The 56,495-nt window shown below is 62.9% G+C and carries 52 protein-coding genes and 1 pseudogene (2 of these 53 cut by a window edge); 18 read left to right on the top strand and 35 right to left on the bottom strand.

The genetic code is table 11. The features are described 5' to 3' along the window. Together ACQ4MS_RS12990 and ACQ4MS_RS12985 are read right to left on the bottom strand one after the other, a co-directional pair. Positions 1–383, bottom strand: the start of a protein-coding gene (locus ACQ4MS_RS12990; protein WP_431095024.1) for an ABC transporter substrate-binding protein. 1,243 nt of this gene lie to the left of the window's left edge; only the first 383 of its 1,626 coding nucleotides appear in the window; it begins with the start codon at positions 381–383; its stop codon lies off the left edge, out of view. A gap of 16 nt (positions 384–399) precedes the next feature. Continuing rightward, on the bottom strand, positions 400–714 hold the full coding sequence (locus tag ACQ4MS_RS12985) for a hypothetical protein (RefSeq protein WP_431095023.1): 315 nt from the start codon (positions 712–714) through the stop codon (positions 400–402). A gap of 319 nt (positions 715–1,033) precedes the next feature. Here ACQ4MS_RS12985 and ACQ4MS_RS12980 point away from each other — a divergent pair, with 319 nt between their 5' ends. The 7 genes from ACQ4MS_RS12980 (at position 1,034) to ACQ4MS_RS12950 (ending at position 8,238) form a co-directional block, all read left to right on the top strand. Beyond that, on the top strand, positions 1,034–2,506 hold the full coding sequence (locus ACQ4MS_RS12980; RefSeq protein ID WP_431095021.1) for an aldehyde dehydrogenase family protein: 1,473 nt from the start codon (positions 1,034–1,036) through the stop codon (positions 2,504–2,506). Between the two features lie 62 nt (positions 2,507–2,568). Beyond that, positions 2,569–3,894 (top strand): NAD(P)/FAD-dependent oxidoreductase, encoded by a 1,326-nt coding sequence (locus ACQ4MS_RS12975; RefSeq protein ID WP_431099587.1) that lies wholly within the window; start codon positions 2,569–2,571, stop codon positions 3,892–3,894. Positions 3,895–4,049: 155 nt separating this feature from the next. Continuing rightward, on the top strand, positions 4,050–4,469 hold the full coding sequence (locus ACQ4MS_RS12970; protein ID WP_431095020.1) for an ester cyclase: 420 nt from the start codon (positions 4,050–4,052) through the stop codon (positions 4,467–4,469). Positions 4,470–4,650: 181 nt separating this feature from the next. Further along, entirely contained in the window at positions 4,651–5,316 is a 666-nt protein-coding gene (locus tag ACQ4MS_RS12965) for a haloacid dehalogenase type II (protein ID WP_431095019.1), read from the top strand. Beyond that, positions 5,313–6,365: a phosphotransferase gene (locus ACQ4MS_RS12960; RefSeq protein ID WP_431095018.1), complete on the top strand. Its 1,053-nt coding sequence runs from the start codon at positions 5,313–5,315 to the stop codon at positions 6,363–6,365. Before ACQ4MS_RS12965 ends, ACQ4MS_RS12960 begins: the two co-directional genes overlap by 4 nt. Next, entirely contained in the window at positions 6,362–7,705 is a 1,344-nt protein-coding gene (locus tag ACQ4MS_RS12955; RefSeq protein WP_431095017.1) for an aspartate aminotransferase family protein, read from the top strand. The genes ACQ4MS_RS12960 and ACQ4MS_RS12955 overlap by 4 nt, the downstream gene beginning before the upstream one ends. Positions 7,706–7,737: 32 nt before the next feature. Further along, positions 7,738–8,238 carry an Lrp/AsnC family transcriptional regulator gene (locus tag ACQ4MS_RS12950; protein WP_431095016.1) on the top strand — a complete coding sequence of 167 codons (501 nt, stop codon included), beginning with the start codon at positions 7,738–7,740 and terminating at the stop codon, positions 8,236–8,238. A 107-nt stretch (positions 8,239–8,345) separates the two neighbouring features. Here ACQ4MS_RS12950 and ACQ4MS_RS12945 read toward each other — a convergent pair whose 3' ends face one another. Genes ACQ4MS_RS12945 through ACQ4MS_RS12925 form a run of 5 tightly spaced genes read right to left on the bottom strand, consistent with a single transcriptional unit; the run spans position 8,346 to position 12,024 of the window. After that, positions 8,346–9,623, bottom strand: coding sequence for an NAD(P)/FAD-dependent oxidoreductase (locus tag ACQ4MS_RS12945; protein ID WP_431095015.1), 1,278 nt, complete (start codon positions 9,621–9,623; stop codon positions 8,346–8,348). A gap of 28 nt (positions 9,624–9,651) precedes the next feature. Next, positions 9,652–10,545: a GNAT family N-acetyltransferase gene (locus tag ACQ4MS_RS12940; protein WP_431095014.1), complete on the bottom strand. Its 894-nt coding sequence runs from the start codon at positions 10,543–10,545 to the stop codon at positions 9,652–9,654. A 21-nt stretch (positions 10,546–10,566) separates the two neighbouring features. Further along, positions 10,567–10,923, bottom strand: a complete 357-nt coding sequence (locus ACQ4MS_RS12935) for a cupin domain-containing protein (RefSeq protein ID WP_431095013.1) — start codon at positions 10,921–10,923, stop codon at positions 10,567–10,569. A gap of 17 nt (positions 10,924–10,940) precedes the next feature. Then, complete coding sequence (locus tag ACQ4MS_RS12930) at positions 10,941–11,300, bottom strand: cupin domain-containing protein (protein ID WP_431095012.1); 360 nt, start codon at positions 11,298–11,300, stop codon at positions 10,941–10,943. Positions 11,301–11,355: 55 nt separating this feature from the next. Next, positions 11,356–12,024 carry a haloacid dehalogenase type II gene (locus ACQ4MS_RS12925; protein ID WP_431095011.1) on the bottom strand — a complete coding sequence of 223 codons (669 nt, stop codon included), beginning with the start codon at positions 12,022–12,024 and terminating at the stop codon, positions 11,356–11,358. Positions 12,025–12,379: 355 nt separating this feature from the next. Here ACQ4MS_RS12925 and ACQ4MS_RS12920 point away from each other — a divergent pair, with 355 nt between their 5' ends. From ACQ4MS_RS12920 to ACQ4MS_RS12895, 6 genes are all read left to right on the top strand, one after another. Next, positions 12,380–13,279 carry a GNAT family N-acetyltransferase gene (locus ACQ4MS_RS12920; RefSeq protein WP_431095010.1) on the top strand — a complete coding sequence of 300 codons (900 nt, stop codon included), beginning with the start codon at positions 12,380–12,382 and terminating at the stop codon, positions 13,277–13,279. A gap of 143 nt (positions 13,280–13,422) precedes the next feature. Next, positions 13,423–14,349, top strand: a complete 927-nt coding sequence (locus ACQ4MS_RS12915; protein WP_431095009.1) for a 2-hydroxyacid dehydrogenase — start codon at positions 13,423–13,425, stop codon at positions 14,347–14,349. 160 nt (positions 14,350–14,509) lie between these two features. Beyond that, positions 14,510–15,907 (top strand): aspartate aminotransferase family protein, encoded by a 1,398-nt coding sequence (locus ACQ4MS_RS12910; protein WP_431095008.1) that lies wholly within the window; start codon positions 14,510–14,512, stop codon positions 15,905–15,907. Between the two features lie 43 nt (positions 15,908–15,950). After that, complete coding sequence (locus ACQ4MS_RS12905; RefSeq protein ID WP_431095007.1) at positions 15,951–16,454, top strand: Lrp/AsnC family transcriptional regulator; 504 nt, start codon at positions 15,951–15,953, stop codon at positions 16,452–16,454. Positions 16,455–16,566: 112 nt separating this feature from the next. Next, the gene (locus tag ACQ4MS_RS12900; protein WP_431095006.1) at positions 16,567–16,938 is read left to right on the top strand and encodes a helix-turn-helix domain-containing protein; all 372 of its coding nucleotides are present in this window, start codon (positions 16,567–16,569) and stop codon (positions 16,936–16,938) included. Next, on the top strand, positions 16,932–18,110 hold the full coding sequence (locus tag ACQ4MS_RS12895; protein ID WP_431095005.1) for a M20 aminoacylase family protein: 1,179 nt from the start codon (positions 16,932–16,934) through the stop codon (positions 18,108–18,110). Before ACQ4MS_RS12900 ends, ACQ4MS_RS12895 begins: the two co-directional genes overlap by 7 nt. Before the next feature lie 57 nt (positions 18,111–18,167). Here the strand turns inward: ACQ4MS_RS12895 and ACQ4MS_RS12890 are convergent. Beyond that, positions 18,168–18,935: pseudogene (locus ACQ4MS_RS12890) on the bottom strand (lyase family protein); the annotation flags it as partial. Positions 18,936–19,329: 394 nt separating this feature from the next. Between ACQ4MS_RS12890 and ACQ4MS_RS12885 the strand changes: the two are divergent. After that, positions 19,330–20,328, top strand: coding sequence for a sigma 54-interacting transcriptional regulator (locus tag ACQ4MS_RS12885; protein WP_431095004.1), 999 nt, complete (start codon positions 19,330–19,332; stop codon positions 20,326–20,328). A gap of 35 nt (positions 20,329–20,363) precedes the next feature. After that, the gene (locus ACQ4MS_RS12880; RefSeq protein WP_431095003.1) at positions 20,364–20,903 is read left to right on the top strand and encodes an SPOR domain-containing protein; all 540 of its coding nucleotides are present in this window, start codon (positions 20,364–20,366) and stop codon (positions 20,901–20,903) included. A 4-nt stretch (positions 20,904–20,907) separates the two neighbouring features. Here the strand turns inward: ACQ4MS_RS12880 and ACQ4MS_RS12875 are convergent, their stop codons facing one another. The 24 genes from ACQ4MS_RS12875 to tssC form a co-directional block, all read right to left on the bottom strand. Then, complete coding sequence (locus ACQ4MS_RS12875) at positions 20,908–21,192, bottom strand: DUF6150 family protein (protein ID WP_431095002.1); 285 nt, start codon at positions 21,190–21,192, stop codon at positions 20,908–20,910. Positions 21,193–21,245: 53 nt separating this feature from the next. Next, positions 21,246–21,884: a hypothetical protein gene (locus ACQ4MS_RS12870; protein ID WP_431095001.1), complete on the bottom strand. Its 639-nt coding sequence runs from the start codon at positions 21,882–21,884 to the stop codon at positions 21,246–21,248. A gap of 28 nt (positions 21,885–21,912) precedes the next feature. Continuing rightward, positions 21,913–22,746 carry a hypothetical protein gene (locus tag ACQ4MS_RS12865; RefSeq protein ID WP_431094999.1) on the bottom strand — a complete coding sequence of 278 codons (834 nt, stop codon included), beginning with the start codon at positions 22,744–22,746 and terminating at the stop codon, positions 21,913–21,915. Positions 22,747–22,942: 196 nt separating this feature from the next. After that, complete coding sequence (locus ACQ4MS_RS12860; RefSeq protein WP_431094998.1) at positions 22,943–23,680, bottom strand: hypothetical protein; 738 nt, start codon at positions 23,678–23,680, stop codon at positions 22,943–22,945. A 17-nt stretch (positions 23,681–23,697) separates the two neighbouring features. Further along, on the bottom strand, positions 23,698–23,946 hold the full coding sequence (locus ACQ4MS_RS12855) for a hypothetical protein (RefSeq protein WP_431094997.1): 249 nt from the start codon (positions 23,944–23,946) through the stop codon (positions 23,698–23,700). 44 nt (positions 23,947–23,990) lie between these two features. Further along, entirely contained in the window at positions 23,991–24,659 is a 669-nt protein-coding gene (locus tag ACQ4MS_RS12850; RefSeq protein ID WP_431094996.1) for a hypothetical protein, read from the bottom strand. Positions 24,660–24,711: 52 nt separating this feature from the next. Beyond that, on the bottom strand, positions 24,712–25,383 hold the full coding sequence (locus ACQ4MS_RS12845; protein WP_431094995.1) for a hypothetical protein: 672 nt from the start codon (positions 25,381–25,383) through the stop codon (positions 24,712–24,714). Positions 25,384–25,455: 72 nt separating this feature from the next. After that, a complete protein-coding gene (locus ACQ4MS_RS12840) occupies positions 25,456–25,620 on the bottom strand; it encodes a hypothetical protein (protein ID WP_431094994.1) in 165 nt (54 codons plus the stop codon). Between the two features lie 29 nt (positions 25,621–25,649). Beyond that, positions 25,650–27,563 (bottom strand): GNAT family N-acetyltransferase, encoded by a 1,914-nt coding sequence (locus ACQ4MS_RS12835; protein WP_431094993.1) that lies wholly within the window; start codon positions 27,561–27,563, stop codon positions 25,650–25,652. Positions 27,564–27,805: 242 nt separating this feature from the next. Then, complete coding sequence (gene tssA / locus ACQ4MS_RS12830) at positions 27,806–28,942, bottom strand: type VI secretion system protein TssA (RefSeq protein ID WP_431094992.1); 1,137 nt, start codon at positions 28,940–28,942, stop codon at positions 27,806–27,808. 7 nt (positions 28,943–28,949) lie between these two features. Beyond that, entirely contained in the window at positions 28,950–32,909 is a 3,960-nt protein-coding gene (locus tag ACQ4MS_RS12825; protein WP_431094991.1) for a type VI secretion system protein, read from the bottom strand. Position 32,910: 1 nt separating this feature from the next. Continuing rightward, positions 32,911–33,663: a DotU family type IV/VI secretion system protein gene (locus ACQ4MS_RS12820; protein ID WP_431094989.1), complete on the bottom strand. Its 753-nt coding sequence runs from the start codon at positions 33,661–33,663 to the stop codon at positions 32,911–32,913. Between the two features lie 11 nt (positions 33,664–33,674). Continuing rightward, entirely contained in the window at positions 33,675–35,147 is a 1,473-nt protein-coding gene (gene tssK / locus ACQ4MS_RS12815) for a type VI secretion system baseplate subunit TssK (protein ID WP_431094987.1), read from the bottom strand. Between the two features lie 11 nt (positions 35,148–35,158). Continuing rightward, entirely contained in the window at positions 35,159–35,635 is a 477-nt protein-coding gene (locus ACQ4MS_RS12810; RefSeq protein WP_431094986.1) for a hypothetical protein, read from the bottom strand. Next, on the bottom strand, positions 35,632–36,030 hold the full coding sequence (locus ACQ4MS_RS12805) for a DUF4150 domain-containing protein (RefSeq protein WP_348049148.1): 399 nt from the start codon (positions 36,028–36,030) through the stop codon (positions 35,632–35,634). Before ACQ4MS_RS12805 ends, ACQ4MS_RS12810 begins: the two co-directional genes overlap by 4 nt. Positions 36,031–36,033: 3 nt before the next feature. Beyond that, positions 36,034–36,612 carry a DUF3540 domain-containing protein gene (locus ACQ4MS_RS12800; RefSeq protein ID WP_431094984.1) on the bottom strand — a complete coding sequence of 193 codons (579 nt, stop codon included), beginning with the start codon at positions 36,610–36,612 and terminating at the stop codon, positions 36,034–36,036. Then, entirely contained in the window at positions 36,609–37,646 is a 1,038-nt protein-coding gene (locus tag ACQ4MS_RS12795; RefSeq protein ID WP_431099586.1) for a pentapeptide repeat-containing protein, read from the bottom strand. Before ACQ4MS_RS12795 ends, ACQ4MS_RS12800 begins: the two co-directional genes overlap by 4 nt. Before the next feature lie 53 nt (positions 37,647–37,699). Next, positions 37,700–40,330, bottom strand: coding sequence for a DUF2169 family type VI secretion system accessory protein (locus ACQ4MS_RS12790; RefSeq protein ID WP_431094983.1), 2,631 nt, complete (start codon positions 40,328–40,330; stop codon positions 37,700–37,702). 6 nt (positions 40,331–40,336) lie between these two features. Next, on the bottom strand, positions 40,337–42,979 hold the full coding sequence (locus ACQ4MS_RS12785) for a contractile injection system protein, VgrG/Pvc8 family (RefSeq protein ID WP_431094982.1): 2,643 nt from the start codon (positions 42,977–42,979) through the stop codon (positions 40,337–40,339). After that, the gene (gene tssG, locus ACQ4MS_RS12780) at positions 42,976–44,172 is read right to left on the bottom strand and encodes a type VI secretion system baseplate subunit TssG (protein ID WP_431094980.1); all 1,197 of its coding nucleotides are present in this window, start codon (positions 44,170–44,172) and stop codon (positions 42,976–42,978) included. The genes ACQ4MS_RS12785 and tssG overlap by 4 nt, the downstream gene beginning before the upstream one ends. Then, positions 44,136–45,947, bottom strand: a complete 1,812-nt coding sequence (gene tssF, locus ACQ4MS_RS12775) for a type VI secretion system baseplate subunit TssF (protein WP_431094979.1) — start codon at positions 45,945–45,947, stop codon at positions 44,136–44,138. The genes tssG and tssF overlap by 37 nt, the downstream gene beginning before the upstream one ends. A gap of 13 nt (positions 45,948–45,960) precedes the next feature. After that, complete coding sequence (locus ACQ4MS_RS12770; protein WP_431094978.1) at positions 45,961–46,344, bottom strand: GPW/gp25 family protein; 384 nt, start codon at positions 46,342–46,344, stop codon at positions 45,961–45,963. Positions 46,345–46,434: 90 nt separating this feature from the next. Then, positions 46,435–47,007 (bottom strand): Hcp family type VI secretion system effector, encoded by a 573-nt coding sequence (locus ACQ4MS_RS12765; RefSeq protein WP_348049164.1) that lies wholly within the window; start codon positions 47,005–47,007, stop codon positions 46,435–46,437. Positions 47,008–47,050: 43 nt separating this feature from the next. Further along, complete coding sequence (gene tssC / locus ACQ4MS_RS12760; protein WP_431094977.1) at positions 47,051–49,726, bottom strand: type VI secretion system contractile sheath large subunit; 2,676 nt, start codon at positions 49,724–49,726, stop codon at positions 47,051–47,053. A gap of 531 nt (positions 49,727–50,257) precedes the next feature. Between tssC and ACQ4MS_RS12755 the strand changes: the two genes are divergently transcribed. Both ACQ4MS_RS12755 and ACQ4MS_RS12750 read left to right on the top strand, forming a co-directional pair. Then, complete coding sequence (locus ACQ4MS_RS12755) at positions 50,258–50,503, top strand: hypothetical protein (RefSeq protein ID WP_431094976.1); 246 nt, start codon at positions 50,258–50,260, stop codon at positions 50,501–50,503. A 122-nt stretch (positions 50,504–50,625) separates the two neighbouring features. After that, on the top strand, positions 50,626–51,393 hold the full coding sequence (locus tag ACQ4MS_RS12750) for a substrate binding domain-containing protein (protein ID WP_431094975.1): 768 nt from the start codon (positions 50,626–50,628) through the stop codon (positions 51,391–51,393). A 132-nt stretch (positions 51,394–51,525) separates the two neighbouring features. Here ACQ4MS_RS12750 and glmS read toward each other — a convergent pair whose 3' ends face one another. Continuing rightward, on the bottom strand, positions 51,526–53,376 hold the full coding sequence (gene glmS / locus ACQ4MS_RS12745; protein WP_431094974.1) for a glutamine--fructose-6-phosphate transaminase (isomerizing): 1,851 nt from the start codon (positions 53,374–53,376) through the stop codon (positions 51,526–51,528). A 133-nt stretch (positions 53,377–53,509) separates the two neighbouring features. Here glmS and ACQ4MS_RS12740 point away from each other — a divergent pair, with 133 nt between their 5' ends. Further along, positions 53,510–53,995, top strand: coding sequence for an Lrp/AsnC family transcriptional regulator (locus tag ACQ4MS_RS12740; RefSeq protein ID WP_431094973.1), 486 nt, complete (start codon positions 53,510–53,512; stop codon positions 53,993–53,995). A gap of 63 nt (positions 53,996–54,058) precedes the next feature. On the opposite strand, the gene ACQ4MS_RS12735 is transcribed toward ACQ4MS_RS12740, so the two are convergent. Next, a complete protein-coding gene (locus ACQ4MS_RS12735; RefSeq protein ID WP_431094972.1) occupies positions 54,059–55,510 on the bottom strand; it encodes a DUF3999 domain-containing protein in 1,452 nt (483 codons plus the stop codon). Further along, positions 55,507–56,495, bottom strand: partial view of a DUF2339 domain-containing protein gene (locus ACQ4MS_RS12730; RefSeq protein WP_431094971.1) — the 3' portion only. The gene runs 2,005 nt beyond the window's last position; the window shows 989 of its 2,994 coding nt (coding positions 2,006–2,994); the start codon falls outside the window, past its right edge; the stop codon is at positions 55,507–55,509. Before ACQ4MS_RS12730 ends, ACQ4MS_RS12735 begins: the two co-directional genes overlap by 4 nt.

Genomic DNA, 56,495 nt, shown 5'->3' with positions numbered 1-56,495 from the left:
CAGGTCTTGGCATCCTTGGTGCTGAACTCCTCGGCCAGCTGGGGCTGCGGTGTCAGGCTGCCGTCCAGCCAGGTCAATCCGTTGTAGAACATGAAGCCGCGGGAATAGTCGGTGCCGTTGCCCTGCTTGGCCGGGTCCAGGGTGTCGCTCACCCCGGAAGTGGCTTCGGCGACCCTGATGCGCCCGCCCTTGCGCGGCGTTTGCGTCTGCGCCTGTGCACTCGTGGCAAGGCCGGCGATGCTGCCGGCCAGGGCCGCCTGCATGCCGCCGGCGGTCAACATGGCCAATACATCGCGCCGGCTCGCGCCGCGTTGCAACGCACCCAGGATGCGTGTGCTCTCTTCGGGGCCGATGAGGCCGTTCAGCTGCTTGTTATCTGCCATGGTGATCTCCTAGTTGTCACGTGGTGGGGGTAAAGGCATTGGAGCACCTGGAGACCGGGGATATACCTCGATCAAGCCGGGGCGCTTGGTTAAAACTGCGGTTTTGCGGATAGCCGGCGGCATGGTGTGCGGCGCGCTCTCGATGGCTTGCCGCCCGGCCCGGGCCACGTGTCACACCGCCGAAGCGCTCGCCGGCGAGGTGGCTGACGAACAGCCGCATGCGCTCACACGGCAACGGGACCATGTGGAGGTTGCGGGCCTTGCCGCGCGGAGAAAAGTAGGTCAGCGTGCCGCAGCGGTCGAAGCCGGTGGACTCGGGACGAAAGGTCATGAAAGCGTCCTCCAGTAAGGGTGGTCAAGGCTTGGGGCCGGTTCACCAGCGCCATGCAATGAATACTAGTGAAGCGCCACCGCAGATGCTGCGGTTGTGCGCCGCTTGCGCACCGTTCATGCCGAATGCCCGCGCCTAAACGGCAGATCAATTCCGGGGCATGGGCGTACCATGACTTCGATTCTTTTTGAGAGGCAAGCATGGGAAATGAGGAAAGAGTGCGCGGCCGGCCGCCGTACAAAGCAAGGGGTTTCCGCAAAGGCAATTTCACAACAGTGCCGCGCGGAACGCGCCGCACCACAACAAAGGACAAGCGCTCATGAACCTCTCCCTTGTTGAACAACTCAAAGCCACCGGCCGCCTGGATCGTCTTTTCATAGACGGCGAGTGGGTCCTGCCCGCAGGACAATCCCGAGCCAGCGTCATCAATCCGTCGACCGAAGAGCCCATCGCACAGATTGCGCTGGGAACTGCAGAAGACGTCGCGGCAGCTGTGGCCGCGGCCCGCTCCGCCTTCGTGAACTGGTCCACCAGCTCCGCCGAAAGCCGGGCCTTGCTGCTCGGCCGCATCCACGCCTTGATTCTCGAACGCGCAGAACTCTTCGCCCAGGCGATCTCTCTGGAGATGGGCGCCGCCATCGGCTTTGCACGCAGCACACAGGTGCCGGTCGCGGCCGAGCACATCCGCGTGGCCCGTGACAATCTGGCCAGCTTTCCCTTCCTCTCCCACCGGGGCGATGTGGCCATCCAGCGCGAAGCCATCGGCGTGTGCGGCCTGATCACCCCCTGGAACTGGCCGCTGTACCAGATCACCGCCAAGGTCGGCCCCGCCCTGGCGGCCGGGTGCACCGTCGTCCTCAAGCCCAGCGAGCTGTCGCCCCTGAGCGCATTGCTGTTTGCCGAGGTGGTGCAAGACGCTGGCATCCCGCCGGGCGTGTTCAACCTGGTCAGCGGCAATGGTCCGGAAGTCGGCGCCGCGCTGTCGGCGCATCCGGACGTGGACATGATCTCGATCACCGGCTCGACCCGGGCCGGCGTGCTGGTGGCCCAGGCGGCGGCTCCGACGGTCAAACGCGTGGCCCAGGAGCTCGGCGGCAAATCGCCCAACGTGATCCTGCCGGACGCGGACCTGGCGCGCGCCGTGCCGGCAGGTGTGGCGGCCGCCTTTCGCAATGTCGGCCAGTCTTGCAGCGCGCCGACCCGCATGATCGTGCTGCGCGATCGCCTGCAGGAGGTTGAACGCATCGCGCTGGAAGCGGCCTTGGGCTTTGTGGTGGGCGACCCGCGCTCGCCGCAGACCACCCACGGACCGGTGGCGAACCGCGCGCAGTTCAACCGGGTGCAGGAAATGATTGCCACCGGGATCGCCGAAGGTGCGCGCCTCATTTGCGGCGGCTCGGGCCGGCCTGAGGGGCTGGAGCGCGGCTTTTATTGCCGCCCGACCATCTTCTCCGGCGTGAACTCCCAAATGCAGATCGCACAGGAAGAAATCTTCGGACCGGTGCTGGTGATCATTGCCTACGACAGTGTGGATGAGGCGGTGGAGATCGCCAACGACACGGTCTACGGCCTGGGCGCGCACGTGCAGGGCCAGGACCTCGCTGCGGCGCGGGCGGTAGCGGCACGCATCCGATCCGGGCAGGTGCACATCAACTACCCGGCCTGGAGTCCCCATGCCCCCTTTGGCGGCTACAAGCGCTCGGGCAATGGGCGCGAATACGGCATCGAAGGCCTTGAGGAATACCTGGAGACCAAGGCGATCCTGGGCTTTGGGCAGGAGCAGCCGGCATGAACACGACCTTCGTACAAAGAACACAGACAGTACAGACACCCAACAACGACCAGAATCCCTCCATGTCCCAGCCCCTGCGCCTCCTCGAGACCTCCAGCACCCCGCCGGCCAGCGCCGACGTCGTCGTGATCGGTGGCGGCATCATCGGTGTTTTTACCGCTTACTACCTGGCAAAGCGCGGGCTTTCAGTTGCCGTGGTCGAAAAAGGCCATATCGGCGCCGAGCAATCGAGCCGCAACTGGGGCTGGTGCCGCCAGCAGAACCGCGACGCGCGCGAACTGCCCATGGCCACCCGTAGCCTCGAACTTTGGGACCAGTTTGCCGCCGACAGCGGCGAAGACACGGGCTTCACACGCTGCGGTTTGTTGTACCTCAGCGATGACGAAGCCCAGATTGCCGGCTGGGCCAAGTGGCGCGAATTCGCCACGACCGCCGGTGTCACCACGCACATGCTGAGCGGCCGCGAGGCCTCGGAGCGGGGCGTGGCGACCGGCCGCACCTGGAAGGGCGGCGTCTTCTCGCCCAGCGACGGCACGGCCGACCCGGCCAAGGCGGCGCCCGCGGTGGCGGCCGCGCTCATGAAACTTGGCGGCAGCGTCCACCAGAACTGCGCCGCGCGCGGCATCGAGATGGAGGGCGGCCGGCTCAGCGGCGTTGTGACCGAAGCGGGGACCATCAAGACCCGCACTGCGGTGCTCGCGGGCGGTGCGTGGGCATCCTCGTTCTGCAACCAGCTCGGCGTGCAATTTCCGCTCGCCACGATACGCCAGTCCATCGTGCGCCTGTCACCGGTGGCGCAGCAACTGCCGGCGGCGCTGACCAGCCCGCGCGTCGCCATCACCCGGCGCCCTGACGGCCATTACGTCCTGGCCATCAGCGGCCGTGGGCGCGCCGACCCCACGCCGCAGCTGCTGCGCTTCGCGCCGCAGTTCATCCCGATGTTCGCCAAGCGCTGGCGCAATGTGTTTCCCGGCGGCCTTGAAGGCATACGCTGGGGCCACGAAACCCGCGCCCGATGGAAGCTGGACGCCCCCACCCCCATGGAACGGGCGCGCATCCTCAACCCGACGCCCGACCCCGCCGGTGTCCGCGAAATCCACCGCCGTGCCGTCGACCTGTTGCCTGTGCTACGCGAAGCCCGCATCGCCAGCACCTGGGCGGGCTACATCGACAGCACACCAGACGGCGTGCCGGGTATCGGGGAACTGCCGCAGGTGCCCGGTCTCATCCTGGCCGCGGGTTTTTCGGGTCACGGTTTCGGCATCGGTCCCGGCGCGGGCCACCTGATCGCCGACATCGTGTCGGGGTCCCAACCGATCTTCGATCCGAAGCCTTTCGATCCTGCCCGTTTCAAGGAGTCGATGTGGGGCAAGGTGGCTGACTTTTAAGCTTGCCCGTCTTGCTTCAGGCCAGCCCGCCCCGGCACAGGTACTTGGTGTGCAAATACTCGTCGTAAGCCGCAGACCTTGCGGTATACAGTAGGTTGGCAGCACCAGCGCCTATGGCTTTGAACCACCCGTAACATCGATGAAGGAGCATTACCGTGACATCAGAAGCGAACAAACTCACCATGCAGCGGTTTGTTGAGTTCATCAACACCGCCAGCGAGACATTGGCTGAAGAACTCATCTCACCGAACGCGATCTTTCATGTGCCGGGAAATCCGGAGCCAATGCGAGGCCCGGCCGGTTATCTCGCAATCATTGGAATGATGCGTGGGGGGTTCCCCGACATCCAGTGGACCCTGGAAGAAATAGTGGCCGAGGGTGACAAAGTGGCCGCCCGGTTCATGATGCGCGGCACACATCAAGGAACGTTCTTCGGTGTTCCGCCTACAGGAAAGAAAATCGCGGTGCAGGCCATGAACATCTACCGTCTCTCCAACAACAAGTTCGTCGAAGAACGCGGCCAGCCCGATATGCTTGGCTTGCTACAGCAAATCGGAGCTGTGCCGTCGCACTGAGCGACCTCAAGTGCTGCCGGACCCGGGCCGACCCGGCACGGCGCCCGAAAGCCGGGGCCAAGCAAAGTTCTGGCAACCCCCCGGATTGAAACGGATTCCACTTGCACCGCAGGTGAATGCGGCATTTCCGAAAGGCGGGAATTCATAGACTTATATCCATCCCAACAGCGTGGATCTTTCTATGACATTCAAACCCAAATTCATCAGCTTCGACTGCTACGGCACGCTCATCAACTTCGAGATGGGCCCGACCGCCAAAAGCCTGTTCAAAGACCGCGTTCCGGCCGGCCGGATGCCGGCCTTCCTGGACAGCTTTCGGGCCTATCGCCTCGATGAGGTGCTGGGCGAGTGGAAGCCCTTCTTTGAGGTTGTGGAAAATTCGATCCGCCGTGCCTGCAAGGCGCACGGCATCCACTACCAGGCATCGGATGCCATCGCGCTGTACGACGCCATTCCCACCTGGCAACCGCACCCGAACGTCGTCGAGGTCCTGGAAGCGATCGCGCCGCACGTGCCCCTGGTGATCCTCTCGAACTCGATGATCGATTTGATCCCGGCCAGCGTCGCCCACCTGAAGGCGAAGTTCCACGCGGTCTACACCGCCGAGGAAGCGCGCGCGTACAAACCGCGCTTCCAGACCTTCGAGTACATGTTCGACCAGCTCGGATGCGCGCCGGACCAGATGATGCACGTCTCGTCGAGCTTCCGCTACGACCTGATGACGGCCTCCGACCTGGGCTTCATGGCCAAGGCCTTCATCGATCGCGGGCATGAGCCGACTTCGGACGCCTATGGAGTCAGCCGCTTGACCGACGTACGCCAGCTTCCCGGCCTGCTCGGCCTATGACCGAACTGAGCACCACCGTGCCGGCACTCGCGCCGGCGGCAGTGGAGGCCCTGGTTCGCCGCGTCTACGGCATCGAGGCTTCCACCCGGCCATTGGCGGGCGAGCGTGACCAGAACTGCCTGGTGGAAGCGGCCGACGGCTCTCGCTACGTCCTCAAGATCAGCAATCCGTCGGAGTCCCCCGCGGTCGTCGACTTCCAGATCGCGGCGCTCGACCACATTGCCCGCATGTCACCGGAGCAGCCGGTGCCGCGCGTCGTGCGGACACTGGCAGGACACACGCAGGACACGGTCGCGCTGACCGAGCGCGTCCGGACACGCGTGCGCATGCTGACTTACCTGGACGGCATCCAGATTCGCGAGACCGTGCGCACCGCCGCGCAGCGGCGCGCCATGGGCGCCGGGCTCGCCGGCCTGAACCGCGCGCTGCACGGCTTCGCGCATCCGGGTGCGGCGCATGACCTGCTGTGGAACGTCGCCACGGCGCATCGGCTCGGCGAACAGCTCGACAGCCTGGTAGACGGCAAGCAGCGCGCGCTGGCCCAGGCCTTTATGACGCGCTTCACCACGCACGTGCTGCCGCGCCTGGCATCGCTGCGGTCCCAGGTGATCCACAACGACTGCCACCTCTACAACGTGCTGGTAGCGCCCAACGACCAGGCGCGCATCGTGGGCATCATCGACTTCGGCGACATGGTGCACGCACCGCTGGTCGGAGAGGTGGCGACGGCCGCCGCCTTCCACATGGCCGGCAACGCCGATCCTTTCGAGGGACCGGCCCAGTTCGTGGCCGCCTATCACGCGGTGCTGCCGCTGACCGGCGCCGAACAGGAAGTCGTTGCCGATCTCCTGGCCACGCGCCACCTCATCACGGCGCTGATTTCGGAATGGCGCGCCGCGCGCTATCCCGAGAACCGCGCCTACATCATGCGGCACAACCCCGCTGCGTGGGAAGGCCTGGCCCAGATGGCCGATCTTTCCCGCGACACCGCACGCGACCGGCTGCTGGCCGGCGTAAACGTACACGTACCCACAGGAGCCACCCCATGAAAAGCACCACCGACCTCAACATGGTCAATGCCTATATCCCCGGCCGCGCCGACGTGGGTCCGGCCACCGCGCAAATGATCGCGCGCCGCGACGCCCTGCTCGGCCCGGCCTACCGCCTGATGTATGAACGGCCGCTGCACATCGTGCGCGGCGAAGGCGCCTGGCTGATCGATCCCGAGGGACGCCGCTACCTCGACGCCTACAACAACGTCACCTCGCTCGGGCACTGCCATCCGGCGGTGACCGAGGCGATCTGCAAGCAGGTGCAGACGCTGGCGACCAACACGCGCTATCTGCACGACACGATCCTCGAACTGGCCGAACGCCTGCTCGCAAGCGTGCCGGGGACCGACCTGGCCCACCTGATGCTGACCTGCACGGGCAGCGAGGCCAACGACCTCGCCTACCGCATCGCGAAGGTCCGCACCGGCGGCACCGGCATGATCGTGACCGACACCGCCTACCACGGCATCACCGATGCGGTGGCCAAGTTCTCGCCCTCGCTGGGCGTGAGCGTCGACCTCGGCGCCCACGTGCGTCTGGTGCCGGCTCCGCGCCAGTACCACGCCGGGGGCACCAACCTGTCCGAGCGTTTCACCCGCGACGTCGAGGCGGCCATCGCCGACCTGAAGCGCCACGGCATCCAGCCGGCCGCGCTGATCGTCGATTCGCTGTTCACCAGCGACGGCATCCTCCCCGGACCGCAAGGCTTCCTGAAGGGTGCTGTCGACGCGATCAAGCGCGCGGGCGGCCTCTTCATTGCCGACGAGGTGCAGCCCGGCTTCGGCCGGACCGGCGAACACTTTTGGGGCTTCCAGCGCCACGGTGTGGTGCCCGACATCGTCACCATGGGCAAGCCGATGGGTAACGGCCAACCGATCGCGGGACTGCTGGCGACCGCCGACGTGCTGGCCGAGTTCGGCAAGAGTTCGCGCTACTTCAACACCTTCGCGGGGAATACCGTTTCCTGCGCGGCGGCACTTGCGGTACTGGACACGATAGAGCGGGACGGGCTGGTGCAGCATGCCGCCAGGGTGGGGGAAATCCTGCACGACGGCATCGCCGCCCTTGCGGCCCGCCACGAGGCTATCGGCGACGTGCGCGGTGCCGGCCTGTTTGTCGGGGTCGAGCTCGTTTCCGACCGGGCATCGCGCGCGCCGGACCGCGAGCTGACGAGCCAGGTGGTTAACCGGATGCGCGACAAAGGCGTGCTGATCAGCGCCTGCGCGATGGGGCACAACGTGCTCAAAATCCGCCCGCCCCTGGTGCTGTCGGCGGACCAGGCCGGCCTTGTCATCCAGGCGCTCGACGAATCCCTGGCCGAAGCGCGCACGGCCTAGCTTCGATCAACATCCGGCGCTACCATCCGTCCATGACACCCGCCATGTCCCTGGACCGCTTCGACCTCAAGATCCTGGCGCACCTCGAGCGCGAGGGTCGCTGCTCGAACGTCGAGCTGGCCGACGCCGTCGGCCTCAGCCAGAGCCCGTGCCTGGTGCGGACAAAACGGCTGCAGGAAATCGGCGTGATTCGCGGCTACGGCGCCGACATCGCGCTGGAGAAGCTGGGCAATTGTGTGGTGGTGTTTTCCGAAGTGACGATCAGCAGCCACCGGCCTCCCGATTTCCGCAAGTTCGAACAGGCCGTGGACCGGCACGGCGAAATCGTGGAGTGGTACAACGTCAGCGGCGGTTACGACTACCTGCTGAAAATCGTGGCACCGAACGTCGCCCATTTCCAGGCGCTGATGGAGAGCCTGCTGAAGGAAGACATCGGCATCGGGAAGTTCACAAGCCGGATTGTCCTGCGCCAGTCATCGGGCAAGCGCACGCACCCGCTCCATCTCATCGCGGCGCAGCTGGATCGGGCCTGAAGGCCGCGACCCTCAACGCGGTGGCTTGAGCCCGGCCGCGAGCCTGACACCCCCCAGCCAGCACCCGCCGGGCCATTACACCGCCGGGCCGGGGTGCGGGCTGGTCTTCAGGACAGCTTGTCCTTTAGGCGGTAGTAGGCGCCGACCAGTGGCAGGAACCAGGGAGGGCCGAAGTGGCCGGGAATGGCCGGCCAGTCGAAGTCTTTCCAGGGATTGAGGTCGGTGCGCCCGTCCATGACTTCCGCCATGATGCTTCCCATCAGCGTCGACATCTGGGTGCCGTGGCCGCTGTAGCCCATGGAATAGTAGATGCCGTTGCGCTCGCCGGCGCGTGGCAGCCGGTCACGCGTCATGTCGACCATGCCGCCCCAGCAATAGTCGATGCGCGCATCGCGGAGTTCGGGAAACACCTCGTGCAATGCGGTGCGCAGGATGGCGCCGCTTTTTTCGTCCGAGGCCGGATCGGAGACGGCGAAGCGGGCGCGTCCCCCGAAGAGCAGCCGGTTGTCGGGTGTGGTGCGGAAGTAGTTGACCAGGTTCTTGGTATCGACCGCCATCCTGCGTTTTGGCAGCAGCCGGTCCAGCGTCGCTATCGGCAGGGGTTCGGTGACGATCAGGAAGGCGCCGACCGGCACGATCCTGCGCCGGATCCATCCCAGCGGCCCGGTCTGCGAGGTTCCGCTCGCCAAGAAGACCTGCTTGGCATGGAGCCGGCCCGTCGGCGTTTCGACCAGGTGGCCGCCGCCCGGCGCCGGCCGCAAGCCCGTCATCGGCGAGTGCTCGTGGATTTCAGCGCCGCGCCGCGCCGCCGCTTCGGCCAGGCCGCGCACGAAGCGCCCCACATGCATGCCGGCGCCCTTGCGGTAAATCAACCCACCGTAGTAGCGGTCCGACCCGACCTCGCCTGCCAGATCCGCGCGGCTGACCATTTCCGTGTCGGGATCCACAGTGGCGGCCAGCAGTTCCTGGCTGCGCAACAGCTTTTCGTAGTGCTCGGGCTTGGCAGCCAGCTTGATCTTGCCGACGCGCGCGAAGCTGCAGTCGATGTTCTCTTCGGCCACCAGGCGCTCGACCAAATCGACCCCGGCATCGAAAGCCCGGTAGAGCCGGTTCGCGACGTCCTGGCCGAGTTTGGCCGACATCATGCCGTAGTCCTGGGCGAAGCCGTTGTTGCACATGCCGCCGTTGCGGCCGGATGCCGCGTTGCCTACCATGTCCGCCTCCAGCAGCACGACGCGGGCGCCCTTCTTGGCAAGCGCCAGCGCGGCCGAAGCACCGGTGAGGCCGCCACCGATCACCGCAACGTCGCAGCTGCCCTGCACCGGCCCCGGCGTGGCGCTCTTGAAGGGTTGCGATGTGTCCAGCCAATAGGATGTCAGTTTCATATCACCTCTGGGGTCATTGTTGTGTTGTTTAGTTGAACGACTGGTTGGCGAGCCCGAACATGCGTGCCGGGCCGGGGGATGCAAGCGGTGTTCCGAGGACCATGGTAGTGGCCTTGTCGACCTGCCGCAGGCCGATGCGCGCTAGCCACGGCCCGAGTTGCAGGGCGGCGGAGGTATCGACCCGCACGAACAGGTTTCCAAGGCGCGCGAGAGCGGCCTCGATCAGGGCCTGCGCATCGCCCAGGTTTTCGGCGACCACGGGGCCGATGACATGGCCGCGGCCGAAGCGGCGGCAAATGGCATAGCCACGGGGCACGCCGCCCTGCAGCAGGACATGGCCCTCGCCCAGCTCGATGAGGCGGCGCAGCGTCGCCGGCCTGGCCCAGCCCGTTGCTTGCTGATCCAGACGCATGACCGCCTCGAAATCCGACGCGGCCATCGCCCTGACGAGGCTGGGCGGCGGCGCATCACGGTGCTCCGTGGGAATGCCTTGGTACTGCTCAATGATGCCGACGGGCACAAAGCCGCGACGCTCATAAAGCGCCTGGCCTTCAACCGTCGAGTTCAAGGTGATGGTGCGCGGGTGCGCCACCGCCAGCAGCGCATCCATCAACCGGGCGCCGTAACCACGGCCTTGGGCGGCCTTCGTGACGATGATCATCCCGGCGGAGGCATGGCTCTCGCCATACGGCCACCAGGCCGCGGTGCCTATCACCTCGCCGGCATCGTCCTGCAGCACAAAGCCCCGGCCCAGCTGCAGCGCGACCTCCCAGTCCTCGAGCCGGTAGGGCCAGGCCATCTCCTGTGAAAGCTTGTGGGCGCCTTCGAGGTGGGCTTTGGCAAATGGCACAAGGTGCGCGCCTTCGTCCGCTTGATGGCGTGGCTGGCTTGACTGGGGGGACGTGGTCGAGGCGCTGGTCATGATGGCTCCAGTTCCATCAGCTCAGGCCGTGACCCAGACCTTGCGCACAGTTTCAAGCGTGCGCCAGGTGCCGGTGTAGCCGGGCTTCATGATGAAACAATCGCCGGCCCGGTAGGTCACCGGGGCCTGTCCGTCTTCGGTGATCTCCGCCACGCCGGACAGGATCAGGCAAAACTCCCAGGTGTCGCCCTTGATGGAGCGGTTGACGCCCGGGGTCGATTCGAAGACGCCGGCGCGAACCTTGCCGTCCTTGGCGCTATCGACGTCCCAGCTGCGGCAGACGATGTCGCCTTCGATGACACGGTCGGCGGGCGGCCGGTATTCGCGCGGCTCGCCCAGTTGGTCGAGCTTGAAGGTGACGAGGAGATGGTTGGGCATGGAAGTTGGGCTCGCGCTCATGCGTTGCCGTAGACGATCCAGATCTTGCGCGTGGTCTCGATGCAGCGCCACTTGCCGACGTAGTCCGGCTTCATGACGAAGTTGTCGCCGGCCTGGATGCGGATGGGTTCCTTGCCGTCTTCGATGAGCTCCGACACGCCGGACAGGATGTGGCAGTACTCCCAGACGCCGCCTTTGATCGAGCGGATCGTGCCTGGCGTGATTTCCCACACGCCGGTGCGCAGCTTGCCATCGGCCGTCTGTTCCACGTCCCAGTTGCTGAAGCGTGGATTGCCTTCGAGCAGGCGCTCGGGCAAGGGGCCGCTCTCGCGGCCGGGACCCAGCTTGTCGAGTTTGAAGAAAGTGAGGTTGCTCATGGGTATCGGGTCCTTTGGCGATCGAATGAAGGCGGGAAGTCAGGCGGGCGCCGAATTAAAGGCCGACCAGCGCCGGCAGCCCGTTGATATCGCGGATTTCCACATGGCTGTAGAACTCGCTGGGCTTGGGCTCGTGGCCGCGATTGACGAACACCTTGTTCTTGATGCCCATGTCGTGGGCCGACATCAGGTCGTAGCGCGGGCTGGAGGATACGTGCAGGATGTCGTCCGGCGAGCAGCCCAGTTGGTCGAACATGTACTCGAAGGCCTGCAGGCGCGGCTTGTAGGCGCCGGCGTCCTGTGCCGTGTACACCTTGTGGAAGGGCGCTTCGAGCTTGCGGACGTTGGCGTCGATCTGCTCGTTCATGGCGTTGGAGAGGATCACCAGCGGGATCTTGTTGCCCACGCGGGTGAGCGAAAACGGCACGTCGGTGTGCGGGCCCCAGGTGGGCACGGCGTCGTAGAACTTCTGGCCGTCTTCGTCACGGTAGGCGACCCCGTGGCGCTTGCAGGTACGCGCCCACGCGGACTTGAGAACCTGGTCATAAGGTTTCCAGTCGCCCATGGCCTCGTCCAGCCGCAGGGCGCTGAAGTCCTTGATGAACTGCTGCATGCGCTCGGGCGGAAGCTGGTCTCCCACAATGCCGTACGCCACCTCGTGCATGCGAAAGTAGATGAGCGTGCCGTAGCAATCAAAGGAGATGTACTTGGGTCGGAAAATCATGGTTTGCCTCGTTGATGATGGATGGTGGAGGTGGATACTGGCGGTGTGAAGAAAGGGTTCAGGCGGCGGAGGGAAAACAGCCGGCAGGCACGGGGAGCGGGTGGCGGTTGACGGGCATCGGTAAGCTTCCTGTTGTCACGGTGGTTCAATAGAAGCAATCCTAGGCAGCATCCGCCGCAGTTGTTGCGGTTCTGCGCGGCGCGAACGCAGCATTCCTTCGCAGTACCGCGGGCGCCAGGCGCTTTGTGCCGTTCTGCCAGCGGCCGTGGCCGGCGCCAAGATCGTACAAGCCGCCGGCCCCTGCGCCGAGCATCATCTTCCCCAAACCGCCCTTGACGTTTTGAAGGAAAGCCCCATGCCCGACCAAGTTTCCATTCCACAGGCCGCGCTTGCGGCAGTGGGCCGCCCATTGCCCGACGGCGTGACGCTTCGCCGGCTGAAGGAGGACGACCTGGAGTCGGCGCAGGCGCTGTCGCGCGAGTTCGGGTGGCCGCACCGCCTGGAGGACTGGCGCTTCAGCCTGGCGCACGGCCAGGGCGTGGCGGCGCTGCGTGACGGCGAACTGGTGGGCACCGCGCTGCATTGGCCCTGGGGCAAGCAGCACGCGACGGTGGGCCACGTGATGGTGTCGCCGCGCATGCAGGGGCAGCGCGTGGGCCAGCATCTCATGCACGCGGTGATGGCGGGCCTGGAAGACCGCACGGTGCTGCTGCACGCCACGACGGAAGGCCGGGGCCTGTATGAACGCATGGGCTTCGAGATCACGGGCGAGGTCCGGCAGCACCAGGGTTCGGCCGCGCCGGCGCAGCTGGTGGCGCTTGCGCCTGGCGAGCGCCTGCGTCCGTTGGGCCGCAACGACGCCAAGGCACTCGTAGCCCTGGATGCCGTTGCCGCCGGCATGCCGCGCGAGACGATGCTGCGCCAGCTGCTGGCCGACGGCGAGACGGTCGTGCTGGCACGCGGCGGTGAAGCCGTGGGTTTCTCCACCGTGCGGCGCTTCGGGCGCGGCTATGCCGTCGGTCCCGTGGTGGCACCGGATCTCGCGAGCGCGCAGGCGCTCGTCGGCCACTGGTGCAGCCGCTTTGCCGGCAAGTTCCTGCGCATCGACGTGGACGCCGCCAGCGGCCTTCCCGAATGGCTGGAAGCGCAGGGCCTGCCCCGCGTGGACACGGTCACGACCATGGTGCGCAACGGCCCGCTGGCGCGAGGCTCGGCCGTCGGCGGCTGGGCGCTGGTTACTCAAGCAATGGGCTGAACAGCTCCCCCCGTTCAGGCTCACTTCGTGTAGCCTGCTCCCCCCCAGGGGGCGCACTCTGCGGCCCGGCTAAGCCGGTTCCGCGCGTGCACTTGCACAGACACTAAACGTATCGCGGGCCGTTGCGGCTCCTGGAGAACTGAATGACTTTCCTTTATAAAGGCCCAGCGCAGCGCGGGACCGTGTGGGCTGAGCAGTTCGCGCGCAGGATGCCGCAGCTGCCGTTCCAGACTTGGCCCGAGATCGGGGATCCGGCGCAGGTGCGCTTTCTTGCGGCCTGGGAGCCGCCGCCGTGTATCGCCGAGGCCCTTCCCAACCTGGAGGTGCTGTTTTCGGTGGGGGCCGGGGTGGACCAGTTCGATTTCGCGGCGCTGCCGCCCGGGCTTACCGTGGTCAGGATGGTGGAGCCGGGTCTGACGGCCTGCATGTGTGAATACGTCAGCTGGGCGGCGCTGTCGCTACACCGGGAGATGCCGCTGTACCTGCGGCAGCAAAGCCTGGGCCAGTGGAAGGAGCACCCCGTACGGCCTGCCTCCACGCGGCGCGTGGGCGTGATGGGCATGGGCATGCTGGGGCGCGCGGCGCTCGCGCAGCTGCGGCTGCTCGGCTTTGACTGCGCGGGCTGGAACCGCTCGCGCCGCGACGAGCCAGGCGTGCGCTGCTACAGCGGCGAAGCGGAGCTGGACGAGTTCCTGGCCCGCACCGACATCCTGGTATGCATGCTGCCGCTCACGCCCGAAACACGCGGCATTCTCGGCCGGCGCGTGTTCGACGCGCTGCCGGAAGGCGCCTGCGTGGTCAACGCCGCGCGCGGCGGCCACCTGGTGGAAGCGGACCTGCTCGCCGCGCTGGAAAGCGGACGGCTCTCGGCCGCGGTCCTGGATGTCTGCGAGCCAGAGCCGCCCGCGCAAGGCCACCCGTTCTGGAACCATCCGCGCATCTGGCTCACGCCCCACATCGCAAGCGCCACCCAGGCCGGAACGGCGGCTGAAGCGCTGCTGGACAACCTGCGGCGTTATGAGGCCGGCCTGCCGCTCGAAGGTGTGGTGGATCGCTCGCGCGGGTACTGAGGCCGCCATCCCGGGCCCGGCCGGGGCTGCGGACTCACGCGAATCGCGCGGCCTGACCGCAGAATCTTCTACCGTACGCGTACGAACAACAGCATGGTCGTGCGCGCGCGAGGGGGCAAGCCGCAGCACCCGCTGCGCACTCGCGCCTAAGCTTGTCCCCATGATGTCCACCAAAACCCTTTCCCTCGATTCGCTTGTCGCGCTCGACCGCGCGCACCTGATCCACCCTGTGGCCAACTGGCGCGGCCATGAGCAACGCGGCGCCACAGTGCTGCGCTCCGGCAAGGGCGCCTGGCTGCGCGATGCCGACGGCCGCGAACTGCTCGATGCTTTCGCCGGCCTGTGGTGCGTCAACATCGGCTACGGCCATGAAAGCGTCGTGGAAGCCGCTGCGCGCCAGATGCGCGAGCTGCCCTATGCGACGGGTTATTTCAGCTACGCCAGCGAACCGGCCATCCGCCTGGCCGCCAAGCTCGTGGAGATTTCTCCGCCCGGGCTGGAGCACGTCTACCTGACGCTGGGCGGCTCCGAGGCAATTGACGCGGCCGTGCGCCTCATCGTGCAGTACTACAACGCCACGGGCCGGCCGCGCAAGAAGCACTTCGTCGCACTGGAGCGCGGCTACCACGGCTCATCCTCCACCGGCGCCGGTCTGACGGCCCTGCCCGCCTTCCACCGCGGCTTCGACCTGCCGCGCCCGGAACAACACTACATCCCCTCGCCCTACCCCTACCGCAGCCCCGGGGGCGACGACGCGCAAACGGTGATCGCGGCTTCTGTGGCCGCGCTGCGCGATAAGGTCAACACGCTGGGCGCGGAGAACGTCGCGGCCTTCTTCTGCGAACCTATCCAGGGCTCGGGCGGCGTGATCGTGCCGCCGGCGGGATGGCTCAAGGCCATGCACCAGGCCTGCCGCGAACTCGACATCCTGTTCGTCGCCGACGAGGTAATCACCGGCTTTGGCCGTACCGGCCCGATGTTCGCCTGCGACGTCGAGGGCGTGTCGCCGGACCTGATGACGGTTGCCAAGGGGCTGACCTCCGGCTATGCGCCCATGGGCGCGCTCCTCATGTCCGAGCGCGTGTACGCCGGCATTGCCGACGGCACGCCGGCCGGCGCCCTGGTGGGCCACGGCGCCACCTACTCCGCGCACCCGGTGAGCGCCGCCGTGGCGCTGGAAGTCATCCGGCTCTACGAAGAGGGCGGCATCCTCGCCAATGGCCAGCGCGTCGCGTCCCACTTCGAGGCCGGATTGCGATCCATGCTGCGCCATCCGCTGGTGGGCGACGCGCGCTCGCGCGGGCTGCTGGGCGCGCTGGAACTGGTAAGTGACAAATACACCAAAGCAAGGTTCGACCCCGCGCTGCAACTGCCCGACCGCATCGCCAAAGCAGCTTACGAGAACGGCCTGATCTTCCGCGCTTTCGGCGACGGCATCCTGGGCTTCGCGCCGGCCCTGTGCTTCACGCCCGCGGAGTTCGAGCAAATGTTCGAGCGACTGAACCGCACGCTGGACACCGTGCTCGACCAGCCCGATGTACGCCGCGCTCTGGCTTGACCCGATTGACTTGGGCGTAGAACTTGCTTAAATGGGGTTAACGATGAATACCTCCACCGGCAACCCCAAGCTTGACCGCCTCGACCTGCGAATCCTGTGCCACTTGCAGAAAAACGGGCGGGCCTCCAATGTTGAGATTGCCGACGCCGTCGGCCTCTCCCCCAGTCCCTGCCTGGTCCGCGTCAAGCGGCTGGAGCAAGCCGGCTATATCGGCGGCTACGGCGCGCAGATCCGGCTGGAGAAGCTGGGCGACACACTGCTGGTGTTCACCGAGGTCACGCTTCAGGACCATAAGCGCGAGGACTTCGTCAAGTTCGAGATGAGCATCCGTCCGATCGATGAGATCGTGGAGTGCCACCTCGTCAGCGGCGGCTACGACTATCTGCTGAAGTTCGTCACACGCGGCGTGAACCATTACCAGGAGATCATCGAGGGTCTGCTGGAAGCCAACATCGGCATCGAAAAGTACTTCAGCTACATCGTGATCAAGACGCCCTTCGTCAAGAATTACTACCCGATCGAGCAGCTGATGCAGCCGCACGCTTAAGCGCGTGCCCCAGCCGCAGCTTTTGCTGCAGCCCGGCCTGATTCAACATTTGCTGCTGCGCCGGCGTCCGTTTCCGGTGCCATCTCCGGTGGGTCCGGCCTACGCTTGGAGCATGAACCCACCTTCCCGCATCCCGGCGCCAGCCCGCTCGGCCGCAGCGATCCAGCGCGTGCAGCGGCACATCCACGAGAACCTCAACCAGGCGCTGTCGTTGTCGGAGCTGGCCGGTCTCGCCGGGCTCAGCATCTGGCGCTTCGCTACCGTGTTTCGCCAGCAGGTGGGGGTTTCGCCGCACCGCTACATCTGCCGGCTCCGTCTGGCGCGCGCGCAAGCCCTGATCAGGCAAGGGATGCCGGTCGCCAGCGCAGCCAGCGAGGCGGGCTTTTATGACCAAAGCCATCTCTCGCGTCATTTCAAGAACGTGTTCGGCATGACACCGGGGCAGTACCTGACGACGGCCAGTCAGCCGCAAACGACATGCTGAGCCCGACCATGACGCAGGAAATGGCGGACCTGCTGCCCGATCTGGTCGCGCTGCGGCGTGACCTGCACGCGCACCCCGAGCTTGCCTTCAAGGAACACCGCACGTCCGGCATCGTCTCCTCGGCCCTGCGCGACTTGGGGCTGGAGGTGCATGAGGGCATAGGCGGCACGGGTGTTGTCGGCGTGCTGCGCGCCGGCAGCGGACAGCGCAGCGTGGGTTTACGCGCCGACATGGACGCGCTGCCCATTCTTGAGCAAGGCGAACGGTCCTATGTCAGCCGTTTCCCCGGCGTCCACCACGGGTGCGGACACGACGGGCACACCGCCATGCTGCTGGGCGCGGCGCGCCACCTCGCACGCACCCGCCGCTTTGACGGTACCGTCAACTTCATCTTCCAGCCCGCCGAAGAAGGCCGTGGCGGCGCACGCGTGATGGTCCAGGAAGGGCTCTTCGAGCGCTTCCCTTGCGACGCGGTCTACGCCCTGCACAACTGGCCGGAGCTGCCCGCCGGCACCGCCCAGACGCGGCCGGGCGCCATCATGGCGGCGGCGGATCGCTTCGACATTGTGGTCCGGGGCCGGGGCGGCCACGCGGCCCAGCCGCATCGCACGCCCGACGCGGTGCTTGCCGCGAGCGAGCTGGTTACCCAGCTGCACACCATCACCTCGCGCCGCATCCCGCCCACCGAGAATGCGGTGCTCTCGGTCACGCGCATCAGCGGTGGCCAGTCGCACAACGTGCTGCCTTCCGCGGTCGAACTCACCGGCACGGTACGCAGCTTCGACGCCGGCGTCCAGGACACCATCGAAACCGCCATACGGCAGATCGCTGAAGGTGTGGCCCAGGCCACGGGCACCGCGATCGAAGTCGAGTACGTGCGCTACTACCCGGCCACAGTGAACACGCCGCAAGAAGCATCGCTGGCCCTGCGTGCTGCCGAAGCCGCGGGCCTGCAAGCTTCGGTTGCCCCCTCGGCGGCGTTTACGTCCGAGGATTTCGCATTCATGCTCAAGGCCAGGCCCGGCGCCTACCTCTGGCTGGGCCAAGGCGCCGGCCCAGGACGCGAAGCCACCCCGTCGTTGCACCATCCCGGCTACGACTTCAATGACGAGGTATTGCCATTGGGCGTCAGCTGGTTTGTGCAGATGGCGAGCCTCGCGCTCGCGGGCTGATTGGGAAAAACGCTGGAAGGGAACGAGTAGCTCTCACCACGACGCGCTTGAGAACGGCTAAGCGGATGCCTTGATCGACGCCAGCACCCGGTCGACCATCACGCCTGCCTGGCCCAGGTTGTTCATCGGGTCGCAAAACGAAGCAAGCTGTTCGCGTGTCACGTGCTTCTTGATCTCCGGGTGCTCCGCCAGCAATTCGATCAGCGGGCGCTTTTTCTGGAGGGCTTCGCGGCAGATGTCATAGACCAGGTCGTGCGCATATTCGCGGCCGATGTAGGGACCCAGGCCCATCATCACGGCCTCCGACATCACGAGGCCGTGGGTCATGTCGATGTTGCGGCGCATTTGCGCGGCATCGACTTCGAGGCCCGCGAGGATACTGGCCATCTTGTAGCCGAAGGTAATGGGCGTTGCCTGCTGCAGGTTGCTGCGGCCGATGATCGGTGTGTCGCGGTGGTCGCGCGCCAGTTTGGCGAGCGAGGCCGAGATGTCCGCGAGGTCGGCCTCAACCAGCGCCAGGCCCTCGCGTATCTGCAGCACAGCGGCGGTGTCCGTGATGTCCTGCGTGGTGGCGTCCCAATGGCAGTATTCGCCCAGGCCATCCTTGCAATGCGCGTTGATCTGGTTGACCACGGCGATGATCGGGTAGCCGATCTGCTCGGTCTTGGCCTTGAGCTTGATCCAGTCGATCTGGCTGGGCTCGCAGTTCTTTACGATCTCTTCAGCCGCCTCTTTGGGAATGATGCCGAGGGCGCCCTGGACCTTGGCGAGCGCGCGCTCAATGTCCAGGTACTTGGCCTGTTCCGAATGCGACGTAGGCACGCGCTATCGAAGTATTTCGTCGCGCAGAGGTGGCCACTATTCCCCACCCTAACCCTTCAAGGCGTTCCTGGTCAGGTAACCCAGCTGACGGACGGTTGGCCTCATGCGTTTGCCGAGCTGATGTAGGGCTCGACCGCTCGAATCCTGTTTTCGTAAGAGTACACGAACTGCTCCACATAGCCCAAGTTTTACCGCATTCCTGTTGGGGTCAGCTTTCAGCGCAGTTCAACAGCCAAGTCAACCATGAATTCTCGGTACTAATTGCTCCTGCAATTGGAGGATGTGAGCGGGTGGCAATTCTTTTATGTTTGAATCTTCCAGGCACTCGGCTTCTTCTTGCTTCCTAGCGAAAGCAGGCAGAAGCCCCTGAAGTAGCTGTAATAAACGGGGGACGTTGATGAGTGCAAGGTTCAGCTTCCAGTTGCTGGGATCTTCTGAATCCCTCGCGAGAGTACGCACGCAGATTGAGCGTGTCGCCAAGGTTGACGCGGCGGTTCTCATCGAGGGTGAGACAGGAACCGGAAAAGAAATGGTAGCGCGAGCGATTCACTATGGCAGTAAGAGGGCCGACCGCGCTTTTGTTCCGGTCAACTGTGGAGCGCTGGCGGAGACTCTGGTTGAAAGTGAGCTCTTCGGTCACGAGCGAGGTGCTTTTACCGACGCAAAAGTCGCCTCGCTCGGGCTTGTCAGTGAAGCTGGCGGTGGCACGCTGTTCCTTGACGAAGTCGACGCACTCAGCCTCAAGGCCCAAGCCGCACTGCTGCGCTTTCTGCAAGACGGCAGTTACCGCCGCGTCGGCGGGAGTTCGACCAAACAGTCTGACGTTCGTATCGTCGTGGCCAGCAACGCTAACCTCAACGAGCTTTCCGAAGCACGCCGTTTTCGCAAGGACTTGCTGTATCGCATCAACGTGTTATCGGTCTATCTGCCAACGTTGCACGAGCGGGGCGATGACGGGATCGAACTTGCCAGGATTTTCCTGACGCGGCTCGGCCATCATCACGGAAGGCCGCAGGTGCGCCTGACGCCGGCATCGATCGCATTCATCCAGAGTTACACGTGGCCGGGTAATGTGCGTGAGCTCGAAAATGTTGTCCAGCGGGCTTTCTTGCTCAGCGACAGCAACGAAGTCGATATCAGTCAGGCAATGTCCCACCCCCGCGGCGAGCGTCCCGCTGCCGAACCGGTGGTCTTTCGCACAGCCAAGCAGCAGGCCGTCAAGGAGTTCGAGCGGCTGTATGTGAGCCGCTTGCTGATGCAAACCAACGGCAACCTGACTCAGGCGGCACTGATCGCGGGACAGGATCGCAGCGCTTTCGGACGACTCGTGCGCAAACACAGCCTGAGTCCCAGCCGGGTCCAGGCCACCACCGCTGCCCGCACCGGTGAAGCCTGAGTCCCAGCGTGCTTGCGAAGTACGGACTTGTCCTGTTGACCCTGGTATTCGGCATAGTGGCCTTCGTCGCTGGGTTGCTTGCACCTTCCTCATTCAAGGAAGGGGTGACAAAAATAGCGCAACAGATCAGCGCGAAAATCCCGGGCCGTGCCGCTCCAGGCACGGCGGCGGCCTCCACACCAACCGCAACATCTGGCAACACACCAGTCACCACTGCCGCTTCTACAGCCGCTGCGGCCCCGGCAAGCGCGCCGGCCGCCGCGGCCTCGTCACCCCTGCCTGCGGCCAGCCTGATACTACCGACAGTGGCCATCGCTTCTCCAAGCTTCGCGCTGCAGGCGGCGCAGTTTTCGACGGCGCAGCCCGCCAGCCAGCTGGCTTCGTCAATACAGGCACAAGGCGTCACCAGCACGGTCGTGCTGATGGGCGAGCCTGCAGGCAATTCGTGGTCTGTAGTCACCGTCGGGCGTTTTGGCAGCGCAGACGAGGCACTTTCGCAACGCCACTACCTCTCGCTCAAGCTCGGGCTGCCGCCCAATATGGGCACCATCTCACTGCCGCCTCCACCCAAATAACAACTCAGCGCAGCAAGTGCGCTACCGGATGCCGCTGCTGTTTGTTGACCCAACCAGCCTGTCCGTAGGTGTCGACATAGCAGACCGTGAGCTGCGCCATGCCGAGCGAGCAAAAGTAGACGTACAGGTTCGCATCCTGCTTCGGGGCCATGTACCAAAGCCACGGACGGGTGGCCAGGCCCCAACTGCTGACCCGGTGCACCAGCAGGTCTGCCTGGCCGAGGTCACTGACGAGCGCGACACGGATATCAGCGTCACCCATCGTGGGGGATTCATAGATGCGTGGCACGGATTCCTTTGCGGGTGTTCATGTGAACGTTGCGCTGCGGCTGCGGCACGCGTTCAATAGCCGGTATCGGGTAACTCACGCCGCCGGCTGCGCGGACTCAGGGGCGGCGCCTTGTCGTCGGCGGCACCAACGGCGAACGCCAGATGCTCGAACAGGCCTTTATCAAGCGCGTTCCCACGGTCAAGGATGCTTTTGTCCCTGTATTTCTTGGGAAGATGTTTGGCCGCTGCGAAACTGGGCGTCACCGCATGCACCTGACCCGTGTCGGCGTCGGCGCCGATAAAACGATCACGTTTTGGCACAGCACCCGGCACATCGTCCTGGTGGAAACGTTCAAGCACGTCAATGCGTTGCTGCGCACCCGGACCGGCGATAGTTGTCACAAACCGCGCGCTCGTAACATGAGCGGCCCGCTTCTTCGCCACGTTCTCGTGCGTCAGATGCGGAAAGGAACTGGGAGCTTGCGGAGCTGCTGCAGCCGTCGGCGCGGCGCCCCCAGCTGCGGCGCCCGAATCGGCCCCAACCTCGGTGATGAATGGCGCAAGTGTCGGAGCTGCTTTTTTTCCGCCGGATTTTGCGGGCGCCTCCACCTCCTTCATGGTCACATGCTGGACGCGGCCGGCAAATGCAACCTCGCTCGGTTTCTGTTTATCAGCCGATTTGGGTTTCGGTACGATTCTCGCTGCTGCCATAAGGAAACCTCCAGTCCGTTGAAAGGAATTATTTGTGTTTCAGGCTGCCGGCGACTTCAGCACGGCACTGCACACAGTAGTCCATCGCATGGCCTGCACTGACCTCGCTGCTCTCGTGATGGTGCACGTTGGACAGCGCCCCGTGCTGCTGGATGTCGTTCCAGGCCATGAACGACGACTCCTTCGCCGCGTAGTCATGCCAGCTGTCCATGCCGGTCATGCTTTTGGCCAGACTGTCGAGGGTGGCCTGGCGCTGCTGAACCAGTGCGCCATGGGCTGCAATCCTGGGCGCCTCAGCCGCCCGGTAATTGCTCATGAGCAGATTTTTCCGCGCATTCCTGGTGTTGTTGCCAAAGGTCGGCAGTGCCGCCGGGACATACGCGGGCACGACGGGCACCAGACTCGCAGTGAACGCATCCATCTGAGCCGCCGCATGGGTGTTGCCACGCTGGCTCAGTTCCTGATGCGCGACCATGAGGCTGTGCCCCTCAGCACAGGACAGCCCGCGTTTGTCTTCGGCGGGGGCCTGCTGGACATGCCGGTCCATGAGTTTTTTTGCAAGCGGATGGTTGGCGTGGTTATCCTGCATGTAGGTTCGCCTCGCCTGGTACTTGGGCACGCCAGCGCCGCCCGCCGGCAGCGGTGCCTTGGCCCAGCCGGTATTTTTTCCGGTCACCGAAAGCGCAGCATCGCCACCGGTCAGACGGTCCTTGGGGGGCGCGGTGACTGTCATCGTTGCGTGCACCAGATCGCGCGGTGCTGCGTCGCCGGACGATGATGCAGCGCGCGTCGCCTTCGAGCCCGATTGCGCGGTGAGCGGCTTGGAAAGCGCCGGGGATTGGGGTTGCCGTTTGGATGCCATTGGTTTACTCCCTTTGAAAACGTGCACCTGTTTGGCCGGATGACATGCCCGGTATCTGTAGCCCGGCTCCGGGCCGCGAAAACTGCCGTATGCCGGACTCGTGCCCTGCGGCGCAACGGCCGGCCCGCCACCCTTCCGGCCAGCCCGCAAGTTGCGTTGTGTCCGGGACCGCTTGCATCGCCGTTTCTTCCGCCATCTACATGCCGACGCCACGGCCGGTGTCGAGTTGTGCCGCAACAAGGCGGCGCCGGTCTTCTTCAACCGCAGAGAGCTGGCCACCTGTATCAGTCACTTCAGCCGCCTGCTTCCTGAATTTTTTGGCAGTGGACTGCAACTGTGGGCCCTGCAGTGCAGGCAGCCGTGGATGACTCAATATCTCCGACCCGTAGGCCTCCATTTCCCGTTGCGGGCTGGTCGTGGTCTTCATGACTGCCGGGCTTTTACGCTGCGCGACGTGTGCCATCTCATGACCAACAGTGCGAACGAGCTTGCGAAAGCTGTCCGTGTTCTCGTCACGAGTGATCTCTTCCAGCGCACGTTTTCCGTAATCTTTTTTCATCGTCAGCGTGATCGGCTTGGTCCTGTCCTTCCTGGCGCTGTAGCCGCCACCGGTCGAAGCATGACCGGCCTCATCCCTCACCTTGACCTTGTCGGGCATCGGCAGTGTGCCGTCAGTGGCCCGATGGACTTCGGTCGCAGTGGCTTTTGTAACCGCACGCAGCGACAGGTGGCTCGGATGTGATTTCGGCAACGCATTGCGCGTGGCCATAACGTTGGCAAACATGTCCCAATGGTCGAGCGGCGCTCGGCCCTGCGCCGCTCGCTGCTTGACCGCCAGCTGGGTCTTTGTCGGTGGTTTCACGACTGGCGGCACACCCACGCCCTGCTGCGGACCCGGGTTTTGCGCTGAGGCATTTTTCTTTCTGAGTAGCATGATGTTTCCTTTCAGGTTCAGAATGTGAAGCCCGGGTGGACAGGGCTCAGCGGCGGTTCGGTCAGGGTGTTGTCATTGGCCATTTCGCGCAGGCCGCTGAGGTCAAGCCGGGGAGTCGCGCAGCGCCTGCAGCCGCTGCCCGGCGCGGCCGAACGCATCGTATTGCCCAGCGGCGCATCGGCGCCAGCGCCAGGCAGCGAGCCAAGATAGCGACGCGTCGACGGCTTGAAGGCTGCGTCCCTCGAAAAATTGGCGCGACGCGCCATCCTGGCCCGTGCCATGCTTTACCTACCCGGCCCAATGCGCGCTCTCATTTTCCTGCTTGCTTGTACATGTCGGCGAGGCCTGCGCGCTGTTCAGTGACAACGTCCTTCAGGTGGCTTTCATGCGTGGCATCGATATGTGCGGTGCTGCGGATGCGCGTGAGCATCTCAAGCTGGCGGTCCATACCCCACTCTGCGTCCTTTTTAGGCACCACGCCCTGCTGCGAAGGGTTATCGAATGGACGGGCGTCGTGAATCGTCGGTTTGCCGAAGAGCGTCGCGGGCGTGGCTGTTGACCGGAACTCGACCTCAAGCGCTGCCGCGTAGTGGTCCTGCGTCGCGCCCATCGGGCCGGCGAAAGGTATCTGGCCATGATGAGCGTGCAGCAGGTAGGCGCGGTGGTGCTCAACCACTGCACCGCTTCCGGTCGTGAGCTTGCGCCGGTGTTGCGTTTTATTCATCGCCGAAGCCGGCAGGCGTTTGCTCAGAGAAGCACCGGCGCCGCTTTTCCTCGAACTGCCGGCGGCCTGGTGCAGGGAGTCGGGACTCATGTGGTCGACCTCAACCGGTTCCTTCGATGGGGTCTTTTTGTAGACCGACTGCTGCGCATGCGTGCCGATGACTTTTTTGACTCCGCGTATCGGCCCATAATTGCTGGGCGCCGGGCCCAGCCTGTCCTTGGCGGTCTGGTCCGCCGTATACCGTCTCGATGCCATGGTCAAACTCCTGGTGGGTTAAGAAAAAACGCGGGGTTATCCGCGCCACGTGTCAAAAACCGTGCGTTTTATAGAGATCAGCCAATCCACTACGCTGCTCGGTCACCACATCCATCAGGTGCTGTTCGTGCTCGCCCGTGATGTGCCCGGTGTTCTTGATGCGCTTGACCATGTCGAGCTGCCGGTCCATACCCCATTCGGCATCGAGTTTCGACACCACTCCCTGCTGCGACGGCTTATCGAACGGCCGTGGATCGTGAATCGTCGGTTGACCGAACAAGGTGGGCGGCGTCGCGGTCGAACGGAACTCGACCTCGAGCACCGCCGCGTAGTGATCCTGGGTTGTGTTCATGGGGCCGGCGAACGGTACCTGCCCGTGATGCGCATTGAGCAGATAGGCCCGATGCGCCTCAACCGCGTTGCCGCTACCGGTTGTGAGCTTGCGCCTGTGCTGGGTCTTGTTCATCGCAGCGGCCGGTAGCCGCTTGCTCAACGACGCACCGCCACCGCTCTTGCGCGAGCTGCCAAGGGCCTGATGCAGCGAGTCGGGACTCATATGGTCAACCTCGACCGACGCTTTCGACGGTGTTTTTTTATAAGTCGACTGCTGCGTATACGTGCCGAGCTCCTGTTTCGCACGTTTGATCGGCGGGAAGTTGCTAGGGGCAGGACCAAGCAGGTCCTTGCTGATCTGGTCGGCTTTGCGTTTGCGGCTGGCTGCCATGGTCGATCTCCGGTCAGGGTTGAACACGCTTCAGGATCGCGTAACCGATTGCCTGATGCAACGAGTCGGGGCTCATATGCCGGCCTCCACCAACGCGCCCGATAGCGCCTTCTTGCAGGTCAATTGTGGCGAATGGTTGCCGATCTCGAGCCTGGGCCGCTTGACTTTCGGGTGATGGCTCCGCGCCGGTCCGAGCTCGCTTTTGCCGATCTCTCCAAACCTTCTTTTGCATTCCATGGTTTCTTCTCCTTCAGTCGAAAACAGCGTCAGCGCGCCAGCGGCTCACCGATGCATTCGCACACGGCCGCGAGCCGGTGCTCGAGTTCGTCGTTAGTGCAGGCGAGCGCGCCAGGCAGCGCGAGGTGCATGAACCGGTAACCCACATCGTCGCCGAGCGACTCGTGCCCAAGCGCGTCAAACCCGGCTTTCTCAAGCAGCCGGTGCGAGCGCGTGTTGCCCTCGTGGACCGAGGTGAACAGGTGTCTCACCGGTCCACCGGCGAGGCTTGCCGTCAGCAGCCGCACCGCACGCGCACCAAAGCCAGTGCCTTGATGCTCGACACCTATCCAGAAATGGATATGCGCCATATCAGCCTCGCGGCGCAAACCGATGGCACCGACAAAACCGAAATTCCGGTGAACCACGGCATATTCGGTCCCGTCGCGGCCGCCTACATGGGCAAGGTAGGTTTGCGCCTCCGCTTCACAGGTAATTGGCGGCAGTCCGGCCACCACGGCGATGTTCGGATCCCGGTATTGATGCAGCCATGCCGGGATATGCAGGGCATCAAGCGGCTCGAGCGAGAGCTCATCGTCACGCATCGCATCGGCTTCATACCAGTTGTTGGCCTGCCAACTGACCAGTCGACGATCCAGCAGCTCATGCATGCCTTGTGCCTCTGGATGACCGGCATCCAGGCGCAGACATTCCCGCACCACGCGCAATGCGGTGGCGCTGCGCCCAGTTTGCGCCTCCAGTCGCGCACGCAGCAGCAGCTGATCGATGCGAAAAGCCGCCGGCGAATCGCCGTCGGGAATTTCGGCGAGCACATCACGCGCCAGCGCCCACTGACCCACGTGCACCAGCAGACCAGCAAGACCCAGCCCCGCGTCACAACGCTGACGCTGTGTCATCTGCTGCCACGTGCGTGCCAGGCTGCGATGCAGTGTTTGCAGTGCACCTTCGTCCGCAGCGTCCAGCAGGCGAAGATCAAGGCTGTCGAGGATGGATTGGAGAGCCCAGGGGTCATGACCCGAGCAGCGAAGGCGAAAATTGATTTCGTCAACGCTCTCCACGGGACTATGGGGAGCCCCGTGCCACCACCGCTCCGCTGGATGGTCTTCATCTACCGTCTCGACCAGACTGCTCCAGCTCGCGGCATCCATGCCGATGGCATCGTCGCGGCAGGCCATATGCTGAATGGATCCCGATGCGCCCCACTCCAGATGCGCAACATGTGCACCGGCGCTTTCCTGATGCATGCCAAGCGCATGGAAATTGACCGGCAGTCCCAATTCACCAGGAGCGAGTTGTTCAGGAAGCGCCATGCAGTTAAGCCTGATCTGCCGCTCATCGGCGACGCCCTGATCTGCCGCCAACAGCAAATAGCGCCCGGCGGAAAAATCAGCAAGCGCATCCAGCAGGGACAGCGCGGAGTTTGAAAGCAGCACCGTGGCATTGATCAGGCTGGAACGGTAATGGTCCAGCAGCGCGGACATGGCCGAACCGATTTCGCCTTCGGCCAAAGTCCGCCACTCGCAAGCCAGCGCAAAGCGGTCTCCACTGACGGCCTGCGCCTGGATCCGCGCTTGCAGCAGTTCGCCATAGTGCACACCATACAGTTCGGCCTGCAGTGCGGAAAACCCGCCCGCCGTCATCGCAACCACCGGGTTGCGTGACCCGAACAAGGCAAAGCGATTCGCACCGAGCAAAAGCGGATGGCCGCGCCGGGCCTGCCAGCTAGCTTGATCAAGCCAGCCGCGTGCAACAAAAGGTTGCAGTGCCGGCTGCCTGAGAAGCGCCAGCGCCGGCTCTTCACCGGCCTTTGGGCAGAGCACATACCGCACAGGCCAGCCGAGCATGCCGCAGGCATGCATTTCGTCGCGCAAAGCGGCCAATACTGCCGCCGCCAGGGCACCGTCATCCGGCCCCATATTCAAGATATAGAGTGGCTGCGACAAGTCCAGGCCACCCAGCCGTTCAAGCCGGCTCCAGTACATCACAACAGCACGCGCCCAGGCGCGTGCCAGACGCGGCCCCGCAAGGGCAGCAGCAATGGTTGAACAATCCCTGAGTAAAAAGGGTGGCAGTTCGCAAAGGTCTTTCCAGTCCGAAGCGGTATCCCCCACCGCCACCGGCGGCTGTGACGGTTCATCCTGTAAGGAACCCGGCAGGAAGAGCTTGTGGGGCTCAGCTGGCGCGATCATGTTTCCTCCCGCGCTGCGGGGGTTTCAAGCCCAACCAGTTCGAAGATATTGAGTTGGCCGCCAAGGCGGATAAATACCTCCTTGTAGAGCTCGGCGGTGTTGAGTTTTCCCCATTCGACTGCACGGCGTATCAGGTAGGGCGCCGGACTGTGCGGGTCAAGCTTCAAAAGCGTCTCCACCAGCTGCTCCAGCTTCGCATAGACCTGGCGCCGGTCATCTGCGGCCCACTTCTGGCCGTCAAGGGTGAATATCTCATCGGTTCCCACAGTGATACCCGCTTCCATCTCGGTTGGGGGGTCGCAGGCCGCCCCAACTGGTGTTACTCCGCGCCTTTGCAACTCGGATTCGGCCAATGCATGCAGCTGCTCCAGCAAACCAGACAGCGCCGAAAGACTCGGCCCATCTACCGCGAAATGACTGTCGATACCGTCCCTCAGAAGCTGCATCGAAGCCATCGCATCCTGCAGCTGCTGGTGCAGCGCCTGGTACCAGGCCAGAGGCGTTGCAGCCATCGCCGCAACAATAGTCCCGATATCGGCGTGCTCTTCCTCATCAGCATTGTTCGCTTCGGCTGCAGCGGCCGGCGTCAGCCGTTCACGGTGCATGGCAACCTCCCAGTCGGCCAGGTTATGGTTGCGATGCATGCCGGTCGAGGTCATGGCGAGCTGCTTGAGCACAAACGGCAAGCGATTGTTGAGCGAGCGCAGGATATTGGCCCGGTGTTCTCCGCCGGAATCGGCGTCCTGGGGGTAAAGATCGTCCCAGTACTCACGCAGCAAACCGTCGAGCAGCAGCAGGCCTGGGGCGATCGCGGCAAAACCATGCTGGTTCACCTCCGCTTCAAGCAGCCAAGCGGCAACTTGCAGGTCTTTGGTCTTGCGGCAAAGGGCCTCGGTTGCGACGCGGCTGACCACCGGCCAGTCAGCTCGCTTGAGCTTGTGCTCCCATGGGCCCAACGGCAAGCTCGCGTCATCCTCGCGCCTGGCGTTCTGAATGGTGTTGTAGACCCCATTGCCTTTGACAGAATAGCCTGCGGGATTTCCCGCGTCGATCGGCTCAAGCAGATTCTCGAACGAGCACCCAAGCCGTTCACCAAAGTAGCGCTGTGATCGGGTCATCAATTCAGTGTTCATGGTTTCCTCACTTTTGCGTGGAAATGTCCTGCCGCTGCGGCGCAGACTTGGGGAAAGGTCCGGGCCAGGCGAGACCTGTGCTTGCCTGGGATTTCGGGTCGGTACCCGACAAGGCCAGGCCGAGGTAGAACGTGGCCTGCCCAGTCGTGACTGCCGGAGTTGTGCTGGGCGTAGCCTGGGTGACGCGCTGTATCGGCACACTGAATTCGAGCAACGCTCTGCCCGGTTTGAGGGGATCGGCCGGCCGCGGTGGCGAGGGCTGATGGCGTTGCAGCATGCGTAGCAGCGCCCAGTTGCCACTTTCAGTAAACGAGGCCGTGCTGCCTTCAGCCCGGTAACCGTTTTGCGCCGGGTAGGCGGCCGGCCGCCAGACAGACAGCTCGGCCCAATTCAGATCAAGCGCGATTACCTGGCCGTAGCTCCAGTCCACGGCTGGCGGGGTTGCACCCGGATAGCTCGCCACTCGGGAACCTGAGCTCACAACCCAGCTGACGACCTGCTCACTGCCGGGAGACTCCTTGGGCAGTGCACGGAAGGTGATATCGAGCTTCAGCGGTTGCGGCGCGGCGCCTATGCCCAAACCTGGCCGGAGAAACTGGTCGGCCGCATCGAGCTCCTTGAGAAATCCGTGCGCCGAGACAGCCCAGGTCGAAGTGCCCAGACTGGCGAGCGACTGTTGCAGTGAGTCGCGTTGCGCCGCGTAGTCACTGAAGAAGCCTTGCACCTCAGCCAGCGAGGCATCCGGACTGCTGGTCTCGCCGAACGGGAATCGCCCCTTGAGCCGGCTGTTGAAGCGTTTGGCCAGCGCATCGTAGGCGCTGGTTGCCTGTTCGGTGCGACGGTCGACACAGCGCAGGTTCAGTTGTGCAATCAGGTCGCGCCGCCGCTCCGAGAACATGTCGTTGCCGTAGTCGGCTGGCTGGTAGGCCGCAAGCACCTTGCCGCAGTTTGCATAGGTGAGGTCGGCAATCGTCTTGAGGAAAAGCGTATCAAGTGCGCCGACTTGCTTTCCGGGATCCTTGAATTGCACATAGCTGGTGACCTCGTTGATGGTGTTGCTCCAGTACGGCAAAGTTTGCGCGTTGTCGCGCTGGGCGTCGTTGACACCGTCCGTGTTGCGCAGCAGATTCACAAAAGGATCAGCGTAGCCGGAGAGCACCTGCGCGCGGGCAACCTGCCGCGCCAGATAATCACGTATCACCGGCGTGGTGCCCAGGTTCACGAGCAGGCCGTCGGCAGGACCGGCCTCGGGGTCATAAAGCCGGCTGCCGCTCACAAGGCCGGAAATACGGCCGAGAGCATCTGACGAAAAGTCCCGCGCACACTGTGAAACGCGTCCTGCGCTCGCTGTAAAGCCAAACTGGGTATAAAGCCGCAGGTTGCCGATCAATGGGTCCAGGGCACGCGAAAAATCACCACTCTGCTGCAAAAGCTGCTGGTCTGCCACCGAGACCGCGTCAAGTCCCTGAAACAGGAACAGTTCATTTGCAGCCAACTGCGCCGAGCGCATCGCGTCGTTCATGACCTGCTCAAGCTGCGCCCTCGCGAGCCGGTCGAACAGCGGCTTGCTGGTTGCTGGCGCACCGAGAGGCGGCAGTCCCTGGCCTGCTGCGAATCGCTGGTAATCAGCGGCGTAATTCATGGACCGGCCGAGGTCGGCCAGGCGCCAGCCCGGTGCAGAACTCACACAGGCAAAGGCCTGCGGGTTCCTGACCTGCATGAAAGTCTGCTGTAGCAGGCTTTCGAGGCCACGTACCTCTGCCGACAGTGCCGGATTCATGACCAGACTCTGGCCTTGCGCGATGAGCAGAGGCCCGTAGGGCGAAAGCTGCATGCCGCGCAGCATCTGCATGGCGGGGTTGTAGCACCTTGCTTCATCAAAACCACCGTCACCTGCCAACAGTTCTTTCGGATAGCTGTACTGCGTCACGAGCGGAGATAGCAGTTGTCGCAGTTCCTTTGCATCAGCTGCGCAGGGATTGTTGTTCGGGTCCGACGGCACCCATGATTTGGCGACCCAGACCAACCATGAGGTGAACCGCCGGGTGTTCTCAACAAGTGGCCCTTTTGCCGGATCAACCTTGGCCAGGAGGCTGGGACCCATCGAGGCCTCGGCAAGCAAATCGACATGCAGCTGCCGGCTGGAACTCGCCAGCTGGCGCGCCCAGTTGTCGCGCGAACGCCCAGGCACATTCACCACGCCGCTGTAGGGAACTTGCTCCAGCGAAGCGGCAATGACGCCGCCGGGCCGCGCCGCAGCAGGCGGCAAGCCCGCTCCGTAGACGTAGAGATAAATCAGGTTGAGGTCATCAAGCTTGCGGGCGGTGGATTCGGCGGGTATGGCAGTCAGGCGTGCGAACCGCTGGAGCTTGTCTTCCAGGTTGTTCACTTCCAACGCAAGCACCTTCAGGTTGGCGCGGGTTTTGGCATACGCCGAGTTGTTGACTGCGATACCGGCAAGCGCCGGCTCTGACGCCGCGACCAGGCCAGCGTCGAGCCGCGCGACCCGCGCCTGCAGGCCGCAAGCCAGTGCCGGAAACACCGTACGTGCCATCACGGTACTGGAGACGGCCTGCACCGCGTTGTTGCTGGCACGCCGATCGACCCAGGACAGCGGCATCGCCGCGAACACCAGGTCGATATCGAGGGACGAGGCCCGCGACAGTGCGTCGTCAATCAATGCGCGGCCAGTGCAGCTCTCCTGTGCACCTGCCAACGCCTGCGACTGGTAGAGCGCGGCGATGCTGCGGCCCAGACCATCAACCTGGCGCTGCAGCCGCCAGCCCGATAACACCAGTGCCAACAGTAACAAACCGGCCAGCACGATGCAGGCTTGCTGAAGCCGCAGCAGCCCCGGTTCACGCGACCAGAATGAGGCCAGCGTAGCGCGTGACAGCCCGCATTCCCCCAGCGCCTTTTTCGTCAGGACGTCTTCGGCAAACGAGACATCGGCGCGCGGCATGCCTGCCGGCGCAACTGTGTTCTCGATGCAACCCGTGAAATAGACACCTCGGCACAGTGCGGGCTGCGTCGTCGCCGTGTCGTGAAAGACCTCGGCGAGGTAGTCGCGCAAGGGCACATGCAAGCGCTCGAAATGCCTCGGAAACAGAAAAAATTCATCGGCGTCGGCAATCTGCTCCTGCGCCGCGGCGGCCTCTACCTGGATTTCCTTGAGTCGTTCGCCGATGTCAACAAATGCCTCATCAATCCACTGGACCGGGCCAGACTGCAACAAGCCGTCGCGCGCTGACCAGCCAAACATTCCCTCCCTCTGGGAACGCCCCTGCAGACGCCAGTACGGAGAAAATCCATCGACCGCGTCGCATTGGCTGACGACCACGTAGACCGGCAAGGCCAGGCTGGTGGCAGAACGCAGGTCGTCGAGCTGCCGCCGTGCATCGAGCGCGAGTTGAAGCACACTCTCACGGCCCGTTCCCAGCAAGTTACGGGAGGAAATCACCAGCAGTGCCCCGTCAAGCGCACGTTCGGGCCGCAGGTGGACCAGCCCGCGCAGCACGGCTTGCCAATCTGTGTCGGGCCCGGTTTGACCAGCAGCGCTGAGCTTGCCTTGCGGGTCTATGAGTTCACCCTGTGCCAGGCTGTGCCAGGCTGTGCGGGGCACGCCGGCGATCATCGCCGCCTGCGCGTCCGGCCGTTGCTGGACTTGGCGCAATGAAGCGATCAAGCTGCTTTTACCGGCGCCGGCCTGCCCGACCACGATGACCCATGTTTGCCGGTAGCGCTCCCGTGCGGTTTTGGATAGCACAGTACGCAGCCCGCGCAACCAGGCCAGGAACAACTGCCAGCGTGCTCGCCAGAAACTCGCAGCCAAAACCGGCTTGATGGCACCGGTGGCCACGATCAACTTCGCCTGGCGCGAGCGCACGATCAGCCACAGCACCAGAATGCCGAGTATTGCCGCGATGACAGCAAGCGCGCCAAACCAGGTACTGCTGATGCTGTTCATCTCAAACACCCGCAACCTTGACCAGCGGCTGGATCAGCCATAGCCAGAGCGCCGAGGACGCCAGCCCAAAGCCAATTGCATAACCCATCGCCAGGCGCAACCACGGGCGCAGGGGCGCGACCCGCGCATCGGCAGTCGACCTGACCGTGTGTTCGTAGGCTTGCACAAACAGCTTGCCGTCAGGCTCTGCCTGTCGGCCGTTGACGAACCGGTGAAGACGCTGGCGCAGCGTGTCCAGGAACAGCTGGCCCTGCGCGCCCCGGTGCATTCCCTTGAAGCCGAGCTGCAGCGCGAGCAGAAAGCAGGCAGCGAGATCGCGATGCAGATTGGATCGGGACACTACAGCCAGCACCTGCTCCGCCATGTCGAAGAAGCGGCGCCCAGCCTGGCGCGACCCGAACTGCCGGTGCTCAAGCAGAACTTCGAGCCAGGCATCCTGCGCCGGCCACAGGAGCTCAAGGATGAAAATCTCGTCAGCCAGCACCACCATCACATAGCTGGCTGCCGCATAGGCGCGCTGCTGCGCCTCGCTCGCGGTAGCACGCATATCGCGTGCCTGGCCAGCCAGCAGGTCAGCAAGGCGCAGGCTCACACAGCCCGCGAGTTCAGCCGGCTCGGCCGGTGCCGCAGCGGAGACTCCCAGGTAGGCCTGCAACGACCCGCGTTCGCTCTCCTGCCGCACGCGCGCGACCTCCTCATAGAACTGCGCAAAGCAGCTCAGGAGGGGCATTTCGGGCAAGGCGGCGGGCTGCATGGCAGCGTCTTTCAGGTCCGCGTACCTGCGGCGCGCGCACGATAAAGCAGAATCATCGCAGGCGCGGTTCCCGGCGATTTCCTGTCGCCGCTGATAACGAGGTTTTGCCCCGGGCCGAACAGTCTGGTCTCGCCCTCCTTGAGCTGCAGCACCTGGTTGTCGATTGCAAACAAGGCTGCGCCCGAGCGAAGGTTGCGCTTCGCCAGTTCCTCGGCGGTCAAAAGGTGTGGCCTTGCCGTCACGCGTAGCCGGGTTGCCGCGGGCAGCAGCGCCTCGCTCGCGATACAAGCGTCAAGCAGCCAGCGTTCCATTGACGCGCGTCCATCGGCGCCCAGGCCCTGGCCGCCCTGCGGCCTGAGTTCGACAAGCACTTGTTCACCCGCGTCAGGAGGCAACACATGTGTAAAAGTACCGTCGGCATGGCGTTCAAAGGGCTGCAGCTCAAAACTGGTGTTGATATAGCTGAGCTTGCGCACCACATAATCCAGCGCGCGCCGGAATTGTGGTGAGCAGTCATCGTGCTGATAAGCGTCCAGCACCGGCGGGATGGGATTGGCGCCGAACGATGCCATCGTGCCAAGCAGCAGCGCCAGGCTATCGTAGACCGCGCGTGGGCTCGACTCGGGGCGCTGCACGATGAGGCTGAACTGTGGCAGCACGGCAGCCAGCCGCCGGGCCATATCCAGGTGCTTGCGGAAATGGGCACCCTGCAACTCATCATCCTCTGGACCATCGCCTTCCCGGTTGGTGCCCAATTCGCGCAGTTTGAGCCACAGCGCTTCATTGAGTAGCTGGAGCCGGTGCCGCAAGCCTGTTGCCTTGAGGAAGTCGCCGGCCTGCCAGCACAGCATGGGTGGGTGGTAGGGCTTGAATTCGACGTGCCTGTTTTCTTCGCGCCGAAACAACTCGAACAGGGGACAAACCTCATAACCGGCCGGCGCAGCAACTTCAGCCGACAGCGAAATGGCCGGCCGCAGGCGGTCGACCGGCACCGATCCGGTCAAGGTGTTTTCATCAAGCGATACCAGGCCGTGCACAACCTCATTGCGTGCTGGGGTCGTATTCCAGTGATTGGAGGCGTTGCCCCGCACAGGCATGATCAGCGATAGCCGTACCCCATCCGGGGTTCGCTGCAACTGCGCGGTGACATCAAGTTCGAGCGCTTTTCCGGTATACGAACCGGGGAAAACAACTGGCGTCCCGTCGGGCATGATGCATTCAAGCCGTTTGATTGCGACGATGCCGGCCTTGAGCTTCACCATATCCAGCTGCAGCAGGCTCAACCCCCAGAAGTCCGGCGCGACGCACGACAGCCGGTACCTCAACTGCTCCTGCCAGTAGACATCGCTCTGCTGGAAATGCTGGGGTGACAGCAACATCCCTTCTATCCACTGGACACTGTCGGGCAAGGCGGGACCCGCCGCAGCGGAGAACAGCTTCGCTGCAGGCTGCGCGGTTTTGGGCGCCGAAATGGTTTCAGGCATGGGTTCTCCAATCATGGAAGGCAGCTCGTGTAGCTGATCTGCGTGCTGCGCAGGGTGATCAATGCGCATTTGTAGGCAGTGATGTTGGCGACAGCCTGACCGCCGGCGCTCACGTAGCTTGCGTAGCTGTAGACATAGACGGCCTTGCCGTAACCGCTGGGCAGGGGCAGGTTGGTGACCGTGCTGCCAGGTACAACCTGCACGCCAAGCACTGCGATACCGCTGGCCAGACCGGCTTGCAGCGCGTCGCGGTTGGCAAACCAGTCGGGTGAGGTCTTCGGCAAGACGGCCACCGCGTTCTTGTCGAAGACAAACACCAGGTCAACCTCGGTTCCCATATTCTGATTGGCATCGAGTTCGGCGACGATGTTCAGTGTCTTTAGCGATGTGGTGGGGCTGTAGTCCAGCGCATAGCTGATAAAGCCGCAACCCGAAACCAACAGCAACGCTGCCGTGCCGGAAAGGAACTTGGCGGCGCGCATGATCATCCCAACACCATCACACATACCTGCGAGGGCGTAATCGACATTCCGATTGCGTTGCCTATCATGCCGTTCTGCCCGACCACACTGGTCAGCCGCGTCGCGAACACGCCGCCCATGGCGACCTTAAAGCTACCCATGAGGTATCGGTCCGGTCCAATTTCCATGCCCGAAACCACACCCAGGTTGACGCCAGGCTCGTCGCCGTTGCTCAACGTGCCCTGTGTCACCAGGTTTTCGGCGAGTCCGCCGCCGATGATCACGCAGGCCTGCGAAGGAATGTGCGAGATTGTGATGACGATATTGGGAAACGGAATAGGCACCGGCCCTACCGGCGTGGGCACCAGGCAGACGTCGGGAAACGCGAAATTGATGACGCAGAGGTTCGTGTTGGCGAACATGGTTCATCCCAGGCTGATGCGCTCGGCATCGAGTTTGATGTCTTCCTCGGCCGTGACCAACGCCTGCCGGCCATGGAGCCGCAGCAGCGCCGAGGCCTGCATGATCCCGTGCTCGACACGCGTCACGAGATGGCGCGCCGACTGCACCATGGTCTCACTGGCGGACGCCAGGAAATCCCTTGCGTTGACGCTGACAGAGCCGCTGGCCGACGTCAACTCGACGTCACCAAGACAGCGCAGTGCAATTTGGCGGGTGCAGGCCAGCTCAAAAGCAGGTTGGGTGATCGCCATAAGCTCCGCACCCGGCACGGAAATCTCAGCACGGCCTGCACCCGGCGTGTCCGAGGCCGGCTGTGGGCGCAGCAAAATATGCGTCACAAACAAGCCCGAAGCACTTTGCAGCACGGCAACCGTGTCACCAGGCAGCGGCGTGAGCAGGCAGGAAACCGCTTGCAACGCAAGCCGCCCGTCTGTCAGCCGCCATTGAGCTTGTCCGAGCGACCGGCCTATGCTCGCCTCTCCCCAACACTGCATGGTTTCGGCATGTGCGGGAAGGTCAAGTCGTTGTGTCGCCTGTTTCATGCTGCTTCCATCTCAAGTGAACGTTTTTCGGCGGCGGCGCGCGCCTCCTGGGTCCCCAGGGCGGCGGCCACGTTGGCACCCGTGAAATCGGCACCAGTCCAGACCGCACAATGGAAACTCGTACGATCTAGCTTGCAGTACCGGAAATCCATTGCCCGGCCGTTCGCATGCGCGAACTGGGCAAACTGCAAGTCCGATCCCGCGAAAACGACGCTGTCATGCCTGCTGTGATCCCAGATCGTTTTCACCAATCCGGCTCCGCGCAGCGAAACCTCCTTGAGCTGGGCTTTTTGCAATACCGCACCCTCGAGTTGGGCGCCGTCAAGGTTTACCCGGTCAAATTTCGCCTTTAGGAACTGGCAGCGCGTCGCGTCGATACCGCTCATCAAAGTTGCGCTGAAGCAGGCTTCGGAGCAATTCGATTCACGGATGCTGGCGCGGCTCAGATCAGCACCTGAAAAATCGGCACCCTGCAAAGTGCAGCGCAGCAAGCTGGCGCCGGCCAGTTTTTGCCCGGCGAAGCTGGCTTTAATAAACAGGCTGGTGCTGGCACGCATGCCAGAGAGCCTGGCTTCCTGCAGTTGTGCCTCGTTCAGGCTTACCTGCTGCAATTCGGCATCCTGCCAGTCACTGGCGCTCCACTGGCAATCTGCAAACGCGCTGCGCAGCAAGCGCGCCCCAATCCAAAAAGAGCCACCGATATCGCACTTCGTCAACATGGATTTCTCCAGGTTGGCACCGTCCCAACGGCTTTGGCGGAGGTCACACTGACTGAAGGCGAGCATTGTGCCGGCCGTACCACGCCAATCGCTGCCGGCCAGGCGGCTCTGGCAAAAAGCGGTGCGGCGCAACCCGGCATCGCAAAAAACGGCCGCATCGAGTTCGCAGTCAATAAAGGACGCGCCCTCCAGCTGGGCTCCGGCCCAATACGAACCCGCCAGCTGGCAGCCGCTGAAAACCGCACCGGTGAAGTCGTGGCCACTTGCATCAAGCCCAGCCAGCATCTGGCCGCGCACCGGACGGCCAAGCCGCACCAAGCGCTGAATCTCGGCCCAATCCTGGGCGGAGGCCTGGCTGTAAGTTCTGCTCATGCGAGCCTCCTGCGCGCATCCAGGCGTACGCCGCGTGTGTCCGCATCAACCAGGCAGACCTCGGTGAGTTCGGCTTCATACAAGCTGGCTTCGCGAAGATCGGCCTTTCCAAAGTCAGCCTTTCGCAACAACGCCTGGTAAAAATCGGCGCCCACCGCACTCACACCGGGCAGTTGAGCCTTCATCATGAGCGTGCGCGGCAGGCAGGCACCGTCAAGGCTGGCGGCGCTGAGGTCGGCCCGACTCATATCACACGCCATGATGAAAGCGCCGTCGAGCCGCGCACCCTGCAACTGGCTTTGCGTCCAGCTTCCGCGTTCAGCACGCAATCCGGACAGGTCGGCGCCACGCCAGTCACTGTCATTTCCCTGGACCTGGACCAGTCGGGCCTCTCTCCATTTACTGGCCGACAGGTCGGAACCGATCAGCGCACTTCTTTGCCATTGCGAGCCCGAAAAATCGGCGCCTTGGGCCTGCAACTTCCAGGCTACGCATTTGTTGAACGAAGCACCGCACCAGCTGCTTCCGGCCAGTTTGGCCTGGTTCAAAATTGTTGTATTCAGTTTCGCGTCATCAAAGCTCGCACCGCAAAGATCTGCATCGTCGAGCTGAGCGGCTGACAGGTCGCAACCATGGCCGTCAGCTTGCATCCAGTTCGCCCTGGAAGCACGGACCGAACAAAGACTGGCCCCGCGAAAACTCGCGCCGCGTGCATCGCTGCTGCAGAGATTGGCCTCATCAAGGTTGGCCTCATCAAGTAGCGCGCCATTGAGCCGGGCCTGAGTCAGCACCGCGCGGCGCAGGTTGCAGCCGCGCAGGTCCGCACCGCTGAGGTCGGCGTACTCCAGCATGCATCCGCCAAGGTCAAGGCCCGCAAGTACGGCACCGCGCAGGTCCGCGCCGGCAAGGTCGCGGCCGGCAAGATTTTCTCCGGCCTTCGCCCAGGCCAGCACCTGCGCCCCCAACAGTGACGCAACAGCGCGCGACAATGCCTGCGCGGGTGATAGCGGGATGGGGGACGCATGGCGGGCTTTGTTTTTGAGTTGCGCGGCAGCCATAAGGTCGGCATGTTGGGATGGCGTCGCGGCCAGCGCGAGAGGCGCCAGTGCCTCTTGCGTCGCCGAGCCATCGGCGCGTTGCAACACTTCCGTCCAGGGCGGTCCGGGCTCCGGAACGGTTTTTCCCTCCCCAGCGGGCGCATCCGTCTGCCCCGCCTGCCCCGTCAGCACCTGCAGCTCTGCTAACTGGTGAGTAAATGCAGCTTGCTGTGCGGCCGCATTTTCGCGGGTACTGGCCACCAGCTTTTCGACGCTATGCATGAGGTCTGTCAAGTCCATGTCGCCATCGGCCAAGGCTTTCGCCGACGGTGTTTGAAGCAGGGGCGGCCCGACTTTTGGCGGTTCGTAGCCCACAGGCGGCGTCATGCCGCTTTGCTGCCAAAATTCGCGCGTCACTTCGTCAAGCACATCCTGGCGTTTTTTCAATGCCGCTTCGGCTTCGGCGACGGCCAGCGCGGGATCGATTGGATCGAGCGACGGCGCTAGCTGCGACTCGTTGAGCGCATGCAACGGTGCAGTCTTGGGGTCCAGGCGCAGCGTGAGTACTTCTGCGTAATAGCTCAAGGTACGGGGCGCCTCGGTAGCGCCTTCGTAAGCCAGCATCAATACCCCGATGTCCAGTGCATCACTGTCGGTGATCTGTATCTCGCCTCGCCAGGCCGCAATACCGAGTTGCTGCTCGGGCAGGAACCAGACCGTGTCCATGCGCAGCCCGATTTCAGCCAGCGAAGCGGGAGAAGCGTCCCTTTTGAGCGCGAAAGCCTTGACACGCTGCTCAGGCAGTACACCTCGGATGGTCTCAATCTGAGGATGCATTCCCTGTAACAGGTAGGCCTCGCCGCCCACGAACGAATTCGCGATGCGCTGGTCGGTGGCTGCCTGGTTATAGAGCCGCCAGTCAAGATCCCGCGGCAAACCGGGGTAGTCCTCGCGCAGCCAGCGTTCATCGTAAGTACCGGCATAGCGCTTGCGAGGCATCCAATCGATAGGCATGGGGCCAAGTCCGGCAGGAGGATAGTGGCGTCCATGGCAGTCAACAGGCTGAACGGCATACTCGATATTCGGCATCGCCCCTTCGTTCGCACCGGCCATTGCGGCGAGCCGGTTGCCGTCATAGCCGCAGCCGACCGGATTGGCTTCACAGCCCGGACCACCGAAGGCATGTGCGAAATCAAGCGGCATATGTACAAATTCCGCAGGCTGCGAGATGCCAAAGAGCGGCAATACGCCATAGCGCCACTGCCTGTCGCCAAAAACCGCCAGACGCTTGTCGATGGGGCCGACCTGCAGCCGCGCTTCCATGCGCGTCACCGGACGGTTTCCCGGCGCGCACGCGCGCCCCAGCACCAGGGCTTCGGCCCCGGCCTTGGGCATCGCTTCGTCCAGCGCCTGTCCCGGCGGCAATGCAGCCAGTGCCCGTGCCCATTGCGGGCCTTCCATCAGAAAGCGCTGCGGGCTGGCTTCACCCAGCGGAAAGAACCCCAGTGCCGTCACCACCAGCCGGTTTACGCCGGATTGCCGGTATGTCTTGTAGAGCAGGCCTAGGCTCAAGGGCTTGATGATCTTCATGGCGGCCTAGAGATAGATCTTCAGCTCGGTGATCGTCAGGCTCAAGCCCGTGATCTGCATCGACGCCTGCAACGCCGTAAGCTGCACCAGGATGCCGGCCCCGGTCATTTCAATGGAGGTTGATGCGCCTTTCATCGAGATCGCCGTGGTGTCGCCCGACAGCGAGATGTCAGTGCTCGACCCCAGGACAGAAACACTGTTGCTCTGGCCCGTGAGGCTGACCCGGCTGGACAGACCGGTCAGGCTGACCTCGTTGTGAGCGCCAACCAGGTTCATCGCCGTACTGGCACCCGTCATGGAGGTGCTGCTGCTGACACCAACCAGATTGGTGCCTGTATCGACCAGCGTCATCGAAACATGATCCGACGCAAGTGTCACCGCAACGTTGCTGCTCGAACCGGTCGCGCTGGTCTGCATGCTCATGCCTACGACCGAGTCACTATCGCTGAGGCCAACCATGCTGCTGCTGCTACTCATTCCCTCCATTGAGCCCGACAGCCGCACCCCGGTCGCGCTTGCGCTGACAGCCATGCCGACCGCCGAGGTTGAGAAGTGCTGGCCGGTCACGTCGAGGTTGACGCTGCTGACCGTGAACGACTCGCTGATCTGGCTGGCAGTGGTAGTTGTATTGAACACGAGATTTTGCGAGGTCGTGTTGCTGAGCGTGCCTTCGGTCTTGCTGGTGTTGGTGGCGCTGCCGGTCACCAGCGAGTGGTTGGTGGTCGTGCCGAACTCGGTGCTGCTCCAGCTTTCCGCACCCTTATGGGTGCTGTGGGTCGAACCGAAGGAATCTGACTGACTCAGCAGGCCGTTCGCGCCGTCCTCTGACGTCGAATAGCCATAGGTGGCACCCTGCGAATACGACGATTCGCGGAACTTGCCACTGTCGTATTGCTGGCTGACAATGGCAACCGCGTTGTCCAGGTCAGCATCGGAGCGCAAGCCAAAGCGGATGCTCTTGCCGTCGCCATACGCCGTCGAATAGCTGCTGCCAACGTTGGTATTGGCCGTCCAGCCCGACGGCATGATGACCTTGGTTCCGTTCGCCTGGATGATGCTCTGGATTTCAGGCAGCTCGGACTGGTCTTGCGCGCGCGTAATGATGACGGTCGCGCCGATCTCCGGCACGGTCTGCATGTGCGCCGCCAGCTTGACCCAGACCGGCTCCGCCGGGTCAGCACCGTCTGGTGAAAAGATGTCCTGGCTTGTCGAGAACCGCACATAGACACCTTGCGCCTCAAGCACCGGGGCAATGCCCTCGCTGTCGACAACGCGGCTCGTCTCCGGGTCAAAGTTGTCCTTCTGCATATAACGCCAACCCACCGGTGCGACACCCTGGCTTCCCCCCGAGACGACACTGGCGAGCACGCTGCCTTGCTGGGTCTCCTGGATGGAGAATGGCGTAACCAATCCCTGGGCGTCTGTCGCCTGGAACCTGTTGCTATAGCTGCCGTCGAGCGTGGCCTCATGCTGGACCTGCGTCGCAACAAAGCTCATTCCCTCCAGCTGAGGTCTGACCTGCGGCGGCCATTGCCCTGAACGCACTTCCTGCGTCACCGAGAAGCGGTGGCCGCAATGCAGATAGGGGCAATAGCTCGAACCACTGAATTGCCGGCTACCCGTATCCAGGGTGTCCTGCGTTGCACGGGCATAGTGATCGACCTCAACGTCGCTGCAGCCGTATTGGTAGATCTGGTATTGGTTGAAGGGCAAGGCGCCAGGCGCCGGCTTGGTCTGTGCATGAAAACTCTGAAATCCGGCCACAGCATCAGACTCCCAGGCAGCCTCCTCGCGCGTGAACACCGAGGCCACCGCGCTGCTGGCAAGGCTCTGCTGAAACCGGTAGTCGCCGATCATGTCGGGCTGAGCCAGACCGAGAGTATCTTCCTGGGTACCGCAGTAGCGTAGCGGCTTTCCATCCGGCAGGGCTTCCGGATAAACAGGCCGGTTGGCGAACACCACTGTATGACTGGTGCCAGTGCTCACGTAAAAATAATAAATGTGTGCTTTCGACATGAGCCGCCGCACGAACTCGTAGTCGGTTTCACCGGCCTGCAGCCAGTCCTGCTGCCTCGCGACTGCCAGGTTGCCTGAGCCGACCAGCGCCGCGACCGAAAAATCGACGTTGTGCTTGCGCAGGACGCCCGCAATAGCATCGCGCACATTCAGCTGGCGATGGATGCAGTAGTTGTTCGTAAGCGTAAGCTTCCAGAGCGCTGGCCTCATCGTCGCGCGATAGACCCCGGGTTGCTCCATAGAGAAGGAAGCAACGATGCCATTGAACAGGGACAACCGCGCGCCTTCGTCCTGGCCGTGTACGGCCTGGTCAAACCATTCGTTGGCTTCTTCGCGCGTCGGCTGCTGCTGGTCATCCAACACCGGGTAGTGAACCCCCACGGTGACCGGTCGCCCGAGCAGGTCATCAAAGGCCAGCTCAAGGCCACTCTCGGGGTCGGAGTTTCCGTGCAACTCCAGTTCATACTCAAAATGGTCGGAAATGCTTTCCTGCCCTTTAAAACTCACCAGCCGGAAGCTACCGTCACCCAGGATGGCGCCCGCCTCCAGGAACAGCGCAACATGCAGGTAGACCACCGGCGCTGGCGACAGCGAAGCCAGTGCGGTCGTCATGCCAGCGACGCGGTCGTTCACGTCATGGCTCCCGACTCATAGGCAGGGACCAGAAAGCGCGCCACGCACACACCCGAAATGCCAGCGGCGCTATCCGTCGGCCGTGACTTCAGCCATGCGTTAAAACCCAGGCGCATACCGGAGAAGCCGGAGGCCTGAGTCGATACCAGTCGCGCCAGCGGCACTTCTGCGGCAAGCACCGAAAGTTCGATCTCGGCATCGTGGCGACGGTCAAGCATCAACCGCAGCAATCCTTGCAGTTCCTCATACGAGCTATGCTCGGCAGGCGCTTCACCGCCGATATCGACCTGGCGCTGCAGGCGTTGCCATTGGCGCAGCGAGCGTTTTGGTTCCGTGTTTTTTTTCAACGGTGGCAGCAGTGCCTCCAGTCGGGAATAAGCGACAGGGCCTGCGGTCAGCCGGATGCGCGACTGCTGATCCCAGGTGCTGCGACCCAGCAGCATGTCGACGCCAAGCCGGTGGCCGCTGCGGCCCAGGCGGTGCTGATCGTCCGGATCGATTGCCCGCCATGCGCCCACCAGTGGCTGTAACCTGACCGGAAATCCAAGCTGCACCGAGATCACCTGAACCAGCCCGGCGGCCGACCGCCGGCCGTTCGCCAGCAGGTCTCCGATGCCGAGCCACTGGCGCTGGGGCATCGGAATTTGTCCGGCCTGCTCGGCATTGTCCACCCCCATCAGCGCACCAAGGTATTCAGCGAGCTGGCTCCGCTCAGGCAGCTCGTTGTTCAGCCCTGGCTCAAAGCCAGCACGGGTTTCATAACGCAGCAGATTGAGCCGGTTATTGAAAATGTCGAGAAATGCGCGCGTCGCGGACTTTCCTGCGCGATCCAGCTCGCGCATCCACTCGAGAAAAGGTTCGGGCAAGGGACCGAGTGCACTGCCAACACAGAAGTCCGGGGTAGTGATCGCCAGCATTTGTGGCCGGTCATGCAGATCACCTTCGGCTTCAATCAGCGCCGGAACCGCAGACGACGCGGCTGCAATGGCCTGCACCCGCACAGCACTCGCAGCGCGCGCGGGAAAGCCCGCATCAAGGTCAGCCTCAAAACGCACGGTCTGGCCTGACCCGCCGGCATGATCATCAGGCTGACGCAGCCATAGACGGATCATCTGCAGAAAATTGAACTCCCCAAAACGCTGCTCGAGCCGGCGGCTCAAAGAACGATCTGGGCCCCAACCATTGGTGGCCATCTTTTGAGTACTCCTTTCTCGTCAGTGGTTTCCAGGCTTACGCAGACCATGTTGTTGACTGTCGAGTAGAGCGCAAGAAAGTAGCGCAGTACCGACGCGAATAACAGCATGCTGGTCGACTCGAACTGTTTCCGATTCAGTGTGAGGGTGATATAGAGACATTGCACATAACCCCGCACCCCATCGCGTATCGTGTAGCGCATGCCGGGCCGACATTGCAGGGCCTGAATTCCTTCAATGCTCCGAAAAGCCTGTGTCTGAAGGGGGTCGATATGGTCGCGCAGCATGCTTTTGAATGCCGCGAGCGCCTGAGGCCCTTCCGCCATCGACAAGTGGCTCATGCCGAGCTGGGACACCAGCGACCAGGGGCGTCGCCCTATCAGTGCGGGGGTGATATGGCGCGAAGGCCGGCTTACCACTTCGAGTACCGTGATCGGCCCCGCCCCTTCGAGCTGCAGGGGTTGCTTGACCAGCAGTTGTTCTGCCTGCTTGCGATTGGTGCAAAGCGCCCGCCCGCCAACAACTTCCGCCGGCGGCAGCGCCATCTGCTGCCGGACATCAAGAAAAGATATGAATACCTCGGTACCGGCGATGCCGCCGAGCTGGTTTTCCTCGCGCCGCATCACGTAGAAATAGTCATCGGTGCCACGCGTCTGGGCGTTCCCAAGTTCGAAGTAGGGCGTCAGCTTGCGTTGACTGCCGTCGGCGCTAATGGAAACCAGTTCCTCAATGCTGTAAATCTCGCAGTTCTGGCGGTTCTGCACGTCTGCAGTTAGCTGGTATTCGTACTGCGTGTGGTCAAGTGCCAGGGGCTCCATGCGCTGGCGATAGAGGTTTACCATCGGTACGCAGTTGAGCTTGAGCGAGCGTGACGAGAGCTGCCGATCCTTGTGGGAAGCCACGTCAAACTGGAACAACAAGTCAAAACTATTCTCAAACGGGGCGAAGTCAAACTCGCCGGTTTCAAAAAACATGAACTTTTCCGGAAAGGAGAAGTACTCCTGGAGAAGCCGGTGTCCGGGATGCATGTTGTTTCGGGCCGGGAGCGCGGCCTCGTCGTCGCCAAACCCGAGCCAGTGAACTGCGCTCTGGCTTGCGCCTGGCAATGGCTCGCCACCAATCTGGGCGATATCGACGGCGTGCAGGTGCAGGCCCAGCATCTCCTGCAAATACCAGGCATCTTTTTGGCTGGTGTCGATGTAAAAGCGCAAGCGGGTTTTCTTGAGCGCCTTAACCGGGTCGATACCCAGGCTGCGCACCCGCACACGCAGCACCGACAGGCAACGTTCGTCGCTCAACCCGACCGGAAAGTCTCCCGCCTGCAGCATTTCGATGTCGACAATACCCAACGGCACCAAAGGCAAGTCGCAGGTTGTCGTAAAGCGGCAGACGCTTTTCCGGCCCCGGCCGTCCTCAGCCGTCACACTGGCCTGCCGCCCGCGCTCCAGAACCGCGCCGGCCGCATCGTCCGGCTTGACGCGGACCTGAGCAACCAACATGGGCGGCACAGGTGCCGCCAGGTGCGGATAAAGGTAACCGAGGAGTACGTTCGGGATCAGCGCCTTGCTGACTTCAGACTCATACTGCACACGGCCCGTCAGGAAAGCAAAGGACTGCAGCAGCATTTCCACATGGGGGTCACGCGAGCCGGTGCGATCGAGTTTGAGCGCCTGCGCCTCTGTCGGATAGGCCTGCGCAAATGCGGCAGCGTCGTTGCGCAGCCCCGCCAGTTCGCGCTGGTAGTAGTCCTTGAGTTGAGTTCCGTAGACTTGCATGGTCTGGAAGCGCCTAACGGCGAGGCAACCCGAAGCTGAAGGTCTCGGTCAGCGGTTGGTCGGCGAGCTTGCCTGTGACGACTACCTGGAAAGGCATGACGGAACTTCGCGTTTCCTCCACAGTCACACGTACGCCCGTCAGCCGGGGCTCGTGACGCACGATCATGTCGCGGATGCCCAGCGAATAGCGCTGTATATCATCTTTCTGGGCATATCCAGCGCCGGTCAGGGAAGGCAGGCCGATGCGCATGAGTTCCAGACCGGTCGAACCAGCCCAGACGTGCGAGCTGACCAGGCGCTGAATCTGCAGTCGCACGGCATCGCGCAGATTGAAGCCCTGACCGCTTTGCGCCGGTGCCGCACCTGCAAACTCCAGGCGCTCAAGCAAGAACTGCATGTTTATCCCCTTGGCCGGCGCGCCGCAATAACGGCACGCCATCTCAAAAACAACGAAATTTTGCAGCCCGAGCGAGGGCCGCAACGAGGCTCAAGTGAACGCCGTCAAAGGCCTGTTCTGCGCCAGACTCCAGCCGGCAGTGACGTTGCCCTTGACCTGCATATCCGGCGTCTGTACAGCGTAGGTCCAGACGATCTCGGTGAAATTAAGCTTGAACTGCTCGGTCGGCATGTCGTCAGGATGTGACTGGAATTGAATTTCGCTGATAAGCGCATCACGCAGCATGAAGGTGATGATGTTGCCGACCTTGTCCCCGGAGTTGCGCAGGATGTAGATGTACGATGGCTTGGCTTTGTCGCCCAGCGACTTAGCGCGCAAACAGAAGTCGTAGAGCTTGACCGAAGTCTTGTCGACATATTTGACGCAGGTGAACTCCGTGATCACCGGCCTGCCAGAGGTTCGCGCCGAATTGCTGACGTCGGTCGTCACCTGCTGCTTCATACCTTGGTGAACTGACACCAGTTCGATGCATTGGCCGAGCTTGAGTTCCTCGTTGGCGGTCCAGTCAGCGCCGGTCGAAATCAGGCTGCCGCCCGTGGCCCAGTCATTGCTTGTTGTGGGAAACACAGAAGTGTCGCCGGGTTGTAGCAGTATCAGATCCATGGCTTGTCTTTCGTTGGTCTATGTTGGATGGCAAGTGAATGCGTCACTTCGGCAGATTCGCCACAAGGCGGATCGAGGTCGTCAATTCCTCAAGCTGGAAGTGCGGCCTGAGGAAGACCACCGCGTTGTAAGAACCCACGGCACCCGGCACGTCCTTCACGATCACGTTCGCCTGGCTCAGGGGAAAACTCGCCTTCGCATCCTGAGAGGCGTTCTCATCGAGCAGCACATAGTTGGATATCCAGGTATTGAGGTAGGCCTCTACATTGCCCCGCGTCAGGAAGCTGCCTATCTTGGCGCGCATGATGACCTTGATGTAATGAGCGAAGCGCGAGGCCGCGAGCATGTAGGGCAGCAGCGCTGAAATCTGCGCGTTAGCATTGGCGCTGTCGGAAAAATACTTCTTTGGCTGGTTGCTGGTCTGTCCGCCAAAGAATGCAGCTTGTCCCTTTCCCTTGCAATGACATAGCGAGATGAAGCCCAGATCGTTAAGCTCCTTTTCACGCCGGTCGGTGATGGATACTTCCGTTGGACAAAATAACTCCTCGGCCCCGGAGTCAGTGCGGTAGCTGTAGGTCGGCAGATCCTCAACCAACCCTCCCCCTTCAACCCCGCGTATTGCTGCCGTCCAGTTGTACTTGGAGAACGCGTTGGTCACGCGCTGGGCCAGCATGTAGGCCGCATTACCCCACAGGAAACTGCCACTGTCGGGTGAACTGCTGGAAGGTCCGACGGTCTCCTCGAAGTCCATGCCGTCAACCGGCCAGCTGTTCTTGCCGTAAGGCAGGCGCAACAGCACATGCGGCATCACCAGCGTCACATAGCGGGAGTCCTCACTTTCGCGGAATTCCTGCCAGCCGGCCAGCTCGATGCTTTCAAAGATCTTTTCCAGGTCGCGCGGCTTGGCGAGGTCGCGAAAGCTGTCGAGCCCGAACAGTGACGCCGAGGCCGCGGTGATGTACGGCGCATGGGCGGAGGCCGCGACTTCCGCAATCTTGCGCAGGAATTCGATATCCTTGGCGCTACGCCCCACCTCATAGCCGCCAATCAGAAGGCTGTACGGCAAGCCACCGAAGGTGCCGTACTGGTCTTCGTAAATCATTCTGAAGAGTTTGCTTTGGTCCTTATCGACCGCCTTCTCCATGTCGTCGAGCAGCTCGTCCCTGGTGGCGTTGAAGACACTTAGCTTGAGCATCTTCCCGGTTTCGGTGTTTGACACGAAATAGTGCAAGCCGCGCCAGGTTGCTTCAACCTCCTGGAACTTCGGCGCGTGCATGATCACGCTCAATTGCCTGCTCAGCCAGCCGTCGATGTCGGAGATGTGCGAGTCAATCGCGGTTATCGCGGCGACCGGCGCATAGGTGGAACCTGGAGCATCGAGCCGCGCCAGCACGTCGGTCGCAAAGAAACCGATCGGGCCGAGGAATTTCTGCCTGCCCTCGTCGGTTTTCAGGCCGGCCGCATCCATGAGGGAAAAGACCGCATCAATGCTCTGCTTGGCTTGTTTTTTTGTCGGAGGCACCGGCTTTGCCTTCGGGTCAGGCGTGTCGGTAGCACCGCTGAGAATCAGCAGCATGTTGTTGGCCACCCTGCGATTGACCGCGTCATGCTTTTGCTCGGCTACTGTGCGCACCTGTGCGGCGTCGGCCGGCATCGCAATCGAATCGCTGTCGTCGGTCTGCTGCATGCCGAGCACAGCCAGAGCGGCCCTTTTCGCTTCGGCATCAATTTGGCCATCCTTGGATACCAGCGCTGCCAATAGCGCTGCGGCGTCTGCAGCGAGCTTGGTCTGCGTCGAGGCCACGGTGGGGTCGGCCCCGAGCTTGCTGGCGATCGCATTGCGCTCCAGCTGGATTTTGGAGGACAGGCTGGCATCCCACTGCGTAAGTTGCTGCAGCTGGGCCGACACCGTCTGCAGATTCTCTGGCGTGTCGGCGGTCGCAAACACTCCAAGCAGCCTGCGCAGCGGCGCCAGGGTTGCATCGGCGTCAACCACTGGCTTACCGTCCGCGCCCACGCTGTTGACGGTCTCATATCCCCAGTCGGTGGCAGCCTTGAGCTTGGCTGCCTGATCGGCCTTGCCCATCACCATGGCCAGGTCGTACAAAGAAGATGTGGCCTTTTTGAGTTCGCCTGGCGCCTTGTCCATGTCGGTTTTGACGACGCTGTTGCGGTAGTCCGGCCCGGCGAGCACCTGAAGTTGTGCCCGCCTTATCTGGCCTTCTGGCGTTTTGGCGATCAAAAGATTCAGTTGATCGTTCAGGCGGTCACTCGATTCCGCACGTGACTGCAGCATGCGGATGTTGCTGCGCACACGGTAAAGCTTGTTAAGTTCCGGAATGGCGCGCACGACAGCGATCGGGTCAAACGCATCCAGTGAACTGAAAGTAATGTCACCAGACAGGTTGGCGGACTCAACGGCCCCGATCTGCATTGCGCCCGGCGGCGACGGGATACGCGGAACGTGGCCCAGAGCGACCCGCGGCAACTGCGTCTTCATGACGTCATTGAAAAGGTCTCGGTCAATGGGCACCATCTGCCGCTGCTTGTAGGGCAGAAACTCCACATCGGGATCGCGATCACCGGCCAGGTCAGCGAACACGCCAACAATGAAGGGGAGTTCCTGCTTTTCGATGGCGCCACCCGTCTCCACCTCGTAGGTGATCTTCACCCGGGGCGGACGATTACGCTCCAGCCATTTTTGAACACTTTCAGCCATTTTTAGCCTCTCATAGTCAATACCGCACGCACTTGCAGAAACGCTCGCCAAACCACGAGGGCTGCGGGCGGAATTTCTCCCGCTCAGTTTTCGCAAGCAGCATGCCAGTCTCAGGAATTCCTTAACTCAATGATTTATATGGATATTTTTCTCTCCCGAAGACACGGGGGGGACTAATTTGCACTGCTCTTTTGGCAATTGAACAAGCATCTGGAAAGCCGGAAAGCCACGCTGGTCGAAGTGATCCTGCATTTGCTTTCGCCTATGCGGCCAGAGGACAAATTTATCCATGAAATGGTGCAGATATGTCCCCCTGCGGAATCGCGCAGAAACCTAAAGTACGCAATGACTATTGCGATTTATTAGTTTCCAAAGAAAATGACTAGGTTTAAGTGATCGCAACAATCATGAAGTTGCCGTCTACTGCAAAGAAGCCGGGGGCAAGCGCTCTGGAACCATTGCAGCAGGCAGTAGCGCCTTGGCACGTACCTATGACAGGCAACAGCATTCCAATAAGAAAAAACATGCTCGATGAATAAACAACTGGTCAATTTCGCCGTTCTCTGTATTCAACGAAAACTGAAAAGTGCCCCGCATTCAGTTGATACGGTCAAGGGAATCCACGCTTTTTGGATCAGTTGGGAAGAGCCCATTCCCCCGGAAGCCACGACACTGGAGGCGCTGGAAAGACTCGAGAGAGAGGGGGTAATGGAGCGCGTCGCGTTGGACACTCAGGAACTCTGGATGATGAGGAAAGCGTCGAGTCGCGCTGAGTAGCTGGCCCACGGCCGCGGCCTGCGAGGCATTCGCTGCGCGCAACCCCAGCAGGCGTTTACACGTCGGCCTCGCTGTCTTGATTCCGCGGTTCTTCACTGGAAGCGCTGTTAGGCGTTTGTTTGTTGACGCGCAATTCACGCACTTTCGCTGTCACTGAAATCGGCAGCCGTTTGCTGCAGCACGGTCAGCAAATTCGGGCCGAGACCCAAACCGCGATAACAGCTGCACTGGACAGTGCCACCACGCCTTCCGGCCCCTTGCGCGTGGCTTGCCCCATCGCTTTATCGTCTGCCTTGGTGGCCGATGTAGCGGTGGCATTTGCACGCGCACATCCGCGCGTGCAAATGCATTTGACGACCACCCATGGAACCGATGCCCCCCGCTGCGACCCTTACGATTTGGTAATACATCCAAGCAACCAGAGCTTGCCCGATTCCGACCTCATCGCCCGGCGCCTGGTTCAGCTTTCGTATGTGTTGGTCGCCGCGCCCTCGCTGATGGAAGCTAGCGCCTGGCCCATGACGCCGCAGGAGCTAAGGGGCAAGCCCGCCATTGGCTGGAACTCCCGCGACGCCTGGGCAAGCTGGCAACTCAACGGCCCGGACGGGGAATCGGTGAACGTGCATTTGCCAGTGCAATTCGGTGGTGACAGCCTGATCGCTGTGCTCAAGGCTGCACTGGCTGGTCTGGGTATTGCGCGGCTACCCTGGCTCATGTGCCGGCCACATGTCGAGGCTGAAGATTTACGCATCGTCACTGCAGGTTGGGCGCCGGCGCCAACGTCGATTTATGTGCTGTACTCCTCGCGTCGCCAACTCAGCCTGGCTGGGAAAGCCTTCATTGCCACTTTGAGCCAGGCAATGATCGCGGAGAACTGGGGTGAGCAATAGGGCAATATTCCAATTCATCACTCTACGGTGACGGATTTAGCCAGGTTTCTTGGTTTGTGTGGCCGCATAACTTCGCGTCGCGAAGTGAGCGTCCACCAAACCCCGCAGTGCGCTAGCGCGCACCTGTGACCGTCATTCGACGGTCACAGACTTTGCCAAGTTGCGGGGTTTATCCACATCCGTCCCCCGCGCCACGGCCGTGTGATACGCCAGCAACTGCAGCGGCACCACGTGCAGCAGCGGGCTGAGCGCGCCGTAGTGTTCGGGCATGCGGATGACGTGCAGGCCTTCGCCGCTTTCGATGTGGCTGTCAGCGTCTGCCAATACGTAGAGGACGCCGCCGCGGGCACGGACTTCCTGCATATTGCTTTTGAGCTTTTCGAGCAGCGTGTCGTTGGGGGCGACGGTGACGACGGGCATGGCGCTAGTGACCAGGGCCAGGGGGCCGTGTTTGAGTTCGCCTGCGGGGTAGGCCTCGGCGTGGATGTAGCTGATTTCTTTGAGCTTGAGTGCGCCTTCGAGGGCGATGGGGTAATGCAGGCCGCGGCCGAGGAAAAGTGCGTTTTCCATCTTGGCGAAGTCTTCGGCCCAACTGATGACTTGCGGTTCGAGCGCCAGTACGGCCTGCAGAGAGGCGGGCAAGTGGCGCATGGCTTTGAGGTGACCGGCTTCTTCTTCGTCGCTGAGCTTGCCCTTGCTTTGGGCCAGGGCCAGCGTGAGCAGGAAGAGCCCTGCGAGCTGGGTGGTGAAGGCTTTGGTGGATGCCACACCAATTTCAACGCCGGCGCGTGTGATGTACGCGAGCTTGCATTCGCGCACCATGGCGGACGTTGACACGTTGCAGATGGTGAGGGTTTGCGTCATGCCCAGGCTTTGCGCATGGCGCAGCGCGGCCAGCGTGTCGGCGGTTTCACCGCTCTGGGTGATGGTGACGACGAGCGATTTCGGGTTGGGCACCGAGCTGCGGTAGCGGTATTCGCTGGCCACTTCGACCTGCGTGGGGATGCCGGCAATTGACTCGAGCCAGTACTTGGCGGCGCAGCCGCTGTAGTAGCTGGTGCCGCACGCCAGGATGAGTACCGAGTCGATCTCCTTGAAGACGCGGAAAGCTTCGTCGCCGAAGAGTTCGGGAACGATGCCTTCGACACCTTCGAGCGTGTCGGCGATGGCGCGCGGCTGCTCGAAGATTTCCTTTTGCATGTAGTGGCGATACGGGCCCAGCTCTGCAGCGCCGCTGTGGGCGTGCACGGTTTTGACTTCGCGCTGGGCGGCCTTGCCCTCTTTGTTGAGCACCCAGTATTTGCCAAGCTGGATGTCCACCATGTCGCCTTCTTCGAGGTAGACGATTTGGTCCGTCACGCCGGCGAGGGCCATGGCGTCGCTGGCCAGAAAGTTCTCGGTCTTGTCTTTGCCCACGCCCAGGATCAGCGGCGAGCCGGCGCGCGCACCGACGACGCGGTGCGGCTCGTCTTTGCAAAACGCGGCAATCGCGTAGGCACCGTGCAGTTGCGCGACAGTGGCCTTGAGTGCCTCAAACAAATCGCCGTCATACAGGCTGTCCATCAAATGCACGATGACTTCGGTGTCGGTCTGGCTGTCGAAGACATAGCCCTTGGCTTTGAGGCCGGCGCGCAGCTCTTCGTAGTTTTCAATAATGCCGTTGTGCACCAATGCAACCTTGCCGGCGCGCGCCGTGGCACCTTCGCCGCTTCCGTGGCTGAAATGCGGGTGCGCGTTGTGAACCGCCGGCGCGCCATGGGTGGCCCAGCGGGTGTGGGCAATGCCAGTGCCGCCTTCGAGCTTGTCGGCGCTCACCTGCTCCTGCAGTTCGGCGACGCGAGACGTGCTGCGCGCACGCTTCAGGCCGCCAGCGTAGACGGCGACGCCGCAGGAGTCATAACCGCGGTATTCGAGGCGCTGCAAACCCTGCACCAGGATGGGAACGATATTTCGTGTCGAAACGGAAGCAACGATGCCGCACATGGAGGTCTCCTGAAGATCAATGCGGTGATGCTACGTATTTACGGTTTTCGTATGCGATCTATTTTTCCTATTAAATGGAATTTAATTTCACCCATACCGGGTAATTGAATTAAATTTCATTTATAGTAATTTAATGGAACAAATATCCATTGATGACATCGACGTGAGGCTGCTGGACAGCCTGCAAACCGATGCATCGCTGAGCAACCAAGCCTTGGCCGAACGCGTCCATATCTCGCCGCCAACCTGCTTGCGCCGCGTGAAACGCCTGCGCGATGCCGGGCTGGTGGAACGTGAAGTCGCCCTGCTCAGCCCCGACAAGCTGGCCGCCATCACCGGCCACGGGCTGACGGCCCTGGTCGAAATCACGCTGGACCGCCAGGGGGCCGAGCAGCAGGAGGCATTTGAGGCACGCGTGGTGCAGGACGGCGCGGTGCAGCAGTGCTACCGCGTTTCACCGGGGCCGGACTTCATGCTGGTGGTGCATGTGGCGGACATGCCGCGCTACCTTGCGCTGGCGCAACGGCTTTTTACCAGTGACGCGAATGTGCGCAATGTGAAGGCATTTTTCAGTACCAAGCGCGCAAAATTTGAACCAAAAGTGCTGTTAGCCCAATAAAAACCGGCGCAAGCAGCTATCAAAACAATAGCAGCCTGAGTCAGGTAGCGGCGGGCGTAAAACTTATTGATTGGGTTGCGCAGCCTGCCGGGTTTGCTTGAGCAGCGCCCAGGCCATCAACCCCAGCGCAAGGGCACCCGCCAGCAAAACACCCCACAGCACCAGGGTACGCGTCGGCGTGCCCTCGCTGGGGGGCTGCGCCGCCACCAGCGGACCGGCTGCCCCGGCGCTGCCACCGGTGATGTCCGCTTTGGCCACGTCGGCCTGGGCGACAGGCAGCGAATTTTCCTGCTGAGCCTTGTAGCCCGGGATCAAGCTCGCCATGGGTAAAAAGGCGCCGGCGGCCCCCGTTGAACTGGCCAAACCCGCGGCCAGAGTGAAAGGGCCTTGCCCGCTGGCCAGAAAAATGAGCTGTGCCGGCTCAAACTGCAGGACGATTTCAGGCGCGGCCGCAAACCCCGGCGTTTTGAGGTCGGCTTCGATCTTCATCTCGCGCACCGATGAGCCCTGCAATTCGACCGGGCCGCTGGTCTGCTCTTTGCCTGCGGTTGTCATCCTGTAGACCACGGCGCTGGCCAGCAGGCCCCAGGGCTGGTTGCGGTCATTGCGGCCCAGCACGCGGATGGGCACCAGCACGTTGCTGCCCTGCGGCGTGATTTTTAAAGCGGCAACCGGCGTGGCAAATGGCAACGCAAAAGTGAGCTCATGCGGGCGGGTCAGCACCGGCGCGGCCATGGTGGCGCTCACGCGCTGGCGCAGGGCTGTGCTGCGGGACGTCACCAGCGTGGCACCGCGCAGGGTGACGGCGGCATCGCCCCAGGTGATGCGCAGGTAATGGTCTTTGAGGTCCGCCATGGAAAGCGCCAGGCTGTTGTCCCCCAAGCTGGCGGCTGGCGCGGAAGCCTCTGCGCGGTACAGCACCGTGTCCGCCAGGGGCCGCCAGTTCTTCAGGTCCTTGCTCACCTGCACATCAAAACTGACGGGCTGGCCAACCGGCAGGTCGGCATCCAGCGTCATGCGGGCCGCAGGCGCGGTGATGCTGCGCGTGTCGAGTAACGCGCCCAATACCTTTTGCGGGGAAGCTGCGCCCGCCGTGTTTGCGCCGCTGCCGGTGTTGAGCTGCACCACGCGCCGTCCCTGGCGCTCCTCAATGCGCAGCGACAGGCCCTCCAGACCCGCAGCGCCTGCGGTCCCCAGAATCGGATAAGCGGTGAGCTTGACCTGTTGCTCCTGTGTGGCCGTTTCGGCGGCGACATTGGCCAGCGCCATCGGTACGGGCTGGCCTGCCGCGTTGAAAAGGCGCAGATCGGCGTAACCGGCGCTTTGCAGCCGCACCAGCGCCTCGGCCGGCACCAGCAGCCGCTGCAATGGTGCATCAGGCGCCAGCATGACGGGTATGCGAACGGCATATGAACCCGGGTTGCCAGCATCCGTCGCGTCGGCGGCCAGCACCAGCAGCGGAGCCGCCAGCGCCGTAGACAGTGCAAGCATTAAAAAGCGTCGGTTGATTCTCATGACTGGGTTACCTTTAAGTCGCCCGCGTCCCCGGGCAAAACATCTTGCGCAGCGGCGGTGGCAGCCGCCTTGGGTGGCAGCGGTGCAAAGTAGCCCACCACCAGCATCAAAATACCCACGACGATGAACGCGATGATGCGCTCTGCACCGCCGGCGTTCGACAGGTCAATCAGCAGCAGCTTGACGACCACCAGGCCCAGCAGGCCTGCGCCCACCAGCCACAATGGCCGCTGCACGCGCCGGTGCGCCACGACCATCAGCGTGAGCGCAAGCAGCGTCCACAAAATGGCATAGCCGGTTTGCACCACGAAGCTGTCAAAGAGCGCGTCGGCATCCCAGCGCACGCCGAAGAAATGGTGCGCAACACGCAGCCACACGGTGTTGACGGCGACAAACATCAGCAAGGCAAGCGCCACCAGCGCGTTGCGGCCGGTCACCCAACCCGCATTGCCCGGCGGCGGCGCGGCCGTCACCAGCACGCGGCGCCAGAACACCAGGGCGCCCAGCGCGAGCGCCAGCGTCAGGTCAGTCGGGTTGAGCAATGGGATGTAAGGCAGCGGCGCAGTGCGGCCCGAGGAAGCCACCGCGGCGACCAGCGCGCCCCAGAACACCAGCACCGCCAGCGGCAAGGCGGCATACCAGTAATAAGCCTGGGCATGCGGATTGAGCGGCCACTTCACGCCCTGGCGCAGGGCTGCGCTGTTGGCCCGCCCCGCCCACACCGCCAGCAGCATCAGCACGGCGATGGCGCTGATCAGCAACACCACGCCGGCCCAGGACGTGCGCCAGAGCTCAGCCTTGCCGATGCCCGACCACAGGCAGTCCGCCAGCAGGAAGGTGACCAGCCATGCGCTTGCCGCGTGTAAAAAGCCATAGGGCGACCGGGCCTCCGTTCCCGCTGGCGAAGACAAGGGCAGCGCCTGCTTGTCAGACTGCCGCAGCATCCAGTAATGCAGCACCAGCACCGCCGGCCACACAGCCCATG

Source organism: Polaromonas aquatica, from assembly GCF_050626995.1.
GTDB lineage: Bacteria > Pseudomonadota > Gammaproteobacteria > Burkholderiales > Burkholderiaceae_C > Polaromonas > Polaromonas aquatica_A.
This window is presented reverse-complemented; position numbering and strand designations above follow the sequence as displayed.

What these genes read in the sequence shown, in the direction of transcription:
- ACQ4MS_RS12985 (WP_431095023.1), bottom strand. Translation starts at nt 714, where the DNA reads ATGACCTTTCGTCCCGAGTCCACCGGCTTCGACCGCTGCGGCACGCTG.
- ACQ4MS_RS12980 (WP_431095021.1), top strand. Translation starts at nt 1,034, where the DNA reads ATGAACCTCTCCCTTGTTGAACAACTCAAAGCCACCGGCCGCCTGGAT.
- ACQ4MS_RS12975 (WP_431099587.1), top strand. Translation starts at nt 2,569, where the DNA reads ATGTCCCAGCCCCTGCGCCTCCTCGAGACCTCCAGCACCCCGCCGGCC.
- ACQ4MS_RS12965 (WP_431095019.1), top strand. Translation starts at nt 4,651, where the DNA reads ATGACATTCAAACCCAAATTCATCAGCTTCGACTGCTACGGCACGCTC.
- ACQ4MS_RS12960 (WP_431095018.1), top strand. Translation starts at nt 5,313, where the DNA reads ATGACCGAACTGAGCACCACCGTGCCGGCACTCGCGCCGGCGGCAGTG.
- ACQ4MS_RS12955 (WP_431095017.1), top strand. Translation starts at nt 6,362, where the DNA reads ATGAAAAGCACCACCGACCTCAACATGGTCAATGCCTATATCCCCGGC.
- ACQ4MS_RS12950 (WP_431095016.1), top strand. Translation starts at nt 7,738, where the DNA reads ATGACACCCGCCATGTCCCTGGACCGCTTCGACCTCAAGATCCTGGCG.
- ACQ4MS_RS12945 (WP_431095015.1), bottom strand. Translation starts at nt 9,623, where the DNA reads ATGAAACTGACATCCTATTGGCTGGACACATCGCAACCCTTCAAGAGC.
- ACQ4MS_RS12940 (WP_431095014.1), bottom strand. Translation starts at nt 10,545, where the DNA reads ATGACCAGCGCCTCGACCACGTCCCCCCAGTCAAGCCAGCCACGCCAT.
- ACQ4MS_RS12935 (WP_431095013.1), bottom strand. Translation starts at nt 10,923, where the DNA reads ATGCCCAACCATCTCCTCGTCACCTTCAAGCTCGACCAACTGGGCGAG.
- ACQ4MS_RS12930 (WP_431095012.1), bottom strand. Translation starts at nt 11,300, where the DNA reads ATGAGCAACCTCACTTTCTTCAAACTCGACAAGCTGGGTCCCGGCCGC.
- ACQ4MS_RS12925 (WP_431095011.1), bottom strand. Translation starts at nt 12,024, where the DNA reads ATGATTTTCCGACCCAAGTACATCTCCTTTGATTGCTACGGCACGCTC.
- ACQ4MS_RS12920 (WP_431095010.1), top strand. Translation starts at nt 12,380, where the DNA reads ATGCCCGACCAAGTTTCCATTCCACAGGCCGCGCTTGCGGCAGTGGGC.
- ACQ4MS_RS12915 (WP_431095009.1), top strand. Translation starts at nt 13,423, where the DNA reads ATGACTTTCCTTTATAAAGGCCCAGCGCAGCGCGGGACCGTGTGGGCT.
- ACQ4MS_RS12910 (WP_431095008.1), top strand. Translation starts at nt 14,510, where the DNA reads ATGATGTCCACCAAAACCCTTTCCCTCGATTCGCTTGTCGCGCTCGAC.
- ACQ4MS_RS12905 (WP_431095007.1), top strand. Translation starts at nt 15,951, where the DNA reads ATGAATACCTCCACCGGCAACCCCAAGCTTGACCGCCTCGACCTGCGA.
- ACQ4MS_RS12900 (WP_431095006.1), top strand. Translation starts at nt 16,567, where the DNA reads ATGAACCCACCTTCCCGCATCCCGGCGCCAGCCCGCTCGGCCGCAGCG.
- ACQ4MS_RS12895 (WP_431095005.1), top strand. Translation starts at nt 16,932, where the DNA reads ATGCTGAGCCCGACCATGACGCAGGAAATGGCGGACCTGCTGCCCGAT.
- ACQ4MS_RS12885 (WP_431095004.1), top strand. Translation starts at nt 19,330, where the DNA reads ATGAGTGCAAGGTTCAGCTTCCAGTTGCTGGGATCTTCTGAATCCCTC.
- ACQ4MS_RS12870 (WP_431095001.1), bottom strand. Translation starts at nt 21,884, where the DNA reads ATGGCAGCAGCGAGAATCGTACCGAAACCCAAATCGGCTGATAAACAG.
- ACQ4MS_RS12865 (WP_431094999.1), bottom strand. Translation starts at nt 22,746, where the DNA reads ATGGCATCCAAACGGCAACCCCAATCCCCGGCGCTTTCCAAGCCGCTC.
- ACQ4MS_RS12860 (WP_431094998.1), bottom strand. Translation starts at nt 23,680, where the DNA reads ATGCTACTCAGAAAGAAAAATGCCTCAGCGCAAAACCCGGGTCCGCAG.
- ACQ4MS_RS12855 (WP_431094997.1), bottom strand. Translation starts at nt 23,946, where the DNA reads ATGGCGCGTCGCGCCAATTTTTCGAGGGACGCAGCCTTCAAGCCGTCG.
- ACQ4MS_RS12850 (WP_431094996.1), bottom strand. Translation starts at nt 24,659, where the DNA reads ATGGCATCGAGACGGTATACGGCGGACCAGACCGCCAAGGACAGGCTG.
- ACQ4MS_RS12845 (WP_431094995.1), bottom strand. Translation starts at nt 25,383, where the DNA reads ATGGCAGCCAGCCGCAAACGCAAAGCCGACCAGATCAGCAAGGACCTG.
- ACQ4MS_RS12840 (WP_431094994.1), bottom strand. Translation starts at nt 25,620, where the DNA reads ATGGAATGCAAAAGAAGGTTTGGAGAGATCGGCAAAAGCGAGCTCGGA.
- tssA (WP_431094992.1), bottom strand. Translation starts at nt 28,942, where the DNA reads ATGAACACTGAATTGATGACCCGATCACAGCGCTACTTTGGTGAACGG.
- ACQ4MS_RS12825 (WP_431094991.1), bottom strand. Translation starts at nt 32,909, where the DNA reads ATGAACAGCATCAGCAGTACCTGGTTTGGCGCGCTTGCTGTCATCGCG.
- ACQ4MS_RS12820 (WP_431094989.1), bottom strand. Translation starts at nt 33,663, where the DNA reads ATGCAGCCCGCCGCCTTGCCCGAAATGCCCCTCCTGAGCTGCTTTGCG.
- tssK (WP_431094987.1), bottom strand. Translation starts at nt 35,147, where the DNA reads ATGCCTGAAACCATTTCGGCGCCCAAAACCGCGCAGCCTGCAGCGAAG.
- ACQ4MS_RS12810 (WP_431094986.1), bottom strand. Translation starts at nt 35,635, where the DNA reads ATGATCATGCGCGCCGCCAAGTTCCTTTCCGGCACGGCAGCGTTGCTG.
- ACQ4MS_RS12805 (WP_348049148.1), bottom strand. Translation starts at nt 36,030, where the DNA reads ATGTTCGCCAACACGAACCTCTGCGTCATCAATTTCGCGTTTCCCGAC.
- ACQ4MS_RS12800 (WP_431094984.1), bottom strand. Translation starts at nt 36,612, where the DNA reads ATGAAACAGGCGACACAACGACTTGACCTTCCCGCACATGCCGAAACC.
- ACQ4MS_RS12790 (WP_431094983.1), bottom strand. Translation starts at nt 40,330, where the DNA reads ATGAAGATCATCAAGCCCTTGAGCCTAGGCCTGCTCTACAAGACATAC.
- tssG (WP_431094980.1), bottom strand. Translation starts at nt 44,172, where the DNA reads ATGGCCACCAATGGTTGGGGCCCAGATCGTTCTTTGAGCCGCCGGCTC.
- tssF (WP_431094979.1), bottom strand. Translation starts at nt 45,947, where the DNA reads ATGCAAGTCTACGGAACTCAACTCAAGGACTACTACCAGCGCGAACTG.
- ACQ4MS_RS12770 (WP_431094978.1), bottom strand. Translation starts at nt 46,344, where the DNA reads ATGCAGTTCTTGCTTGAGCGCCTGGAGTTTGCAGGTGCGGCACCGGCG.
- ACQ4MS_RS12765 (WP_348049164.1), bottom strand. Translation starts at nt 47,007, where the DNA reads ATGGATCTGATACTGCTACAACCCGGCGACACTTCTGTGTTTCCCACA.
- tssC (WP_431094977.1), bottom strand. Translation starts at nt 49,726, where the DNA reads ATGGCTGAAAGTGTTCAAAAATGGCTGGAGCGTAATCGTCCGCCCCGG.
- ACQ4MS_RS12755 (WP_431094976.1), top strand. Translation starts at nt 50,258, where the DNA reads ATGAATAAACAACTGGTCAATTTCGCCGTTCTCTGTATTCAACGAAAA.
- glmS (WP_431094974.1), bottom strand. Translation starts at nt 53,376, where the DNA reads ATGTGCGGCATCGTTGCTTCCGTTTCGACACGAAATATCGTTCCCATC.
- ACQ4MS_RS12740 (WP_431094973.1), top strand. Translation starts at nt 53,510, where the DNA reads ATGGAACAAATATCCATTGATGACATCGACGTGAGGCTGCTGGACAGC.
- ACQ4MS_RS12735 (WP_431094972.1), bottom strand. Translation starts at nt 55,510, where the DNA reads ATGAGAATCAACCGACGCTTTTTAATGCTTGCACTGTCTACGGCGCTG.